The 57,671-nt window shown below is 41.8% G+C and carries 56 protein-coding genes (2 of these 56 cut by a window edge); 18 read left to right on the top strand and 38 right to left on the bottom strand.

What is annotated here, in order from left to right; translation table 11 throughout:
* Positions 1–1,203: the 5' portion of an outer membrane beta-barrel protein gene (locus BUC20_RS26975; protein WP_084529314.1), read on the bottom strand. 1,182 nt of this gene lie to the left of the window's left edge; only the first 1,203 of its 2,385 coding nucleotides appear in the window; it begins with the start codon at positions 1,201–1,203; its stop codon lies beyond the left edge, outside the window.
* A gap of 134 nt (positions 1,204–1,337) precedes the next feature.
* On the bottom strand, positions 1,338–1,670 hold the full coding sequence (locus BUC20_RS26970; protein ID WP_073235739.1) for a DUF6249 domain-containing protein: 333 nt from the start codon (positions 1,668–1,670) through the stop codon (positions 1,338–1,340).
* Positions 1,671–1,800: 130 nt separating this feature from the next.
* Between BUC20_RS26970 and BUC20_RS26965 the strand changes: the two genes are divergently transcribed.
* Together BUC20_RS26965 and BUC20_RS26960 are read left to right on the top strand one after the other, a co-directional pair.
* The gene (locus BUC20_RS26965; protein WP_073235571.1) at positions 1,801–2,352 is read left to right on the top strand and encodes an RNA polymerase sigma factor; all 552 of its coding nucleotides are present in this window, start codon (positions 1,801–1,803) and stop codon (positions 2,350–2,352) included.
* 18 nt (positions 2,353–2,370) lie between these two features.
* Positions 2,371–2,877, top strand: coding sequence for a hypothetical protein (locus BUC20_RS26960; protein WP_073235568.1), 507 nt, complete (start codon positions 2,371–2,373; stop codon positions 2,875–2,877).
* Here BUC20_RS26960 and BUC20_RS26955 read toward each other — a convergent pair.
* Positions 2,804–3,706, bottom strand: a complete 903-nt coding sequence (locus tag BUC20_RS26955) for an AraC family transcriptional regulator (protein ID WP_084529311.1) — start codon at positions 3,704–3,706, stop codon at positions 2,804–2,806. The genes BUC20_RS26960 and BUC20_RS26955 overlap by 74 nt on opposite strands.
* 91 nt (positions 3,707–3,797) lie before the next feature.
* On the opposite strand from BUC20_RS26955, the gene BUC20_RS26950 reads away from it, so the two are divergent.
* Entirely contained in the window at positions 3,798–4,733 is a 936-nt protein-coding gene (locus tag BUC20_RS26950) for an NADP-dependent oxidoreductase (RefSeq protein ID WP_073235565.1), read from the top strand.
* A gap of 69 nt (positions 4,734–4,802) precedes the next feature.
* Here BUC20_RS26950 and fabF read toward each other — a convergent pair whose 3' ends face one another.
* The 4 genes from fabF to BUC20_RS26930 all read right to left on the bottom strand — a co-directional run bounded on the left by fabF (position 4,803) and on the right by BUC20_RS26930 (position 7,663).
* Positions 4,803–6,053 carry a beta-ketoacyl-ACP synthase II gene (gene fabF / locus BUC20_RS26945; protein WP_073235561.1) on the bottom strand — a complete coding sequence of 417 codons (1,251 nt, stop codon included), beginning with the start codon at positions 6,051–6,053 and terminating at the stop codon, positions 4,803–4,805.
* A 57-nt stretch (positions 6,054–6,110) separates the two neighbouring features.
* Positions 6,111–6,545 carry a PaaI family thioesterase gene (locus BUC20_RS26940; protein WP_073235558.1) on the bottom strand — a complete coding sequence of 145 codons (435 nt, stop codon included), beginning with the start codon at positions 6,543–6,545 and terminating at the stop codon, positions 6,111–6,113.
* Between the two features lie 8 nt (positions 6,546–6,553).
* Positions 6,554–7,165, bottom strand: coding sequence for a TetR/AcrR family transcriptional regulator (locus tag BUC20_RS26935; RefSeq protein ID WP_073235555.1), 612 nt, complete (start codon positions 7,163–7,165; stop codon positions 6,554–6,556).
* A gap of 63 nt (positions 7,166–7,228) precedes the next feature.
* Entirely contained in the window at positions 7,229–7,663 is a 435-nt protein-coding gene (locus BUC20_RS26930; protein WP_073235552.1) for a hypothetical protein, read from the bottom strand.
* A 123-nt stretch (positions 7,664–7,786) separates the two neighbouring features.
* Between BUC20_RS26930 and BUC20_RS26925 the strand changes: the two genes are divergently transcribed.
* The 3 genes from BUC20_RS26925 to BUC20_RS26915 all read left to right on the top strand — a co-directional run bounded on the left by BUC20_RS26925 (position 7,787) and on the right by BUC20_RS26915 (position 11,685).
* Entirely contained in the window at positions 7,787–8,623 is an 837-nt protein-coding gene (locus BUC20_RS26925; protein WP_159441167.1) for a DUF4198 domain-containing protein, read from the top strand.
* A 106-nt stretch (positions 8,624–8,729) separates the two neighbouring features.
* Positions 8,730–11,009, top strand: coding sequence for a GAF domain-containing protein (locus BUC20_RS26920; RefSeq protein ID WP_073235547.1), 2,280 nt, complete (start codon positions 8,730–8,732; stop codon positions 11,007–11,009).
* A 58-nt stretch (positions 11,010–11,067) separates the two neighbouring features.
* Positions 11,068–11,685: an HAD family hydrolase gene (locus BUC20_RS26915; protein WP_073235545.1), complete on the top strand. Its 618-nt coding sequence runs from the start codon at positions 11,068–11,070 to the stop codon at positions 11,683–11,685.
* A 6-nt stretch (positions 11,686–11,691) separates the two neighbouring features.
* Here the strand turns inward: BUC20_RS26915 and BUC20_RS26910 are convergent, their stop codons facing one another.
* On the bottom strand, positions 11,692–12,435 hold the full coding sequence (locus BUC20_RS26910; protein WP_073235542.1) for an ankyrin repeat domain-containing protein: 744 nt from the start codon (positions 12,433–12,435) through the stop codon (positions 11,692–11,694).
* Between the two features lie 141 nt (positions 12,436–12,576).
* On the opposite strand from BUC20_RS26910, the gene BUC20_RS26905 reads away from it, so the two are divergent.
* The 3 genes from BUC20_RS26905 to BUC20_RS26895 all read left to right on the top strand — a co-directional run bounded on the left by BUC20_RS26905 (position 12,577) and on the right by BUC20_RS26895 (position 14,217).
* Positions 12,577–13,056: a MarR family winged helix-turn-helix transcriptional regulator gene (locus tag BUC20_RS26905; RefSeq protein WP_073235539.1), complete on the top strand. Its 480-nt coding sequence runs from the start codon at positions 12,577–12,579 to the stop codon at positions 13,054–13,056.
* Positions 13,056–13,772: a GNAT family N-acetyltransferase gene (locus BUC20_RS26900; RefSeq protein WP_073235536.1), complete on the top strand. Its 717-nt coding sequence runs from the start codon at positions 13,056–13,058 to the stop codon at positions 13,770–13,772. Before BUC20_RS26905 ends, BUC20_RS26900 begins: the two co-directional genes overlap by 1 nt.
* A 103-nt stretch (positions 13,773–13,875) precedes the next feature.
* Positions 13,876–14,217: a DUF1622 domain-containing protein gene (locus tag BUC20_RS26895; protein ID WP_073235534.1), complete on the top strand. Its 342-nt coding sequence runs from the start codon at positions 13,876–13,878 to the stop codon at positions 14,215–14,217.
* A gap of 5 nt (positions 14,218–14,222) precedes the next feature.
* Here BUC20_RS26895 and BUC20_RS26890 read toward each other — a convergent pair whose 3' ends face one another.
* The 6 genes from BUC20_RS26890 to BUC20_RS26865 form a co-directional block, all read right to left on the bottom strand.
* Positions 14,223–14,579 carry a DHCW motif cupin fold protein gene (locus tag BUC20_RS26890; RefSeq protein ID WP_073235531.1) on the bottom strand — a complete coding sequence of 119 codons (357 nt, stop codon included), beginning with the start codon at positions 14,577–14,579 and terminating at the stop codon, positions 14,223–14,225.
* A 12-nt stretch (positions 14,580–14,591) separates the two neighbouring features.
* A complete protein-coding gene (locus BUC20_RS26885; protein WP_073235528.1) occupies positions 14,592–15,371 on the bottom strand; it encodes a GNAT family N-acetyltransferase in 780 nt (259 codons plus the stop codon).
* A 260-nt stretch (positions 15,372–15,631) separates the two neighbouring features.
* Positions 15,632–18,697: an efflux RND transporter permease subunit gene (locus BUC20_RS26880; protein ID WP_073235526.1), complete on the bottom strand. Its 3,066-nt coding sequence runs from the start codon at positions 18,695–18,697 to the stop codon at positions 15,632–15,634.
* A complete protein-coding gene (locus BUC20_RS26875) occupies positions 18,694–19,770 on the bottom strand; it encodes an efflux RND transporter periplasmic adaptor subunit (RefSeq protein WP_073235523.1) in 1,077 nt (358 codons plus the stop codon). The genes BUC20_RS26880 and BUC20_RS26875 overlap by 4 nt, the downstream gene beginning before the upstream one ends.
* An 11-nt stretch (positions 19,771–19,781) precedes the next feature.
* The gene (locus BUC20_RS26870; RefSeq protein WP_084529307.1) at positions 19,782–21,155 is read right to left on the bottom strand and encodes a TolC family protein; all 1,374 of its coding nucleotides are present in this window, start codon (positions 21,153–21,155) and stop codon (positions 19,782–19,784) included.
* A gap of 112 nt (positions 21,156–21,267) precedes the next feature.
* Positions 21,268–21,879, bottom strand: a complete 612-nt coding sequence (locus BUC20_RS26865) for a TetR/AcrR family transcriptional regulator (RefSeq protein WP_073235520.1) — start codon at positions 21,877–21,879, stop codon at positions 21,268–21,270.
* 180 nt (positions 21,880–22,059) lie between these two features.
* Here BUC20_RS26865 and BUC20_RS26860 point away from each other — a divergent pair, with 180 nt between their 5' ends.
* The 5 genes from BUC20_RS26860 (at position 22,060) to BUC20_RS26840 (ending at position 25,316) form a co-directional block, all read left to right on the top strand.
* Positions 22,060–22,518: a hypothetical protein gene (locus BUC20_RS26860; protein ID WP_073235517.1), complete on the top strand. Its 459-nt coding sequence runs from the start codon at positions 22,060–22,062 to the stop codon at positions 22,516–22,518.
* Positions 22,519–22,664: 146 nt separating this feature from the next.
* Positions 22,665–23,228, top strand: a complete 564-nt coding sequence (locus tag BUC20_RS26855; RefSeq protein ID WP_073235514.1) for a hypothetical protein — start codon at positions 22,665–22,667, stop codon at positions 23,226–23,228.
* A complete protein-coding gene (locus BUC20_RS26850) occupies positions 23,225–23,893 on the top strand; it encodes a hypothetical protein (RefSeq protein WP_073235511.1) in 669 nt (222 codons plus the stop codon). The genes BUC20_RS26855 and BUC20_RS26850 overlap by 4 nt, the downstream gene beginning before the upstream one ends.
* Positions 23,851–24,636, top strand: coding sequence for a sensor histidine kinase (locus tag BUC20_RS26845; protein ID WP_073235508.1), 786 nt, complete (start codon positions 23,851–23,853; stop codon positions 24,634–24,636). The genes BUC20_RS26850 and BUC20_RS26845 overlap by 43 nt, the downstream gene beginning before the upstream one ends.
* Before the next feature lie 20 nt (positions 24,637–24,656).
* Positions 24,657–25,316 carry a response regulator transcription factor gene (locus BUC20_RS26840; RefSeq protein WP_073235505.1) on the top strand — a complete coding sequence of 220 codons (660 nt, stop codon included), beginning with the start codon at positions 24,657–24,659 and terminating at the stop codon, positions 25,314–25,316.
* Positions 25,317–25,323: 7 nt separating this feature from the next.
* Here BUC20_RS26840 and BUC20_RS26835 read toward each other — a convergent pair whose 3' ends face one another.
* From BUC20_RS26835 to BUC20_RS26765, 15 genes are all read right to left on the bottom strand, one after another.
* Positions 25,324–26,208, bottom strand: coding sequence for a heparin lyase I family protein (locus BUC20_RS26835; protein WP_073235503.1), 885 nt, complete (start codon positions 26,206–26,208; stop codon positions 25,324–25,326).
* Positions 26,209–26,715: 507 nt separating this feature from the next.
* Positions 26,716–27,807, bottom strand: coding sequence for a hypothetical protein (locus tag BUC20_RS26830; RefSeq protein ID WP_073235500.1), 1,092 nt, complete (start codon positions 27,805–27,807; stop codon positions 26,716–26,718).
* 87 nt (positions 27,808–27,894) lie between these two features.
* Positions 27,895–28,281: a LiaF transmembrane domain-containing protein gene (locus BUC20_RS26825; RefSeq protein ID WP_073235497.1), complete on the bottom strand. Its 387-nt coding sequence runs from the start codon at positions 28,279–28,281 to the stop codon at positions 27,895–27,897.
* Positions 28,282–28,397: 116 nt separating this feature from the next.
* Positions 28,398–28,970, bottom strand: coding sequence for a DUF4833 domain-containing protein (locus tag BUC20_RS26820; protein ID WP_073235494.1), 573 nt, complete (start codon positions 28,968–28,970; stop codon positions 28,398–28,400).
* Between the two features lie 75 nt (positions 28,971–29,045).
* Positions 29,046–30,164 (bottom strand): ABC transporter permease, encoded by a 1,119-nt coding sequence (locus BUC20_RS26815; RefSeq protein WP_073235491.1) that lies wholly within the window; start codon positions 30,162–30,164, stop codon positions 29,046–29,048.
* Entirely contained in the window at positions 30,161–31,267 is a 1,107-nt protein-coding gene (locus BUC20_RS26810; protein WP_073235488.1) for an ABC transporter permease, read from the bottom strand. Before BUC20_RS26810 ends, BUC20_RS26815 begins: the two co-directional genes overlap by 4 nt.
* Positions 31,268–31,279: 12 nt before the next feature.
* A complete protein-coding gene (locus BUC20_RS26805) occupies positions 31,280–32,020 on the bottom strand; it encodes an ABC transporter ATP-binding protein (protein WP_073235485.1) in 741 nt (246 codons plus the stop codon).
* A 4-nt stretch (positions 32,021–32,024) separates the two neighbouring features.
* Complete coding sequence (locus BUC20_RS26800) at positions 32,025–32,945, bottom strand: ABC transporter ATP-binding protein (protein ID WP_073235482.1); 921 nt, start codon at positions 32,943–32,945, stop codon at positions 32,025–32,027.
* 9 nt (positions 32,946–32,954) lie between these two features.
* Entirely contained in the window at positions 32,955–33,845 is an 891-nt protein-coding gene (locus tag BUC20_RS26795; protein WP_073235479.1) for an HlyD family secretion protein, read from the bottom strand.
* 18 nt (positions 33,846–33,863) lie between these two features.
* Positions 33,864–35,126: a TolC family protein gene (locus BUC20_RS26790; RefSeq protein ID WP_073235476.1), complete on the bottom strand. Its 1,263-nt coding sequence runs from the start codon at positions 35,124–35,126 to the stop codon at positions 33,864–33,866.
* A 56-nt stretch (positions 35,127–35,182) separates the two neighbouring features.
* The gene (locus BUC20_RS26785; protein WP_073235473.1) at positions 35,183–35,803 is read right to left on the bottom strand and encodes a TetR/AcrR family transcriptional regulator; all 621 of its coding nucleotides are present in this window, start codon (positions 35,801–35,803) and stop codon (positions 35,183–35,185) included.
* Between the two features lie 166 nt (positions 35,804–35,969).
* Positions 35,970–38,522 carry a DUF5686 and carboxypeptidase-like regulatory domain-containing protein gene (locus BUC20_RS26780; protein ID WP_394334172.1) on the bottom strand — a complete coding sequence of 851 codons (2,553 nt, stop codon included), beginning with the start codon at positions 38,520–38,522 and terminating at the stop codon, positions 35,970–35,972.
* Between the two features lie 181 nt (positions 38,523–38,703).
* The gene (locus BUC20_RS26775; protein ID WP_073235470.1) at positions 38,704–39,957 is read right to left on the bottom strand and encodes a murein hydrolase activator EnvC family protein; all 1,254 of its coding nucleotides are present in this window, start codon (positions 39,955–39,957) and stop codon (positions 38,704–38,706) included.
* A gap of 352 nt (positions 39,958–40,309) precedes the next feature.
* The gene (locus BUC20_RS26770) at positions 40,310–40,792 is read right to left on the bottom strand and encodes an SRPBCC family protein (protein ID WP_073235468.1); all 483 of its coding nucleotides are present in this window, start codon (positions 40,790–40,792) and stop codon (positions 40,310–40,312) included.
* An 11-nt stretch (positions 40,793–40,803) separates the two neighbouring features.
* The gene (locus BUC20_RS26765; protein WP_073235466.1) at positions 40,804–41,370 is read right to left on the bottom strand and encodes a GNAT family N-acetyltransferase; all 567 of its coding nucleotides are present in this window, start codon (positions 41,368–41,370) and stop codon (positions 40,804–40,806) included.
* A 141-nt stretch (positions 41,371–41,511) separates the two neighbouring features.
* Between BUC20_RS26765 and metN the strand changes: the two genes are divergently transcribed.
* The 3 genes from metN to metQ are packed head-to-tail and all read left to right on the top strand — an operon-like array spanning position 41,512 to position 44,035.
* The gene (gene metN / locus BUC20_RS26760) at positions 41,512–42,543 is read left to right on the top strand and encodes a methionine ABC transporter ATP-binding protein MetN (RefSeq protein ID WP_073235463.1); all 1,032 of its coding nucleotides are present in this window, start codon (positions 41,512–41,514) and stop codon (positions 42,541–42,543) included.
* A gap of 4 nt (positions 42,544–42,547) precedes the next feature.
* Positions 42,548–43,189: a methionine ABC transporter permease MetI gene (metI, locus tag BUC20_RS26755; protein ID WP_317042819.1), complete on the top strand. Its 642-nt coding sequence runs from the start codon at positions 42,548–42,550 to the stop codon at positions 43,187–43,189.
* A 24-nt stretch (positions 43,190–43,213) separates the two neighbouring features.
* Positions 43,214–44,035 carry a methionine ABC transporter substrate-binding lipoprotein MetQ gene (metQ, locus tag BUC20_RS26750; RefSeq protein ID WP_073235459.1) on the top strand — a complete coding sequence of 274 codons (822 nt, stop codon included), beginning with the start codon at positions 43,214–43,216 and terminating at the stop codon, positions 44,033–44,035.
* 118 nt (positions 44,036–44,153) lie between these two features.
* On the opposite strand, the gene BUC20_RS26745 is transcribed toward metQ, so the two are convergent.
* Positions 44,154–44,702: an SMI1/KNR4 family protein gene (locus BUC20_RS26745; RefSeq protein WP_073235456.1), complete on the bottom strand. Its 549-nt coding sequence runs from the start codon at positions 44,700–44,702 to the stop codon at positions 44,154–44,156.
* A gap of 390 nt (positions 44,703–45,092) precedes the next feature.
* Here BUC20_RS26745 and BUC20_RS26740 point away from each other — a divergent pair, with 390 nt between their 5' ends.
* On the top strand, positions 45,093–45,980 hold the full coding sequence (locus BUC20_RS26740; RefSeq protein ID WP_073235453.1) for an alkaline phosphatase family protein: 888 nt from the start codon (positions 45,093–45,095) through the stop codon (positions 45,978–45,980).
* A 162-nt stretch (positions 45,981–46,142) separates the two neighbouring features.
* Here the strand turns inward: BUC20_RS26740 and BUC20_RS26735 are convergent, their stop codons facing one another.
* From BUC20_RS26735 to nrdE, 8 genes are all read right to left on the bottom strand, one after another.
* Complete coding sequence (locus tag BUC20_RS26735; protein WP_143166930.1) at positions 46,143–46,481, bottom strand: hypothetical protein; 339 nt, start codon at positions 46,479–46,481, stop codon at positions 46,143–46,145.
* Positions 46,482–46,747: 266 nt separating this feature from the next.
* A complete protein-coding gene (locus BUC20_RS26730) occupies positions 46,748–53,284 on the bottom strand; it encodes a polymorphic toxin type 23 domain-containing protein (RefSeq protein ID WP_073235448.1) in 6,537 nt (2,178 codons plus the stop codon).
* 30 nt (positions 53,285–53,314) lie between these two features.
* Entirely contained in the window at positions 53,315–53,782 is a 468-nt protein-coding gene (locus BUC20_RS26725; protein ID WP_073235445.1) for a T9SS type A sorting domain-containing protein, read from the bottom strand.
* 194 nt (positions 53,783–53,976) lie between these two features.
* Complete coding sequence (locus BUC20_RS26720; protein ID WP_073235442.1) at positions 53,977–54,723, bottom strand: metallophosphoesterase family protein; 747 nt, start codon at positions 54,721–54,723, stop codon at positions 53,977–53,979.
* On the bottom strand, positions 54,720–55,379 hold the full coding sequence (locus BUC20_RS26715; protein WP_159441166.1) for a PAS domain-containing protein: 660 nt from the start codon (positions 55,377–55,379) through the stop codon (positions 54,720–54,722). The genes BUC20_RS26720 and BUC20_RS26715 overlap by 4 nt, the downstream gene beginning before the upstream one ends.
* A 131-nt stretch (positions 55,380–55,510) precedes the next feature.
* Positions 55,511–56,389 carry a universal stress protein gene (locus BUC20_RS26710; protein ID WP_073235439.1) on the bottom strand — a complete coding sequence of 293 codons (879 nt, stop codon included), beginning with the start codon at positions 56,387–56,389 and terminating at the stop codon, positions 55,511–55,513.
* A 157-nt stretch (positions 56,390–56,546) separates the two neighbouring features.
* On the bottom strand, positions 56,547–57,530 hold the full coding sequence (gene nrdF, locus BUC20_RS26705; RefSeq protein ID WP_073235436.1) for a class 1b ribonucleoside-diphosphate reductase subunit beta: 984 nt from the start codon (positions 57,528–57,530) through the stop codon (positions 56,547–56,549).
* A gap of 38 nt (positions 57,531–57,568) precedes the next feature.
* Positions 57,569–57,671, bottom strand: the 3' portion of a protein-coding gene (gene nrdE / locus BUC20_RS26700; protein ID WP_073235433.1) for a class 1b ribonucleoside-diphosphate reductase subunit alpha. The gene runs 1,988 nt beyond the window's last position; 103 of the gene's 2,091 nt are visible here — the last part of the coding sequence; its start codon lies beyond the right edge, outside the window; its stop codon occupies positions 57,569–57,571.

Raw genomic sequence — 57,671 nt, 5'->3', positions numbered from 1 at the left:
GGAAGGCCAGCTTTTATAGTTTTGATAACTGTAAGATAAGGTCAGCATCCGGTTCTTATCCGCTTTGAAGCCCAATTGATAGTCGGCCGAGAAATCCATTCCGGAGCTATTGTTCCTTGTGCGCTCCGCAAGCTCATAACCTTGCAAAATCCCCTCAGCTCCCTTCATTTCTGAATGTAAAAAACCATTGTCCTCAGACCGGTTTCCATTGGTATTAAACCTGGCTGAGATCAGGTTTAAAGTATCTATTTCATAACTCAACTCTGTTCCTAAATAACCTGTTTTCTGATCTGACCATCGGCTTCGCTCTTGAAATAAATCCGTTGGATTTGCACCAGAACTTTGCCTGAATCCCGTACTACCTAATTTTGGGCTATGATTTAAGTTTCCGCCTGTAAGAACTGACATTCCCCATTTGTCCTTTTTGTAAGTAAATGAGCTTCCAATACCCGTGCTTGCGTCTGGCTGACGGGCATTTAAATTCAGGGTACCATTCAATTCGTTATTTAATTTTTTGATGGTGATGATGTTGATGATCCCGGCCAATCCTTCAGCATCATATTTTGACGGGGGAATCGTCATTACTTCAATGCTTTGGACTGTTGATGCCGGGATACTTTTTAAAATGGATTTTAGATCTCTTGCAAACATACCGGATGGTTTTCCGTTTAGAAAAACCCTGAAATCAGGGCTTCCTTTTAACAGCAGATTCTGATTGCCATCTACGGAGACAAAAGGAATTTTGCGCATCATTTCCAGCAGCTGACTGCTTTTACTATCGGGATCCGCTTGCATGTCGTAAATGATTTTACCCGCCTTCTGCCTGACAATGGGCTTGTCGGCAGTAATCGAAACTTCCTTCAGGCTATTTTCTTTTGACTGAAGGTATAGGGTATCGGGAGCTCCTCCGGCAGGCAATTGCAAGAGCTGATAACCCAATGCAGATAAACTAAGGGTATACTGTCCGGGATGGAGGTCCCTGAACTGAAATGATCCATTGTCTGAGGTCAGCATGGCTTTGAAGATGATCCCATCTGCTGTTTTCAGGCGGACAGTAACATAACTTAAAGGCAGTTTCGTTGCCTGGTCTGCGACTACGCCTGAGACTGCGTTGTGGTTCGGAACGGTTTGTCCTTTTGCGTATGCAGCCAGGAAGAACATCGTGATGCAGCATAATATTCGGGTTATGTTTTTTATAGACATGGTATCTGGATTATAAGTTTTCAATATTTAAGGGCATAGCTTCGCCTAAGCGCTATTTTTGAGCACTCAAAAGCTATATTGCAGTAAAAAGAGGGTATTTAAGAGCCGCGGGAATACGGCCCCCTAGCCTGGGATCAGGATATTTTTCTGGTGATGATGTGGTTGAGGATCAAACTGATTCCTCCGAACAGGAAGATCATTGATAAAAAGCTGGTCGACTTCGCCATTCCATAATCACTGAGTACCGAACCCATGATCATTCCTATCGCTACACCTACAGAGAGCATCCCATATTTCAAAGTCAGAAAATTTGAATGTTTGATAGAATTAAAAGGTGATGCCTCTACCCCTCTGTCCAGCATCGCCATCCGTTCCCGGTGTCTGGTCATTAAATACACATATATGATTCCAAAAATTGCTACAAAAGCGGCTAAGGAAACGATGAGATCTCTTGCTGTTTCATCCATGATCGTAATTTTAAATTGTTGATATATGCCATAGGAGCGAAATACTTCATGGTTGGTTACAAAAAATATTAAATAAAAATATCTGACATTATTTGTAACCAACTTAGCAATATACTGCTCTTATGGGAGAATGGACCATACAGAAGATCAGATTTATGTTGACAGGGTAAAGAACGGTGATGCCGCCTCCTATTCATTTCTTCTGAATAAGTATAAGAACATGGCTTATACCATTGCGCTCAAAATTACCGGAAATGCAGAAGAGGCCGAGGATGCCGCGCAAGAGGGTTTTATTAAAGCCTATCAGGCCATTCACAGTTTTAAGGGAAATTCAAAGTTCTCCACCTGGTTATATACAATCGTTTACCGAACGGCCATTCTGATGATTAAAGACAAAAGAATAAAGACTTCCTCTATAGATGATGAAAACCACCAACATGATGCTACTGACGGCAATGTTCCTCAGCTGGATCAGATACAATCGGATGAGCAGGCAAAGTATGTAAAACTGGCCATTGAGAAACTTCCAAAAACAGAGGCACTGCTGGTTACCTTATATTATATCAATGAAAGTACCATCAAGGAAGTTTGTGAGATCACAGGATTGTCCATCCCAAATGTGAAAATCCAGTTGTTCAGGGCCAGAAAAAGACTGGAACGTGAGTTAAAGTTTCTACTATAATAAGAAAGGGTTTAGAAAATGGCAGCAAAGAAAAAGGAAAATTTGAAAATGTTACTTCAGAAAATGGAGCCGGATGCACCTGCTTCTGACTTTATGGCGCTGGTGATGAAAGAAATTTCTACAGATACTAACCTGGAAGTTCCCATCAATATCCCCTTACAAAACTTACTGAAACAACATGGAGTAGCCAGCTTATCTGCTGATTTCACGAATCAGGTGATGGACAGAATTGAGCTTTTGCCATTGAAGAAACAAGAACAGCCCATCATTAGCAAAAGAGCAGGGTTTGCCATTGTAGCCTCCTTTCTCTTCATTTCATTGCTATTCTTCTTATTCACAGAAAACACCTCTACCCCATCCACAAGCACAAATGCTTATCATTTGACTGACCAGTTTAGTAAAGTAACGGAGCAGCTGCAGGTGAATGGCAGTCCTTCTCTTTACCTGATCGTTATGGTGATGCTTGGTGTTCTTTTAGGCCTGGATTATTACCTGAGGTATTTTCAGCAGCAACAGAAAGCTTAGTCCTTTTCCGGTATTCTTTTGGACTTTCTTCTTTTTGTTTTCTGAAATATTTGTTCAGATGACTTTCATCAGTAAAACCAAACTCGTAAGCGATCTCGTTGATTCTTTTGTCGCTGAACTGCAGGCGGTGTTCGATCAGTTTAATCTTATAATTGGTGATGTATTGCTGCATCGTTTCATCTGCATGTTTTTTAAAGTACCGGCCGAGGTATGCATTTGAAATGCCAAAATTACGACTGATCCGCTCCGCCTTTAACTTATCCGGCTCATAGATATTGGTCTGGATATATTGCAGGATGTCCATTGCTTTCTCTTCGTTTCTCACATTGACCTGCTCTGGCAGGTACTTGGCAATGTTACGGGCAACAATAATGATTAAGGTATTGATCAGTTGCTGAATGAGTTCTTTATTGTAAAGGTCTTTATTGAGGAATTCCTGCTCTATTGCGGTCACCATTGCGCCCACCAATACTTTATCTGTTTTATTTTTAAGGATACAACCCGGCTGATGATTGGCATTGTGCAGGATGTATTCCAATCGTTTGACATTCTCTGCCAGCAGACTGTTGTTCTTGATATAGATGTCATTGAAACGGAGAAAGAAAAATTCAGTAGTGCTTTCCACATCTAAAGAATGGGAATCCTCCGGAGTAATTAAAAACAATTGCCCCGGATAGTATGCAAAATTATTTTTATTGATGGTTTGCAGCCCCGTCCCGGAAATGACGTAAATCAGTTCAAAGAAACTATGCTGGTGATCATCCTTGAGGCATTCTCCGATTTTTTTAAAAGTAATGGAGAAAGGTTCATGTAAGTTTTCCTTAATCATGCGACAAAAATACCGAATTATAGAAAACATATACCATTTTAGATTAAAAAATCTGGTATAACTTTGTCTTATCATAAATAAATAAAACGAAATGAAAGCAATCATATTAAAAGAAGCAGGGAGTACTGACCAACTTTCGGCCACGGAAATAGCCATCCCTGTTATTCAGAACGGAGAGATTTTGGTGGAAGCCAAAGCAATCAGCATCAACCCTATTGACATCAAAACCAGGAAAGGAAAAGGCCGTTATGAAATATTAAAGGCAGAAAGTCCGATCATCCTTGGCTGGGACATTTCCGGTATAGTTAAAGAATCAAAATCCGATTCATTTAAAGCAGGTGATGAAGTATTCGGAATGGTTAATTTCCCCGGACATGGAAAAGCTTATGCAGAATATGTGAGCGTTCCGGCTACACACCTGGCCCTTAAACCCAAAAACGTCAGCCATGAAGCAGCTGCCGGAGCTACTCTTGCTGCACTTACGGCCTGGCAGGCGATTGTAAAAGCCGGAGTAAAAAAAGGCGACAGGGTTTTGATTCATGCTGCAGCTGGCGGAGTAGGACATTTTGCAGTACAAATGGCTAAGCATCTTGGCGCTTTCGTAGCCGGAACTGCTTCCCTTAAAAACAAAGATTTCGTATTGTCGCTTGGAGCAGACCAACACATTGACTATGCGGCCAGCCCATTTGAAACACAGGTAAAAAACATTGACTTTGTATTGGATACGATGGGTGGAGATCATATTGACCGTTCTCTGGAGATCATGAATCCTGGCGGAACCCTCATCAGCATTCCCAGCGGATTAAATAACGGAGTTGAAGAAAAAGCCAAAGCTAAAGGAGTATATGGCTACGCAACATTTGTTCAGTCCAGCGGAGAAGATATGAAAACCATTGCCGGATTACTGGAAAATGGAAGCCTGAAATCACACATTTCCGAAAGTTATACTTTTGATCAGATGGCTGCTGCACATCAGCAGATTGAAAGCGGAAGAACTGTTGGCAAGATTGTGGTTACCTTACCTTAATCCGGAATTGTAGCAAAAAAAGGGTCTGTATCGTGTGATACAGACCCTTTTCTATTTAATTAGTTTATCCTATGCCTCGTATTTTTTAAAGATAGACGTTGCGGTATGACCTCCAAAACCGAAGGTATTGTTCATTACATAGTTTACCTTTTTAGCAATCGATTTACCCAGGATGATGTTTAATCCTTCAGGAATTGCTTCATCAAGTGTAACCGTATTGGTGGTCGCAGGGATCATATCATGCTTTGCAGAAAGAATACTGATCACGCTTTCAATTGCACCTGCAGCACCCAGCAAATGGCCTGTCATGGATTTTGTTCCGCTGATGGCAACCTGTGAATCTTTAAACACCGCTTTAATTCCCTTAAGCTCACTTAAATCGCCAAGACCTGTTGAAGTTGCATGTGCATTGATATAGTCAATCTGTTCCGGTTGAATTCCTGCATCAGCCAATGCTTTCTTCATTCCCTGGATGGCACCTAATCCTTCCGGATGGGTACCTGTTAAGTGGTAAGCATCAGCTGCCATTCCACCTCCGACCATTTCACCATAAATGGTTGCTCCTCTTTTGATGGCGTGTTCGTACTCTTCCAAAACCAAAGCAGCAGCACCTTCAGCAATGACAAAACCATCTCTGTCTTTATCGAAAGGACGTGAAGCGTGTACTGCATCGTCATTATTTTTTGATAAGGCCTGAGCTGCATTGAATCCACCTACTGAAGAATCAGTAATTGCAGCTTCAGAACCACCGGCAATCATCACATTTGCTTTTCCAAGTCTGATCGTATCAAAAGCACTGATAATTGCGGTATTTGAAGATGCACAGGCAGAAACTGTACAATAGTTAGGTCCATGCAGCTGATTGCGGATCGAGATCACCCCGGCAGCAATATCTACAATCATTTTAGGAATAAAATAAGGATTGAATCTAGGAGTACCATCACCCAGGTGATATTCTTTCAGTTGTTGTTCAAAAGTACCTATTCCTCCGTTTCCTGTTGCCCAGATCACACCCACTTCATAGCGGTCTGCTTCCTCCATAGTGGAAAAATCAAGGCCTGAATCTTTAATGGCCTGGTCACTTGCTGCAATAGCAAACTGGGTAAAAACGTCATATTTCCTGACTTCCTTTTTCTCCAGGTAATCTTCTGCATTAAAGTCTTTGACTTCACAGGCAAAATGAGTTTTAAATTTGGTAGAATCAAATTTAGTGATTGGTCCTACTCCACTTTTACCTGCAAGGATATTCTTCCACAATTCATCTACAGAATTTCCTAATGGACTAATAACTCCCATTCCGGTTACGACTACTCTTTTCATCCTATTTTATTTGTTTTATATAATATTGTTGTTGGCAAACCTGCCCTTTATATCTTTTTATTTTCTTTTTTCTGTGCGCAAAAGGTTACTATATCCTCTGGCAATGATTCTGGTACGTGCTTCATTCCAGACTTCACACTGTACATTGGCAATCTGATTTCCCTTCTTGATCATGGTGGTTTCTGCAATGATGAGGTCGCCTTCTTTAGCAGAGGCAAAATAATCAATGGCCAGGTTTACCGTTACATAATAATGTGGTTCATCATACCCAAAAAGGGTGGCACCAATGGCGTCATCAATAATGGCAGCCGTCATTCCTCCATGAAGAATGCCCATCGGATTGGTCATCTCATTCCGGATGGTATATTTTAAAATCAGCTTTCCTTTTTCCACGGCCAAAATCACAGGCTTCAGCCAGTTGAACAATGGAGAAGGAGAAGTGGTCATTTCAGTGCCAATATTCTGTGTAAAAAACTCTGAGGGTGTAAGCATATTAATAGTTAAGATTCATTTGGGTTAGAGATCCTATCGATCAATTCCCCGATCACCGATACAATATCATCCATCAGGCTGGTATTATGGGTCACTTTGGACATCATCATCCCCCCTTCGATCAGCGCAATAATAGTGGTTGCCGTTTCATTGCTATTGGTATCCGGCCGGAATACATTTACTGCCATCCCATTTTCAATCAGTGTAGCCAGACTGCTCATCCAGCTCATAATTCCCTCTGCTGCTTTCTCCCTTAACACTTCACTGGTATCATCCGCTTCCACACCGGTATTCATCAGGGGGCATCCCCCTTCAGGAAAAGGCGTCTGCTCAAAGCTATGATAAACCTGAGCATGGGCAAACAATTTTTCCTTATAACCTTCAAATTGGCTTACTTTATCATGGATCAGTTGCTGTACCTGCGACAGGTTATAGTCAAATGCGGCAATTGCTACCGCTTCTTTGTTTTCAAAATTGCCGTAAATACTTCCTTTGCTGAGCTTCGTAGCCTCGATAAGGTCGGAGAGTGCGGTACCTGCATATCCCTTTTTATTGAAGACTCCTGAGGTGGACTCCACAATATACTGACGGGTACTTTCTGACTTTGCTACAAATTCCACGGGACAAATATACCGATCGGTATTTGAAAAACAAATTAAATGATCCAATCTGGCCAGAAAAGCTTAATAAACCGAATCGCTCTTTACATAAAGCGGATCTTCAGCTTCAGTGATGACCGGGTTTAAATCTTTGTTGATTGCATTATATCTGTTTAAAGCCTCAGGATGTAAGGCCAGGATTCCATTCACCTGATCTTCTTTTCCTGTTGCAAGAAGTTCATTCAGCATTTTGACATCCTCCACATTGAGGGTGTTATTCTCGAACTTTGCGGTCCAGTGGTTGATGAAGCCGGAAATCTTTTTCGTTTCTATTTCTGTAGTGATCGGGCTCAGGCTCTTTTTCAATTCATCAGCCTCATAACGTGTCAGGTTATACGACGGGTTAAAAGCTTTGAAAAAGGGCATGTTGTACCTTGATAATTTTCTGAATGAGAAGAAGAGATAAGGCAGAATGACAATAGCAATCAGGATTAAAGCGCCAATAGTGAGGTTGTTCATAGAATATAAATCGTCTTATGGCGGCAAAAGTACTAGAAAAATGAAGAATAAGAAATTGTATTCCCCATGTCATTTATGAAATCAGCAAAAAAACCATTCTCATTTCCGTTTAGTTTTGCAAGTATGAGGTTTACTTATCCACTGTTCATCGCTTTATTTGTTTTGTCTGGTTTCCAGGCACATTCCCAGATCAGGCTCATTGTGTTAGATCAGTACAACTTAAAAAAGGGGGATACGATTCGTGCAAATTTATCAAGCCACGTTCACCTGCAATCAGAATCTGCCCCCCGTTCTACCACTACCCTGTCTACCGATATCCAGCTGTTTCATAAAGGGAAGAACATCAATCTGAATTCATTCATTTCTCAAGACCATGCACTATTAAAGTATAAACCGGAACTAACAGGGCCGTCATTTCTGGAAATTTCACAACAGACTTTCGGGGAATATACCAAAGAAGAATACCTGACCAACCTTAAGGAACAAGGTCTGACCGCGATTGCAAAACAACTTGAGCCTATCCTGAATGACAATTACAAGGTAAAGGATAGCGCTGTATTTTATACCAAATCGTTGGTTTCCCCTGAAAAAAGCAAACCGTTTTCAAAGGAGCCCATTACAAAGGCACATGAGATTACCCTGAAGAACACGCCTTTTGGGGCAAGTTATGGAGATGAGCTCAGTGCACTGCTTACCTTAAATGGTAAAGCATTGCCCAATGCTCCGGTAATCCTTTATGTAAAAGCAAAATCAGGAAACATCATTAGTGAGCTGCTCAGTTCCGATGCTGATGGCATGCTGAGCGTTAAACTGGATATAGAAGGCGTTTATTTTCTCCAGCACTTCTCCATTGCTGAGGTCAGCACCAATAATGAGATCAAAAGTTTATGGACTACTTTCAGTTTTGAATTCCTGAATACAGTCCACAGACGTGAGACTTTTGCGGAATTTGGATTTTAAGATTCCTCTTTTTTGGGTGCCGGTGAAGCGTACCATAAAACCATTATAAGCATCACCACTAAAATTAGATACTAAGAAAAAATTAGGTTATTTTTGATAAAAAAACATGACGCTGCTTTCCATTCTGGACACCCCATTTGTTGTAAAACTGAGTTTTGACAAGTATATTGAATCTATAAAAAAGGCTCCTACTGAAAGTCAGAAGGCGCTGTTGGACGAAGTTGCTTTACATCCGGAGCTCAGAACAGGGATCACAGAATTGGCAGGAATTGAGCCTCATTTAGAGCTCTTGTCCCGTTTACTGGCAGATTTTTTCCCGAAAGGGTTGACTCATAACGAAATCAAAGCACTCAGCATCCCCTATACCAATAATATATTTAACCATACAGAACGGTTTAAGGCGATATTAGCGGCAGCCGGAGATTCCTTCAAAATGGACATCAGAGGCTTTGATGAGCACCAGTTTTATGTATTCAGTTGCTGTTTGGTCTTAAATCAATACTACGGAACCCAACTGGATTTTGGTAAGCCTTTGTTTTACGATATTCCCATGCAAAATGGCGTCGCCAAGCATTACAGAATCATGTATAACGGGGATTATTTAGAAGTAGAACCCAATCCGAACGCCGCGAAACTTAGTCCTGAGGACATCGATCTGCTGATCAATAACTTTGATGATCTGGAATTATGGAAAGAAAAATTCCCTTCTAAAAGCTGGACACTTAAAGGTTTTGCCCTGATGACCTTATTTGATGCGACCACCGAAAATGCAGTCTCGATCTTTAAAGAGAAGTTATTGAAGTTGCATGCGAATGATTTTCAGACGAGCATTGAATCTATATTTCAATCTATATACCGGACTTCCGATTTACAGGTAGGGATTACGCTTTACCATCCGGAGGAGCATACTTTTGGTATTACCACACTTGGGCAACCGATCAAAAGTTTTATTTTACCGGATGTTCAGCAAAGGGCTGACCAGGAAGTACTTTGTCCCGATTCTTACCGGCGCCTGGTTACGGAAAAATTAAGTTATGTAGTCTCGGATGTACCCCGACTTCAGGAATATGATCCGGAGAATGGTTTACTGAACCGCCTTTTGGCGCAGGATGTTAAAAGCTTTATACTGGCACCTATCGTCAGGAATGAGGTATTGCTAGGTGTTCTTGAAGTAGTTTCTCCGCGTGCTAAAGATTTTAACAGCATCAATGTAAACAAGTTAGGTGAGGTGATCCCTTTTCTGACGGATACCATTGAACGGCTCATTTCAGAACTCCGTAACCGGGTTCAGGTCGTGATTCAGGAAAAGTTTACCACCATTCATCCCAGCGTTTACTGGAAATTCCGTGCAGAAGCACAGCGGCTAATTTATAACAGGCAGCTGGGTTTGGGTTCAGGAACGACAGAAATTATTTTTCCTGAGGTTTATCCCTTGTATGGTCAGATTGACATCAAAGGTTCTTCGGAGGCACGGAACCAGAGTATTCAGGAGGATTTTAGTACTCAGCTAAACAGCATATCTGGTATTCTGGAGCAAATAGAGCTGTATAGCGCGTTTGAAAACAAAGAAAAGGAAACGGTTGACACATTTCTGAAAGCCCTTACTTTACCTCTTCAGGCAAGTACGGAGCAACAAATCAGCAATTATATAGAAACCAGGATACACCCACTCTTTCATGAAGTAAAGCATCCGGTTCCGGGTGCTTTGATTGATGATTACTTCCGCTGTACCGATGAGAAGACAGGAAGTTTTCACATCAGCAGAAGGCGGTATGAAAATACAGTCTCTATCATCAATGATGAAGTGGCGAAAATTCTGGATCAGGAACAACTCCATGCACAGGAAATATTTCCTCACTACTATGAACGTTTTAAGACAGATGGAGTAGAACACAACCTATATATTGGGGCCTCCATCTCACCCAAACGGGCTTTTGACTTCAGGAAACTTCATGAACTGCGCCTTTGGCAACTGCGGACTTTAGTGAAAATGGAAATTGCCCATCATCGTTTAAAACCACATCTTCCCTACCCTTTGGCAGTAACGACACTTTTGCTCAGCTATCATTCTGCCATCACGATCCGTTTCAGGATGGATGAGAAAAGATTTGATGTAGATGGCAGCTACAATGCGAGGTTTGAAATCGCGAAGAAACGGATAGATAAAGCCAATATCAAGAATACGGCGGAAAGGATTACAGAAGCTGATAAGGTGACGATCGTGTATACTAATGACACCGAATATGTAGAATACATCGGCCATATTGAAACGCTGAGATCGGAAAATCTGCTGGCGGCAGAAACAGAACATTTAGAGGTAGAAGATCTTGTAGGCCTTTCAGGTTTGAAGGCCCTTAGGGTAAGAATTATACATTCCGGGTCATAATTAAAATTTTCCTGCAGCAGGAAGCGGATAAACTGGACGAATATTTACCTTTAGGAATATGAAACCTATTACAATCAAAGCTTTACTACTGGATATCGGCGGCGTATTGCTAACCAATGGCTGGGACAGCGCCTCAAGAAGACTTGCAGCAGAACATTTTTCAATTGACTTTGCAGAAATGAATGACCGCCACCGGATCATTTTTGATGCCTATGAGTCCGGGAAAATGACTTTAGATGAATACCTGAACCTTTTGGTGTTTTGTAAAGAACGTGATTTTAGCATGCAGGAATTTAAGGATTTCATGTTTGGCCAGTCGCAAGCCTATCCGGAAACTATTGCCCTCATCAAGCAGTTAAAGCAACAATACGGCTTGCAGGTGATTGCGGTGAATAATGAAGGCAGGGAATTAAATGAATACCGGGTGAGCAAGTTTGACCTGAAAAGCTTTTTTGACATCTTCTCCTCTTCCTGCTTTGTCCATACCCGCAAACCGGATAAAGACTTTTATACAATTGCACTTGACCTTGCTCAGGTAAAAGCGGATGAAGTCATTTACCTTGACGACAGGTTGGTTTTTATTCAGGCAGCGCAACAGCTGGGCATTACCGGAATTCACCATAGTACGACAGAAAATACACGTTTGGCTTTTGCCGAATACGGATTAAAGGTTTAGCCTGGGTTAATGTTTCAGGTATTTGCATGGAACATTTTGAGGCTGATAATCAATGCCGTAGGCTTGTTTCAATAGTCTGGAAACAATTTCTGATTGAGTACGCTCATTTCTATGCATCTGGGGCAATAAACCCATCATGGCATAACTGATCGGATTGACAGCAGGAATCAGTGTTTCCCAATCGTAACCTTTCCCCCAGATTAGTCCGGGAAGGGTTATCTGGAGTGCTGCTCCCCTGCCGATTAAGTAATCCATCATTTCTGCGGATTGATGGCCATTCTGATTTACGGTATGAAAAAGGGGTGTTTGTCCGCCAAAACCGTTTTCATCAACACCTGCTTTTACATCTACATCCATCCCACGTTTTAATAAGACCCCTGCGGCTGCAACATGGTTAAATTCAGCGCAGATGTGTAATAGAGAGGCTTCAAATAAAGGTGTATAGGCACAACGGAGGCTGTATTTTCTATCGATTACTTCCGGGTCGTTTTTAAATTCCTGTTCAAGAGCAGAGGCGTCATCCAGCAGCACGGCTAAAAGTGCTTTATCTTCGAATTGAAGCCCATAATCTACAAATACTTTCACTATGGATTTAAGCGCGGGGCTTCTGGTGTATTCACTCGTCAGTTCATAAATCAAAGGTTCATTATTGAAAGATGAATTGGGATCAAGTCCATTGGCAAAACTATCTCTGATTCCTGCCACATCATGGACTTCTATGAGGTTGGCTAATTCCTGTAAATCTTTCATTCCAATTCCTTTAAAAACCGCTGTTTAATCGTGTCATCTATCTGTTAATTTACGATAATTTCCGGGTAATTGTATTTTTAATTTTGAGGTTTCAGGTCAGGCACTTACTTTTGGTAAATATTTACGTAAATACTTACCTATATGAAACAAAACATCATCAATGAACTGGGAGCTTTAGCCATTGGAAGCCGGATGCGGAGGCTTCACGATGCTTTATCCAGAGATGCATCGAAAATATATGAAGAGTATGAATTACAATTTGACATCAAATACTTCCCTATTTTCTACCTGATCAGCCGCAGAAAACAGATTGGGATTATGGATATTGCCGAAGAATTGAGCCTTACCCACCCCGCCATTATTCATCTCGCAAAAGAGTTGGAGAAGAAAGGATATATTGAGTCCATCACTGCTCCCGAAGACCAGCGTAAACGGATGCTTCGTCTATCGGCAAAAGGCAAAAAAAGCCTCCCTTCATTTGAAAAGGTCTGGGAAAAGATTGGCCAGCTGAACCAGCTGCTTTTTGAGCAACAACACCAGTTGCTTCAGACACTCGATGCCATAGAGCAAACCCTGGATGAAAAATCATATTACAGAAGATTTCAAGACACCTTAAAATAATGAATACAATTACCAATGAAAATCAGGTGCAGGATCAGCTGAGTCTACTTGACCGTCCCATCTGGAATGCTTTAAACAGCAAACATGCCAGTTTTGCCCTTGGCAACGAATATGCAAAAAGATACCCTTCCCACATCCTGCCTTTTGTAGGTTTTGATCTTGATTCCGGGCAACCAATGGAACAGTTGAAGGCCTGGATGAAACCTGATGAAATTGTTTATGCGATTGGAGACCTGCCAAAGATTCCCGATTCCTGGCAATTGTTAAATCAGCTGGATTGCGTACAGATGTTTTGTCCGGAGCTGAGTGTTACAACCTTAGACGAATCGATAGAGATCATCACCTTAAAAGAAGAAGACCGTGCAGAAATGTTTGAACTCATCACCAGCGTACAACCCGGTTATTTTGCCAAAGACACTCCCCTTCTTGGGCATTATAACGGGATACGCGTGGATGGGAAACTCATCTCTATGTCGGGGGAAAGACTTGGCCTGGATTCCTTTACTGAGCTGAGTGCAGTATGTACCCATCCGGATTTTACCGGTAAAGGTTTAGCCTATCAATTGGTTTTAAAGACCTGCCTTGACATGTTTGAGCGTGGAACCAAGCCTTTTTTGCATGTATTGAACAGCAATACCAGGGCCATCAATTTATATGAAAGACTGGGATTTGTGAAAAGAAAAGACATCGCTTTTAATCAGCTTAAATCCTTGTAAACCTATAGCACCAATGATTACTTTCATTTTCTTGAGAATTAAAGACGATCCAAAACATGAATACTTAGCAGGTATCGGACAAAATCAGTAGATTTAGTCTCAAATGGAAGTGATCATTAAAGAAATAGCTGTTTATGCTGCACAATTCATAGAATTGCTGGCCGTTATTGTCATCCTCTTCTCCTCCATAAAGGCGATCATTCGTTATTTTAAAGACATTAGTACAAAATCAACCGGATTTTTACCTCATATCAGTATCCGGTTGAATTTGGGTAAATCCCTTGCCATTGCGTTAGAGCTGCTCTTGGGCGCAGACATATTAAAGACCGCAATTGCACCCGGCTGGAACGAAATCGGGCAACTCGCAGCTATAGCAACTTTACGGACCGCTTTGAATTACTTCCTGGAAAGAGAATTAAAAAATTCAAATCCTAAAGGAGAATAATCCACTTATTCCTCTTTTTGTGCTAAAAATGAGCCGTCGACGATAAACAGTTTCACCCCGTTTTCAGAAACTGAACGATGAGAACTCAGTTCATCTGAAACCTGATAAGACATTCCTTTTGTCAGCCGATGCTGTGTCCCATCAGAAAGCTCGCTGATCATTTCTCCTTCAATACAATAAATAATGTGTCCTTTCTGACACCAGTGATCCGCTTTATAGTCTTTTGAATATTCCACTACCCTGATCCTTAAATCACCGTAGCTGATCGTTTTCCAATAAGCAGTCCCGGTTTCTCCCTGATGTTCGGTGGCTGGTATATTTTCCCAATCTGTATTTTGAAAAGGGATGTTTCCTGAGTTCATGGTATTTGTGGTTTAAGTGGTAATGTGATAGGTAATCATGTCTTTTACAGCAGTAAAGCCCAGCTTTACATAAACATACTCCCCTGCTTGCGAAGCATGTAACACACAAAGTTTTTTTCCATCATGGATGCATTCCTGCAACAGGTGTGTAGTGAGCTTTTTAGCCAACCCTTTTCCTCTTGCCTCAGGTAAAGTTCCGATCATATGTAAACCGGCATGGCCCTGTTCATCATAAAAGATCAGGCCACATGCCGCGGCCTGTTTTTCATGGAAGGCAATAAAAAGCCTGACCCTGTCCTTCCTGTTGATCAGTGAAGCGACCACCTCAGGACCTACATGGTAATTAAATGAAGATGCAGCAATAACAGCAAATAAAGCGGCCTGATCCTCGGTCTCTACCTCTTCAAAATGAATTACGGATGGGCTTTCCTCATTAAACACAGCATCCGATAAGTCGATCATCATGCCCAATTGTTTCATACGCGGGCTAAAACCAGCAGCAGACAGTGCTTCCTGATAACGTGCTGCGAGGGATTCAGTAAAGGTGATCATATTGGGCAGGTTACCGGCCTGAATCTCATCGGCTAGTTTTTTAAATACCGAAGGTTCAGCCTGCTGCTCCATTCCGAGATTGAATATTCTTTTGGGCCAGTCTGAGCCCTTCACCAGGATTGCTTTAAAATCAGCTTTGGTTAAAAGTGTCTTTGATTGACGCCCAACAAAGTCCCAAAACTCAAACATATTATTGATCACGATCCATTCTGCCGGATCCATATTTTCTTTTGCGCTCATAAAGCCTGAATATCTTTTTTAAATTATTTTATAATATCCCAATCCATCCAATTTTAATCCATCTGATCCGCTCTTCAATGAATTTAGTACCGAAAAAATTTGATTAAAACTGGGCAGAGCATATGGTGTAGGGAAGATTTTTATATACTGCAATATACGGATTCTATAAAATATTTAACAGTAGCTACAAAAGATAATCCCGTTTAAATGTGGTCTGAAAGCAACATTTAAACGGGATTACTCCATCAGATAAATCCGGATTATCCGTTCTTTATTTCTTCATCAACTGTTATTGCTGGTGGAATTAACTCGTAAATAATCGGAGTTACAATTCTGGACAATAAAGTCGAGCTGATCAGCCCTCCGATCAGCACAATGGCCAGTGGTGCAATCAAAGGATTCGTGGATATGGCAATTGGAATCAGTCCGCCGATTGCTGTAAGCGAAGTCAATACAATAGGTAAGAACCTGACTTCCCCAGCTTCCCGGATGGCTTCCTGCAAACTCTTGCCCTGCTGCCTCAGCTGATTGGTAAAATCAACCAGTAAAATGGTATTCTTCACCTCAATTCCAGCAAGTGCAATTAAACCAATGATCGCTACAAAAGAGAGTGAATTACCTGTGATCCAGAGTGCGACGGCTGCTCCTACCACTCCTAAAGGAATCACAGAAAGCACAATCAGGGTACTTTTAAAGGTCTTAAACAATAGGATCAGCACGGCAATAAACAGGAATACCGTAACCAGGATAATGTTCATGAAACCTCCAAATGAATTGTTTCTGGATTCCACTTCACCACCCATTTCATAACTATACCCGGGAGGGAGTTTCAGTTTATTCATTTTCAGGACCACATCATCAATCACCCTGTTCACCAGAAAGCCTTCCTGCACATGTGCCTGTACAGACACTACCCTTTTCTTTTCCTGGTGGTTGATGATTGCCGGAGAAGCTTCCAGTTTCAGCTCTGCGATCTGATTTACCGGAACTGCATTTCCCTGTGCGTTGTTTACATACAGGTTTCGGAAAGCATCCATTCCCGGTCTTCCTTCCTTGGTTCTGGTCAGCAGAACCCCATAGCCGTTTTTATTGTCATTGTTATAAAATGTTCCCATGCTCAACCCGGTAACCGCCAGTCTGGCCGTTTGATCGATACTTAATGTAGAAACACCCAATAACTGCGCTTTCTCTTTGTTTAGAACGACACGGATATCGCTTTTAAGCAGACTGACCGGATTGTTGATGTACATACTACCAGGTACTTCGCGTAAGAGTTTTTCTACTCTGACCGACAATGCGCGCAAGCTATCCAGGTTATCACCAAAGAGCCTCACTTCTACCGGTGCAATCACTGGTGGCCCTTGCTGAAAGTTTCTCACCTCTATTTTCGCACCAGGATAATGCGCCCAGTGCTGCTGTAGTTTCTGGATCAGTTTGAGTTTCTGATCCGGCGAAGTTTCATCATCCAGCTGTACAAACAACTGCGCAAAATCTGTCCTGTCATTTTCCGGGATCTCATTATAATAAATACGCGGGTTTCCTTTTCCTACATTGGAAGAGAAATACCTGACTTCCGGTTGTTGTTTCAATTCTTTCTCAATTGCACGCGTAATGCTATCCGTATAAGAAAGATTGGATTGATTTGGGGTAGTAATGTTGAGCAGGAACTGCGGTTTCTCTGAGGCAGGGAACAGGCTAAAGCCAATCACTTTGAACAGGAATATCGATCCGGCGAACAATGCCACCGCAACTACAATGGTAAAAACAGGCCTTTTAAGCGCTTTATCCAATAGTAGCGCATAACTTCCGTGGATGAGCTTTTTTAAACCGCGCATTAAAAAGTTCCCTTCCGGATTTCCCAAATGGTTTTGCAGCAGCCTGCTTGATAAGAAAGGGATGATCGTTAAGGAAACCAGCATGGAAGCCATTACGCAAAAGATCACTGCAAGAGGCAGAGAGCGGATAAAATCGCCGGAACCTTCCGGTAAAAATACCAATGGCATAAAGGCGATGATCAGGGTAATCGTACAACCCACTACGGCCAGTCCGATTTGCTTGGTCGCTTTTAAAGTAGCTTCCATCCTGCTGTGTCCTTCCAGCATCCAGCGTTCTATATTTTCGACCACCACAATGCTATCATCGACCAGTAAACCCAGGGCCACCACCAGTCCGACGATACTCAATTGATTCAGGTTAAACCCAAAAAGCTGGAGCAGGACGATACCTATCGCCAGGGAAAGTGGAATGGAAATCATCACAATCACGGCTGGACGGATCCCCAGTGGCAATAAAGTGACGGCAACCAGCAGAATGGCAATGATAAAATCATGTCCGAGTCCGGAAAGCCTTCTGTTGACATTGTTTGCCTGATCAAAGTTCTGTACCAGGTCTATATTAGCAGGTAAGGTCTTTTTGAATGCTTCCAGTACCGGCAGGTACAGACCCTGGGTCTTACTGATGTTTTCTCCCTCTTTCTGAGCAGCAGTCACAAATAAGCAACGGTGGCCATTTAAGCGGGTAATGTGTTTTTCCTCCTCATAACCATAATACACCTTCGCCACATTTTTCAGGATGATATTTTTCCCTCCGGCAGCATAGACTACGGTATTCTGAACCGCTTCCAATGTCCTGTATTCGTTAGTTACGATGTTAAAAGTCTGATGGGCGGCATCGATACTTCCTCCCGGAATGCTGGCCATTTCACTATGCAGGCTATTGCTGATTGCACTGAGTGGCAGGTTCATTTGCGCCATTTTTTCCAGGTTCAGCTCTATCCGTACCTGTTGCCGGGGCAATCCAAAGATGGACACCTTTTTTAATGCAGCTACCTTTTCCAGTTCATCCTGAAGCTTTTCCGCATAATATTGCATCCGGTTACGTGCGGCATTTTCTGAAACCAGCGCCACTTGTAACACATTCACATCAGAGGGTTGTTGTTTCTGAACCTCTATGCTGTAAATATCTGCAGGCAGTTCAGGTCTTTTACTGTTCACCTCCCTTACAATTTCCTGGTATTTCGCTTCTACGTTACTGCTATATTTATATTCTACCCTTAATACAGCTACTCCGTTAGAAATATTGGTCCGGATTCTTTTGATATCATCCAAACCGGAAATCGTCTTTTCCAATGGGGTAACCACACGGTCTTCAATATCCCTCGGACTCGTTCCCGGGTATACAATGATGACTGAGAAAAACGGGGCATGCATCTCCGGATCTTCTGAACGGGGCATGCTGAACATGGTCGTGATTCCCAATACAATGATCATGAGAAAGATCACCAGGGTAAACTGGCTGTTCTTTACTGCGTAATCTGATATTTTCATTTTTTCTCCTTTAATGGTGAATGGATAGTGATTGCACTCTGATCTGTGAGGTAGGCTGATCCCGAGACAATTAAACCTTTAGCTTCCTGTAAGCCATCGCTGACGGTCACGGTATGGTCTTCAATTCCGGCAATGGTTACTTTCACTTTTTTTGCTGTTTTATCATCATTGGTGATAAATACATAACCTGTATTGCCATCACCATCCAGCAATGCTTCATAAGGTATTTTCCAGATTCCTTTATGCTCCTCTTTTCTGGAAGGATTGATGGTTGCTTTTCCAAACATTCCGGAAGCAATGGAATTTGGTTTCTTCCCAGTGAGGGTAATATGAGCGGTGAAAGTTCCTGTCGCTGCGTCTACCCCTTCGGATTTACGGCTCAATACCCCTTCCATAAACTGGCCAGGCAAAGCGGCTGTTTCTATCCTTGCCGGATCGTTCAGTTTCAATAATGCCCATTCCTGATCGCTGATTCCTACTTTGAGCAGCCATTTTCCGGATTGTGCGCCATTGGTTTGCAATACTGCTGTTCCGGAAGAGACCTGTTGCCCTGCATCCGCCAGTTTTTTCAGGATATAACCATCCTGAGGAGCATGGATCTCTGAATATTTCCGGTTAAAGGCAACCAGGTTCAGTTGTTGTTCTGCCAGCTGAAGCGCAGTTTGACTATTCTGTAACTGCTCCAGTGTGGCTACACTGTCTGCATAAAGGTTTTTGGTACGCTGATAGTCGCGTTTCGCTTTCTCGCGGTTTAACTGAGCCTGTTGCACCTGTGCATTGATTTCGGTCAGGTTTAAAGTAGCCAAAAGCTGGCCTTTCCTTACGGGGTCTCCTTCTTTGACGAGTACACTATTGATAATTCCACCGGTTTTGAAGGACAAGACCACCTCATCATCGGTTGTAAATTCGCCCGATACGCTAACCGGCGCGTTATGGTGTTCCTGGTTAAGTGCGATCACCTGAACTGGAATGGTGTCTTTAGCGGTCGATTTCTGATCAACCGGTTTTGAGCTATTGCAAGCGTATAATAGTGGTGTACACAGCAATATCGCTACATAATGAATGGCTTTCATGTCTATGAATTTTAATGAGGGTTTTGAATTGGATAAGTGGCCTGGTTGCGTTCCAGTTCGGCAAGGGTGATCTGCAGCTCTGCCTGAGTCTCCGCCATGCGCAAACGGGCATTGGTTAACTGGTCCTGAGCATCTATAAGTTCAAGGTATAACAACTGACCAGCATTGTAGGCTTTCAGCTGGTCCTTATAATATTTGCCGGCAAGATTCAGACCTGCAATTGCACTTGTACAAGCTGCTTTCGCTGAATTATAGTTATTATAGGTTTGAAGCAGCTGTAAGCGGAATGACTGCTCTGCTTCATCCAGCCTGGCCTGAGTAACCTTGAGTCCGGATTGCGACTGTGCCGCACGAAACTTGTTCTTACCACCGGTAAAGATGTCCCATTGCAGGTTTACACCCCACAGGTAATACCTGGTTTTATCGTTGACCTTAAAATCCATCCCCTGTGAACCCAGATCAAGAAAAGTACTCAGTTTAGGAATGATGTTGGAACGTTGTAACTTATAGTCCAGGGTATTTACCTCTTTCAATGCCTGTAGTTGTTTCAGCTCCTCGCGACCGGAAATCCCACTTAGTGTATCCGGTTCGGCCATCACAGAGGGCATAGGTCCGGAGATGATGGAATCTTTTAGCGGCCGGTTGAGTAAAAAGTTGAAATATGCCTTTGCATTGCCCACATTCCGCTGTGCATTGATTAGTGCGGCATTTGTTTTCTGCTGTTCTGTTTGCGCACGAAGTAAAGCGGTTCCGTTTCTGACTCCATTTTTCAGGAGACTGGTATTTACCCTGATGTTTTCGGCAATGAGCAACAAAGCGCTTTGGTAAGCCTCCACTCCTTGCAATGCCTGGTAATAATGATAATAGGCTGTTTTGATGTCTTTTACCAAAGCTCTTTTATATACATTCAATGCGGCCTGCTGACTGCTGATGAGTTGTTGTTTAATCAGTTTATTGTAACGGATTTCTGCATTGATCAAAGAAAGAGAAGTTCTCAGTTTCACATCATAAAAATTATCTGGGTTCAGCAGAAAGGACTGATTGGGAAGCTGAGGATATTTATTGGAAGCCGTTAATTCATTTAATGCCGCATAAACCGGATTGACCAGGTCTCCTACCGGCACATCAATGGTACGGCCGCCATCTGCTTTGGTATAACTACCCAACATACTTACGGTGGGCATATACATGGCTTTTGCTTCTTTCAAAGCAAACATTGCCTTTTCGAGATCGAATTGCTGTTGCTTCAAGCCCTGATTTTGGGCGAAGGCAAAGGCGATGTATTCGTCCAGCTGTTGGGGATGTTCCTGGGCTACCGCAGGCCTCCACAACGACAACACGCAGGTAATGAGTACAATGTGTGTTTTAATAAATGATGTGTACATAGTGAACAGTGTTTAGTATTGTTGCAAAAAATTTTGATTCAGGTATCAGGTTTAATTTTCTATAAATGATGTGTACATAATGAACAGTGTTTAGTGACTGAGCAAAAAAAACCTAGACCCTAATCGAGTCCAGATATTCTTCTACTGCTTTAAATAATATTGGCTGAATTGATTCTTCTCCCATTACCATTACTTTTAAGCGGCAACGGAGATTAAGCGATACCAGTCCATGCATCATAGACCAGACCTGCAAAGCGGCCTGCATGTGATCCTTGAAAATCAACAGCCCGTTTTTCATGCATTCTCCCAGGCAATCCACCAGATAGTAAAAGGATTCTGCCCCATTGTCTTTATGAAGTTCATCGTCTACATTCATAGGCGCGCGAATGATGAACATCAGGTCATACAGTTCCGGGTTCTCCAATCCGAAGGAGACATAGGTCTTCCCCAATTGTTCCAGTCTCTTGATAGGATCTTTGCTGGTTGCGTTTTTTTTGAAGGCTTCAAGTAATTGTAAAAAGGCTTGTCCCTGTACTTCATACAGCAACTCGTCTTTGTCTTTATAATATAAATAGATGGTACCGGGGCTGTATTCTATCGAATCTGCAATGTTTCGGATAGAAGTTTTCGCATAACCATCTTCGAGGAACATTTTCATGGCCGCCGTGGTGATCATTTTCTTCATCTCCCCTTTCTCACGCTCTTTTCTTTCTGATATTCCCATTGCTTTATATTAACACTGCAAATATACTGAATGGTGTTCAGTAAATCCAAATGATTTGATTAAAAAGAATTACAGCTGCTTTTGGAGATGGGCTGATAATAATTTAACGGCGTAAAAGCACTTTAAAAAAAAGTGGTTTTCAGCTTATTATTCCTAAAGGTTTTGAAAGAGCTTTAGACCATGGAATTACAAGCCTTGAAAATATCAAAAGTCAACTTAAAATTCTCGGGATTTGTATCCGGCAATACGACGGTAAAAATCGACTTTAACATTTTACCAGGATCCAGGGCTCCGGGATATTTTGCAGCCATCTGGCAGGGAGCATTGATCAGATCTTTAAAAACAGCGATTCAAATTCATAAAATTCAAAACAATCAGCCTCATGGCACTATAAAATTCAACAGCCTGCAACTTGGCAAACAGGACTATATCATCGGCTTTGGCTCCAATTCAAATATAGAACATTCGGTATGCAGGACGCTTTACATTCCTGCCAATCTCCGTCCTTTTCAGACCTTAACCAGCACATCAGGGAGTTTCATGAGCCCGAATGTAAAGCATCTGGCAGCGACTGATCAAAACATGGACCTCTACATGCCCGCAAGTTTAAATGCGCGTTCTATACAATATTCACATTAGAAAAATAACGCTCCATTATATCTCAACTACTTTAAAAAGGCTCTCCCCGGCCTTTTTAAATGTAGTTCTTCGATTCAAAATTTGAAGAACAATTTTTAAAAACCTAATCATAATGCTATTTTTAATTAAAACTTAAATCTATCCCCATGACGCTCAAAACAACACTCTTCGGTTTAGCAATCAGCGCAACCGTATTCACCGCATGTAAGCACAGACCTGTTGACACTACTCAGGAAAGTATTTCAACCCCCTCAGACGACTCCCTAACCCTGGCTGTGGCCAAAGACTACGTGGCCAACTATGGGCGAAGGGCCGGAACGGTGGTTTCAGACGATAAAGAAGTGCCGGATACCCGTGCAGTTTGGTTTGGTATAGAAAGGCTTAAAAGCCTGATTAAAAAAATAGAAGCTGAAGGTGGTGACGGCATCCGTTTTTATTTCGCAACTTACGACAGCACTTACAATGCCCAAAGCAAAACACATGTTCCAATTAAGGAATACTGGAACCGCAACACCCTGATTATGGTTTCTACCAAAGACAGTCTTGGTTACCACAGAGACTATTACAATGATAAAATAAACAGTAAAGCCGCCAATGGAATGATTTTATCCACCACACCCGAGAATCGTGGTGAGATGTGTCCCCCTCCGGCAAACTGTACAGGTATAGGCGCAACACTAATTCCGGATACGATCCCCATAAAAAAATGACCCTTTATTTTACCGTTAATACCATCATAGAATTCAGCTGCCTCCTTGTTGCCTGCCTTTGTCTCTATAAAGAAAAGGATCCAATATGGAGGCTCAGCATCCTTTATTTACTTTTCACCTGTTTCACAGAGGTTTCGGCCATTCACCTGAGGAAAGTTTTACATCAGTCCAACCTCTACCTGTACAATGTATTTTTACTGGTAGAATGCGGTTTTATCAGCACCTTTTTCTATTTCCTATATAAGAAATACGTGAATAAAAGCAAGTGGTTAATCGGATGGCTCAGTCTTTTTGCTCTTTTTTACACTTTGGAACTGATCAGCAATAATTTCTTGAATTTCACCTTTAAAACAGCCTCTGCCTTATCTGTGGCCTTTGTACTGGCCAGCTTATACTTTTACTACCTCATTCTGAAAGATGAAAAGTTTGAGCGCCTGAGTATTTACCCTCCCTTCTGGTGGGTTAATGGAACATTGATTTTCTATTTTGGAAGTACGTCGACAAATATTTTCTTTGATTACCTCATTCAGGATCAGATCTCTATCTTCCCACAATCTATCAGGTATAGAATTTTCAATATACTTAATGTATTGCTATATTGCTGCTGGTCTTACGCTTTCCTATGCAAATATCTTCAAAGGAAGTCTTCTTCCTCATCAGTCTGATCACCATTATATTTTTGATGGCCCCATTGTTTCTGATGGTATATGTAAATCTGTATAACCGTCGCAAAAAGAAACACATTGAGGAAACCGCGTCTTTAAAAAGATCTTTTGAAAACGAGCTGCTCAAATCTCAGATGGAGGTTCAGGAACAAACGCTGAAAACAATTGCGTACGACCTCCACGACAATATCGGTCAACTGCTTGGCCTGACCATCATTACCCTGGGATCCATCAAAATCGATGATCCTGTAAAGGCAACAGAGAAAATAGCCGCAGCAGAGGACCTGGCAAAAAGATCAGTCAAAGAGATCCGGGCCTTATCCAGATTGCTTCATGGAGAAGAGCTCATTAGCCGGGGACTGATTGGTGCAATTGCATTTGAACTGGACTGGGTGGGAAAATCTCAGCTTTATAAGATCAGTTACCACAGTAACATCAAAACACTGCCTGCAAAGGCGGGCATAGAGACGATGATCTTCAGGTTATTCCAGGAAACCCTTCACAATATCATCCGCCATGCAAAAGCATTGGAAATAATGATTAACTTGGATTTTATAAATGACCAGTTAATTTTATCAATAGCTGATGATGGAATTGGATTTGATTTTACTGAAACCAGAGAACTGCACAAAGGTATGGGTTTGCAGAACATACAAAAAAGAGTAGCGATGATTGGTGGAACAGTAACGTTTGATACCGCCCCCGGAAAGGGGACAACAATAACCATTGCCACTCCCTATTAAATTGCCTTTTTACACCAATTATGGACAAAAAAACAATTCCAATAGCCATCATTGATGACCATACTTTATTTCGTCAGGGCCTGATCAGCCTGCTGGCTGAATTTCCTGAAGTAGACATTGTTTTTGATGCTGCAAATGGGGAAGAGATGATAGAGAAGTTGAACAAACATCCAATTCCGGAAGTCATCCTGATGGACATCAGTATGCCGGTAATTGATGGTTATGAGGCCACATTGTGGTTAAAGCAACAACACCCTGAGATCAGGGTGCTGGCTTTAAGTATGTTTGAAGAAGATAAACCGATTATAAAAATGCTCAAAAACGGAGCGGGAGGATACCTGCTCAAAGAATCCAGAACGAGTGACCTGGTGAATGCCATCAAAATCATCAATCAGCAGGGCTATTATTTGAATGATCTCGTTTCCGGTAAACTCCTGAAAAGCATTCAGAACGAGCACATGCCCCCCTTATCCAATCAGCTCAGTGCAAACGAAATGAAATTCCTTCAGCTTTGCTGTTCCGAGCTCACCTATAAAGAGATTGCAGACCAGATGAACCTGAGTCCGCATACCATTGACAATTACAGGCAGGAGTTGTTTCAAAAGTTCGATCTTAAATCCAGGACCGGACTGGTTTTATTTGCTATAAAACAAGAACTCATTGACCTGAGCCAATGCTAGCAGCCTCCTACTGACAGACCGCCGTTCCTTCTGCAATACAGAAATCTGCAAAACGCACTTCTTCATCGCGCAAACGCGCAGAATTGTTTAAACTGCGGTATATCCCCCATTTTGGCCGGCAAAAGGAGATTCCATTACGCCATAAGTCCATATCTGTATTGCTATAGGCCAGAAGTTCTGTGCCATCACTGATCTTTTTAACAGAAATATTGTATTTACCATTACTTCCAAAAGTGATTTTTTCGATGACTTCCACCCAATTCCCCCGAAACAGCGCCAGATTTACCAGTTTCACCTTTGTGGTTGTTCCGGAAGAATTGACATGTATCAGTTCCATTTTATCCGTATCATTTGCTCCATAACGTGCAGAAAGGGTAATGAGCGGAATCGAGTCGTCGCCGTCTACTGCTTTGATCTGATGTAGATGCGTAAAGCTGGAAGAAGCCTGAAAACCGGCATCAATTTTAAATTTCCAGCGGTAAGTAACCGTTTCACCATTGGTCGCTTTGAGGTTATCCGGAGAGGCATTGTAAGTTTTTATTTCCGTACGCTGGCGGTCAAATTTCTGGCAACGGTCATTATCCGGACTAACATGCGCAGAAAAAACAAATACATTCGTATTTAAACTGGTATCGAAAACTTCGGTAATGTGGTCCTGAGGATGGACACAATCCGGCACTTCACAGGCATTACCTCCTAATACACCATTGATCAGATTATACGTTCCACCAGGTCCGTCAGCCTTCAGACTGACTCCCAGCGCCTGGGTATTCATGAGGCCGTCTGATTCTTTTTTCTGTGTATCCGTCAATCCGGATGTACCTGTAGTTCCTTTTTCGCAAGCACTAAAAACCAAACCGGTAAATAGAGCGATTAAACATTGTTTATTCATGGGATGATTTTATTTGGTTAATCTATATAAAAATTGCAATTTTATTTTAAAATTGCAACACTTAAACGTAATTCGTTTTTCCTGTTGGTTTATCCGTGTTTCAGAAATAATGAATGAAAAATGAATATGGAAAAACAAATTCATTCAGTTCTTTTTAATTAAATTCAGGAAACAAATGACATTATACCGGGGGGTTTAATAGTGAAGCCTTGCAAGTTGTATACTTGCAGGGCCTTCCTTTCTGAATCCAAACCATCCATCCGGTAGTATAACAGTATCTTTCTTCGATCCAAACGGATAACCCGGACATCCAGGAGATATACCTGACATATACCTGGAACGTCCTGGGGTATGATAAGACGTTTCAGGTACGTTTCGGATACGTTCAGGGGACGTTCCGGTTAACTGTTGTGATCGAAGGAGGACCGAAGGACGCTGCGCTAAGGTATAGTTCTTTCAGACCGCGGCAACGAAGACCAGAGATACATCAAATGAAAACTTATGGAATTATTTTTCTTTCTGTTTGTCAAAGACAAGGTCTGCTAACGGAACCTCATAAGATACCTCATCCTCATAGCTTATTTTTAACACACCTGCATTGATACTGATGTTTTTGGAGCAAAAACCATTACAACTTTCGATCATTACCGGGAAGTATAATTTCTTTTGTTTGTCAAAACCAATAACAGAGCCACAAAAGAAACTCTTAAATAAGTATTGCTCATTTTCTGCGGTTTCAACCTCAGTCCCCTGATTTAAATTGAAAAGATTGGTATGGTAATAAGTGGTTCTTACAGGAAATTCCAGCTCCCCATGGCCATTTGCCATATGATTGCTGGCCTGGTTGTCCTTTTCCCATTTGATCTCATAGTTAAGGACATGGTAAGGATCTTTATCCTTTTCCGAAGGATGGTAGACATGAGGGGATTTTGCCACCATACCTTTTAAGAAGGCCAGGAGTTCAGGTTTTCCTTCCAGTTTCTTTTCATTGGTCAGTCTCCCTTCCAGGCATTCCTTACATTTAAAGGAATACACTCCCTCAAATCCCAGGGTATAATTGTCCAGGCTGCTGAGGTCTATGAGCTGAAAGTCTATAAATTTCTCTACGATTGCGGTCCCTTTAAACTCTTTGCGGTAAACCAGAGAGATGTAGTCTTTGCCGGCAATTTTTACATTATTCACAGTTGAATCTATGGTACAATAGGTCGATTCTTCCTGCATCACCAGTTTCTTACTGGTTAATCTGACCTCTTTATCATTGATCAGCTGCACTTTCGCCGCATAGAAAAACAGCTCATCCTCTGTATAAAAATAAATGTCTTTAGGGGCCTTTTTCTCGGAAGATTGCTGATATAGTACCACATAAGTATCTTTCGATTCTGGGGAAGGCACTACATGAAAAGGGTAAATGTGCCGGGCTTTCAATAATTTCCGCAGCAGTTCTGACTGATCTTTGACGGCCGGGAGCACCTGCTGACCGCTGCTGGTATCTGAAGTCCCTGAATTTGAGCCCTTCTTTTTGGAAGTATTTGTGGTACATGCAGAAGAGAGCATCAGCATGAAGCAGCTGCTAAGGATAAGGGCCTGCTTTATTTTCATAGTATAATCGTTTAAGATCTTTGCTTATAATTTTTTATTAAAGCAAGAATACTAAAAAACGATTATACTGTATTCCTTTTTTCTGTTTTATTGTTCCTCTTTCTGCCCAAAATTGATCGGTTTTTTATCGTTAAAATTCCAGAATGCAGGTTTGTGATTTGGTTTTAAGAGCAGGTATGCGCCAAGTCCGATCAGGACCAGTGCACTGGTAAACCTGGAAAGATCAAAGAAAGCAATATCTTTCAGGGTATAAATTCCACCGATGATCACCAATACGACCCAGCCCGACACCTTAAAATCTTTGCGGTATCCGATCATCAAACCAATAGCGAGCATGACCGTGTGCCAGGAAAGAATCCAATGGGGAATATTAAGTCCCAGATTGTCCAGCATTAAGAGTGATCCGAGTGCAATGATGATGACACCTGCAGCGATATGACGGTTAAATTTTTTGTTTTGAATTGGCGTTTCCATAGTTGTTTTTTTCTTCAAACCTAAGGCGTTTCGCGACGCCGGGCAATGCTCCCGGGGTCATACTACCGGAAAGCATCGGTGAAAAGAATAAAAACACCGGTAAAAAAGGAGCGGATCTAAACCTTAATTCTTTCTACGATCGGAGCATTATTGGCCGTATTTGTTCCGGTCAGCTCCACATATTTTACATTTGGCAACCAGAATGAACCACCTTCAATTCTCAGAAAGATCTTATCCAGTTCGATTTTCTTGTTGTTCACCGTTACATAGACGTGAAACTTATGGTCATCTTTTGATTCCATCAGGTACATCGGAATCTTTTTATGAGAAACAAAACGGAGTTCGAACTGGTCTTTGCCGATTTCTTTGGCCTGAATGCCATAAGCAAATTTTCTTTGGATATAGTTGAGGTCTTTCTTCTCCCCCTTTTCGCCAAAACGAAGCCAGTACACCAGAATTGGCTCTTTTCTGTTGACCTCCCCGTTTGCATCCACATTAAGTTCACAAATGATCGTATTGGTATTTGGATCTCTCTGCAGGTAAAATAATTGGTTCTTGATTCCCTTTGGGGTAGGAAATTTCAAAGGTGATGGATCGCTCTTATCAGCGGTCTGGGCGACAGCAGAAGAGAATGTACCAAATAACATCAACATTACCACCAGTCTGCCGATTACCTTAATATGTTTCATAGAAGCGATTTTAATAGATAAAGCAAATCTAAATATTTCGAAAACCAACTTATCCAGTCAATTGTCAAAAAATCTTTAGTTCGTCTTTTTGTAATTGATGATTGCATAGGTGTTGAGTACAACTGCAAATAAAGCAATGATGCCCAGCTGAGGTAGAATATCTTTCCAGCCACTCCCTTTCAGGATCACCATCCGCATCACTTCAATGAGGTAACTCACCGGATTAAATGCAGAAAGCAGCTTTGCCCATTCCGGCATACTGTCAATGGAGGTAAACAAACCACCCATTAAAATGAAAACCATCATGAAAAAGAACATGATAAACATGGCTTGTTGCTGGGTATCACAAAAAGTAGAGATGAGCAGGCCAAAGCCCAGGATGGCCAAAAGATAAACCGATGAAAACCCATAGAGTACCAGCAGACTCCCTGCGGGCACAATGTGATAGACCAGCCAGGCAACCAATAGCCCCAGGCTGAAAACAACATTTCCTAAAATCCAGAAAGGAATCAGCTTTCCCAGGATGAAATGATGTTTTTTAATCGGTGTGACGTTGATCTGTTCAATCGTCCCAAACTCCTTTTCTTTCACGATGTTCAGGGCAGAGAGGAAACCACCGATCATGGTTACGAGGATGGCCAGGATCCCTGGCACCATGTAAAACTGGTATTCCATCAGCGGGTTATACCAGTTGGAACTGGTGATTTCAATGACCGGAGCTTCATTAAACCGGTATGACGGCACCATTTCCATCCGGATCTCCTCATTAAAGTCTCTGATGATACTGGTTAAATAGGCTCCTCCCAGATTTGCCTTCACCCCGTTAATGGCATTTACTGCAATAAACAATTGCTGCTGGTCTTCCCGGATCAGACCCCGTTCGAAGCCCTGTGGGATCTCCAGAATTAAATCCGACCGATCAGACTCAATCGCCATTAATTCTTCCTTAAACGAAGCGCTATAGCCGCTGAGCTTAAAATACCCGGAGGAGGTAACCTTTGAGATCAATTTTTGAGAAAAACCGGAGTGATCATGATCAACTACCGACAAATTGATGTTCTTCACTTCATAATTTGCGGCAAGGGGCAGGATCAGCAATTGCATCACCGGCATCACCCCTATCAACAGCAAAATTGCCCGGTTCCGGAAAATCTGTCTGAACTCCTTTTGCAGCAAAAATCTAATCGTTCTCATGCCAGTCTGATTTTAAAACTTTTTAAACTTATGATCAATAAAACAGCTGTTATGGCTACAAGGATTAATGTCTCTTTCCAGATCGCTGAAAAACCAAGTCCCTTGATCATGATGGACTTCACGATGATGTAAAACCATTTGGCAGGAACAATATTGGAGAACAGCTGCAATAGATAAGGCATATTTTCAATCGGAAACATAAATCCACTGAACAGGATCGTTGGCAGGAGCATTCCCATCAGGGAGATCAGCATAGCCACCTGCTGGGAGCTTGTTTTCACGGAAATGAAAATCCCCAGTGTCAGACAGGTACTGATAAACAGCATGCTTTCTGCAAAAAGCAATAACACACTCCCATTTACGGGGAGGTCCAGCACAAAAACGCTGAGTAAAAGAATCGAGCCCACATTCAGCAAGGAAAGGATCAGGTAAGGTATGGTTTTGGAAATGATCACCAGAATAGGCTTAAAGGGAGAAACCAGCAATATTTCCATCGTTCCCGTTTCTTTTTCTTTTACAATAGAAATGGCCGTCATCATGACACAGACCAGCATCAATACCAGTGCCATTACCCCGGGCACGAAGTTATGCGCGCCTTTGAGCTGAGGGTTGTACAACATCCTGACCTCCGGAATGATCCGGTACGGTGATAAACTGCTTTTACTCAAAGAACGCTGATAGTCCTGGATAATGGCAGAGACATAATTGGTCAGCATATTTGCCGCATTGGGATCGGAAGCATCGGCGATGACCTGAATCTGTGCATGATGCCCATGGAGCAGCGATGCATTGAACCCTGCAGGAAAAACAAGGGCCATTTTGATCTTCCCTTCTTTGAATACCGATTCCAGTTGTGCTGCATTGCTCAGGTTCCGTTCAACTTCAAAATACCTGCTCGCTTCAATTCTGGCAATGATCTCCTGTGAAGCCGGATCTTTTGCCTGGTCAAAGACGATCAGCTTTGAGTTCTTCAGCTCATTGGTCAGTGCAAAGCCAAAAATCAGGATCTGTGCCACCGGCATTCCAAACAGAATAAGCAGCGTTTTTCTGTCCCTCATCACATGGGCAAATTCTTTCCGGACAAAATTGATAAACTGTTTCATGATTTTAAGGTTTTAATCCCCACGTTTCGCCCCTCTGGCGAGTTCGTAAAATACTTCATCCATAGTGGCTGCTTTAAACTGGGTTTTAAGCGCCGAAGGGCTGTCCAGCGCTGAAATCCTCCCATCCACCATGATCGAGATCCGGTCGCAATACTCTGCTTCATCCATGTAATGCGTGGTCACAAAAACAGTAATTCCCTTTTCCGAAGCTTCATAAATCAGGTCCCAGAATTGCCTTCGGGTTACCGGGTCTACCCCACCAGTAGGTTCATCAAGGAAAACGATCTTTGGTTCATGTAAAACCGCTACGGAGAAAGAAAGCTTTTGTTTCCAGCCCAATGGCAGTTCACCGACCAGCTTTTTCACTTCTTTCTGAAGTCCGAGCCGGGTAATTAAGGCTTCGCTTTTTTCTTTGATCGCGCTGTTGCTCAATCCATAAATACCCGCAAAGAAGCTGATGTTTTCCAATACCGTCAGGTCTTCGTATAAAGAGAACTTCTGACTCATATAACCAATGTTTCTTTTGATTTCTTCGGTCTTTTTGTAAATGTCAAAACCTGCAATAGCTGCGGTGCCTGAAGAAGGTACAGAAAGCCCGCAGAGCATTCTCATAGCAGTGGTCTTTCCTGCCCCATTTGCGCCAAGAAAACCAAATATCTCGCCTTTTTGCACTTCAAAGCTAATGGCATCAACTGCGATGAAGCTGCCGAAACGTTTGCTCAGCTGATCTGTTTTTATCACGGTCTCCTTCATGTCCTCAGGTTTTCAGTAGCTTGATGAAATAATCTTCAATAGTGGCTGCAGTTGGTTTGATTTCAATACCAGACAAACCTTCCGCCCCCAGATAAGCCTCCAGCAGGTATTCTTCAAAGGGAATTTTAAAGGAAACATGCGCATATTCTCCAAATGCATAACAATCCAGGACTTCAGGATATTTTCTGAGCGATTTAATCAGCAGGTACATCTGATCTGCTTTGATCGCATAAAGTTGTTCAGGATAACTCTTTATCATATTTTCAGGTGTGTCAATTGATAGTATTTTTCCGTTGTGAAGAAGTGCGATGCGGTCACATCGCGTTGCTTCGTCCATATAGGGTGTGGACACCAGGATGGTGATTCCCTGCATTCTAAGTCTGTTGAGCATCTCCCAGAACTCCTTTCTGGACACCGGGTCTACCCCTGTGGTCGGTTCATCCAGGAACAAAACACTGGGTTTATGGATCAGTGCACAGCACAGGGCTAGCTTTTGCTTCATGCCTCCAGACAACTTTCCTGCCCTGCGGTCCTTGAAAGGCTCAATCTGAACATAGATATCTTTGATCAGTTCGTAATTGTCTTTCACCGTAGTGCCGAAAACAGTGGCAAAAAAGTTCAGGTTCTCTGCAACGGTCAGGTCCGGATAAAGGGAAAATTTCCCTGGCATATAACCCACAATTTTTCTGATCTCCCGATAATCTCTGATCACTTCAAAGCCATCGACCCAGGCCGAACCATGTTCTGCCAGCAACAAGGTCGTAAGGATCCTGAAGATGCTGGTTTTACCCGCTCCATCCGGCCCGATCAATCCAAAGAGCTCTCCTTTTTTAACTTCAAAAGAGACATCATCTACCGCCGGCAACTGCATTTTGCCGTAGGTTTTACAAATGTTCTTCAATTCGATGGCGTATAAATTCTTCATGGCTGCTCCCTATAAACTGACCTCAGCGTACATGCCGATTTTGAGGTAACCATCGTTCCTGATTCTGATCTTCGCGGCATAAACAAGGTTTGCCCTTTCGTCTTTGGTCTGAATGGTTTTAGGGGTAAATTCTGCTTTGCTGCTGATCCATTCAATCTGCCCGTTGTAGGTGTTATACTGGCCTTTATCATCATCAACCAACACTTTAACTTTCTGTCCTAATTTAATGTGATGCAATTGATTATTTGTAAAGTAAGCCCTTAAAATCAGCGTAGAAAGATCAGCAGTTTTATACAAAGGTTTTCCTGTAACCGCCATCTCATTTGCTTCAGCATATTTGGTCAGAACCGTTCCATCCAGTTCACTGATGAGCATGCTTTTCGAGAGTTGGTCGTTCAATTGTTCGATCTGGGAATACAGCGGCAGGGTCTCTTTATTCAGTCCGCTGGAGCTGATCCCAAGACTGGATTGCTGTGCGTTAATTTGTTTTCTGATGATGGCGACCTGAGCATTGGCATCATCCAGTTGTTTTGGTGTCGCAGCATCTGCTTTTACCAGGTTACTCAACCGCTTTTGCTCACGTATGGCTTGTTTCAATTGCTCCTGATAAGTGGCCAGCTGTACGGGAATATCAGGTTTCTTCCCTAATACCGCATTGACCTGAGCCAGCAACTGCTTTTTCTTCAGGTAAAGCTGGGTACTGTCAATATAGCCAAGGGTATCCCCTGCTTTCAATACCTGGCCTTCTTCCAGGTTCAGGCTTTTAATTCTTCCGGTAACCTCCGCAGAAACGATCGTTTCTACTCCTTCAAAGGTTCCTGAAGCTATGATATCCGTTTTTGTCTGATTACAGGAAAGGAATAAAAGTAAACCTGCCGGCAATGCTAAAAATGCTTTCATGATGCGCTGTTTTGAATGTTAATTCCCTGTTGTTGTCTTTTGATTGTATTGTGCCAGGAGCAATTGGACCTCATGCAGGATTTTATTTTGCCTGGCCTGATCTTCTGCATTGACCTCCCTCAAATAATCATTGGTATTGATGGTTCCGTTGCTCAGCTGCGCGTAAAAGGTCTGTTTGATGCGCGTTCTCAATTGAATAATTTCCTGATCAGTGGACACCAATTCCTGTAGTTTACTGAGCTCGGCATCCTGTTGTCTGATCGTCAGATTGGTGTTCAGGAGAAAGGTTTCTTTTTGCAGATCCAGGCTTTTACGGCTGAGATCAAGGAGTTTTCGCTCCCCCTTCCTGGTATAAAAACCAGCTAAAGACCAGCTTAACCTAAGGCCACCTATTGCAAAGATATCCAAATCATTACTCAACATATTTAAAGCAGGTCTGCCCAGCCCTCCCTGAAGGAAGAGACTAAACTTAGGAAGATTTTTAGCCCTGATCATTTTCTCCTGAACATCTACATTTTTGCGTTGCAAATCGTAGAGCTGCAATTCCGGCCGCAGGATATTTCTATCGTTGACAATGCCTTCAGGCCTGACAAAAACGGTCTGCTCTCCGAGCTCCCTGTTGATGAATAAAGCCAACATATCCGTATAGCCCTTCAGCGCGAATTTCAACTCTGTACTCCGCTGGTTTACTTTGAGCAGTTCTGCCTGGAGGATATCCAGACTACTCTTTAAAGCCGTTCCATTGGCAATGGCAGCGCTGGCCTTATTCATGCCCAGCCGAATGTCTTTTTTCAGAAGTTCATTTTGCCCTAGCTGCTCTTTGAGGACAAGGATTCCAAAAAAGACCTGATTGACCCGTTCCTTAAGCTTGTACAACTCCACTTCCAGCTTCTGAGCTTCGGTCTTTGCGTTGGCATTGAGGGATTCCTTTTGCTGTTTGATCTGGCCACCATCAAAGAGCAATTGCGTGACTTCCCCATACAGTTTATACTGATCCTTGTTCATCTGTGGGAGCTCCATTCCCGGGATACGGATGGGAATGTTTGTGACGGCCGACTGATAACTTGCCTGCCCGCTGATGTTCAGTTGAGGGAGGTAACCTTTGGCCGCATTTCCGATAGAATACGCTTCCGTTTTAGCGATCAGATCCAGCTGTTTCAGCAAGGGATAATGTTGTCTGGCCAAATTATAGCAGTCTTCAATAGAAAGAGAAGCGGTCGTCTGAGCACCTACACTATTACACCATATAACAATTAATAAGACACTGACAATTAGTTTCATAATCTAAATTTATTAATTTGTTTTAATCATTTGATTAACGATATATCAAAAAAATTTTAGCTGCTTTTCAGCATTGCATCGACCCATACAGGGATCATCTTTTTACGTTCTTCCATCAGGGCATCAAACTCAGTTTTACTCCGGTCTCCGATGATCATCAGCATTGGGCTTGCCACAAAAGGAAAGACAATAAGACCTATAATATTCATCACAAAATGTACCGGGTCTACGGTCTTTTTAGTCGTTGCTTCCAGTTGCTTAAAGAAGTTAGACTGCAGGAGCATCTCCTTCACTCCCATCTTTGTTTCCAGCCTTTCCGGGTTTGCCCTGATCTCACTTAAGATAAACAATGGGAGATCTGCATTTGCTTTCAGCAGGTCAATGTAGTGACTGGCCAGCAGGCTGATTTTTTCCGTCAATGAACTGTTCACATCATTCAGGATGTCCTTCACCCCCATCATGAATTTCTGCAGGCTTTCCATCATAACCAGGTCAAACAGCTTCTCTTTACTTCTGAAATAGTAATTGAGCAAGGCCAGATTGATTCCTGCTTCCTCTGCAATATCTCTTGTTCTTGTCGCCGCAAATCCTTTCTGTGTAAAGACTTTACTTGCTGCTTCTTTAATCTTCTCTTCAGTAGAGCTGTCTGCTGTTTCCAGCTTTGTCGTTTTTGCCATATCGGGATTTCCGCTTTATATAGTATGGTACAAATATATAACTATTTATTTGATTTAATCAAATGATTAAAAATTATTAAAGCAATATCTCCTATTCAGCAAAAAAGCCCTGAGGAAGGTCCTCAAGGCTTTAAAAATAGTTCATACCGCGTAATTGCGACCTGACTTAGAAATCAAATTTAACCCTTGCGCGGATCCCCCAGCTTGAAATCTCCGGATTTTTCAGGTAGCTCAATCTTTTTACGGCATCTACTCTTAACACCTTAAAGATATTCCCTACCCCAACACTACCTTCCATATAAGGGTCCTTATTCAGGGAATTGGTCACGGTCAGCCCATTTTCGTTTCTCACGAACTGCATAGATCCGGGATTCAGATCAGGGTTATTTTCATTGCGCAAACCGCCATACAACACCTTAAATGAGGCCACTTCTCTCAGTTTTAGTTTCTTAAGCAAAGGAATTTTATTGAAGAAAAAACCATTAAAATTCTGATCGATATTCAAACTTGCATAATGATCACTTACAAACTCCATGAAATTCATCAGGTTGTAAGAATTGAGCTGATAAGCATAGGTCTGGTTAGCCCTGTGGATCGCCAGTAAAGGAAAAGGAACCTTTCCTACAATGTAAGCACCTTCCAGGGTGATATCAGCATATCCAAGCTGCGACAGATAAAAACGCTTATCTACACTCCCCATAAAGTTATGGTAATTGTATTCGCCTCCCAACACGCCTTTGATCCCTGCGGTATAACGGAGGTTAAAGATCGGAAACCTGTCTACAATTGGCGTTCTGTAAATCTTGCCCTGATAAAACTTCTCATGTGGTGCATAACGCAGGCCTAAGCTGATCTCAGAGGTGCTGATCTGCTGCGTCCGGCCCAGAATCCCATTGTCAGCGAAATTGCTGAAATAAAGCGATCCTGCTGGTGTTTGCTGCCATTTTCTAAGGCCAAGGGTATACGAGAAATGATTTTCAAACTCATGTACATAATCGAGTCTGTAGAAATCATTGTAAAGCATCATATTGTTCTCTCCTCTTTTGAAAGAAAGCAAGAAGTTATCTTCCTGTACGAACTGCAGCTCCTGACCTGGAATTTTGGTATCCCTCTGGAAACTTGCCCTGATGTAATTCTGAGGAAAAGCATAGATCGATTTGTTGTTCAGCGAATACGTTCCACTCAAAAAATACTTCCATTTTTCATCCTTAAAGCCATAGGCAGCATAAGTTTCAAAATAGTAACGTTTGCTCAGTGAAGGCGTTGTTCTTCCTCCCAGACGAAGACGAAAACCCTCTACCCCGTTAAAACTGTAAAAAGTATTCACCGGTCCCATTTCAAAAGGGCCGAAGTCTTTATAACCTGCAAAAAACAAGGTCACGATATCCATTGTCCGTTTAAAGGAGGGTATAGATTGCAAGGTATCCAGGTTACCATAGACCTTCATATTACCTGCGCTCAACGGTTCCGGACGGTTATTTGCCCAGAATTCTTCCGACCTTTTATCCGCATTTGCCACAATAACCGGTTGTCCGGCACCTTTATATGCAGTATCAGGGCGTGGGTTATTGATCTTATAATCTTTGAAAGTAACCGTTCTTTCTCCTGTAAATCCACTGCCGCCCTTCTTGCTGATCCCAAAATCAACGATCAGGTTACTTTTACTCAAATGATAACGTTCATCCGGATTTTTCTCAAAATCCAGTTTCGCTTCCAGTGCCCGTACAAAATTCAGGTTAATGTTCTTATTTACTGTAAGGAAGGCATTCTGAACAGCATAATTCCCATCCAGAGTTACATATAGTTTTCCTTCGAATAGCAAATCTGCATTGTTTCTGGGCGTAAAAGCAAGCTCAATCAGCTGTGGGCTATGGTTTTTGATGGTATCCGTAATAAAGAACTTATAAAAACCGGGTGCACTATCTGAAATAGGACTCAGCAACTGGTTACTCACTACAGATATATTGTTATCATAGATATCTATATCCTGATACATCCGGTCCAGGTAATCACTGAAACCCTGATTGTCTATGAAACGTTCATCAAAATTCACCCTTTTATCGGCAATAACCACCGTTTTCAGTTTCTCAGGGCTCTTTTTGAAAAAATTATTGCTCAGCTTTTCCTGTTGGAACACTGGCAGCACATTCTTTCCCCCTATTCTTGTAGAGTCTTGTTCCTGAAACAAAAACTGGTAATTGCGAAACATACGTTTGTTCCTGAATTTATCGGAAAGATTGCTCAGAGAGAACTTCATGCGCTCATATTTCTGATATTCGACAAAATCATAATGTTCCATCCGGTTTTTAGCCTTATTGGCAATCACCTTCCTGATCAGCTCTACAGCAGGGTTTTCTTTATTTCTATATTTCGGTTTTTTTCCTGCAGTAATGACCACTTCATTCATCAGCATGGATTCCGGCTGCAATTGCACATTGATGACCTGGGCCACACCCGACTTAACCGTCTTTGTTTGAGACTGATAGCCTACATAACTGAATTTAAGGCTGGTATTGTTCGCATTGATACTGATCGAGAATTTTCCATCCGCATCAGTCCTCCCTCCCAGGGTACTTCCTGTGATCATATAAGACACATATGGGAGGGTTTCTTTGGTACTGGCATCAGTTACCGTTCCGCTAACAGTAGTTTGTTGTGCATGAACACGTGTACTAAAAGACAGCGTGATGAGCAAAGCCAGAAGACTGGCTGAATTGATAAAGTATTGTCTTATTGATATGTACACGATTCCGGTTAACTTATTTAATACTGAATAGATTAAGTTGTAGAGCGCGCACAAAGATAAAGCTAACATCTGACTTACAATACACTTTTGGTCAGTATGAAGCTCATTGTTAGATGTTATGACATCTAAATGAAAATTCTAAGAAACATCCGGGTTATTTTGCGATCCAGGCCTCAGGGTTGAGTTTATTCTGACCACGCATAATTTCGAAATGGAGCACAGGTCCGTCTTCTTTCGAAGCCACCACGCCTAAACTTTGTTTGGTTTCGACTTTATCGCCTTTGGCAACACTAACCGATTTCAGGTTTTGATAAATGGTAAAATACTCACCATGCTGGATGGCAACGATGTAAGTTCCATAGAGTTCGCGGACAAATAAGACCTTTCCTTCGAATACCGCTTTTACGGAGGCTCCGTTTTCGGTCAGGATATTGATACCATCGTTATTATAGGTTGCACGACCTTCTGTGTGAGCTCCAAAACGCTCCAGGATGGAATATTGACCTACAGGCCATGGCAATCGTCCCCTGTTGTTTTCAAAGCCCGCAGAGAGCTTTGCAGCTTCAGGAGAAGCCGTCAGGTAACTGCTATTGGTTTTTTCTTTAACTACAGGAACCGGGCGACCTTCGGCAACGGCTTTTTGAGCTGCAAGCCTTTCTTCTTCCTCGGCCTTTTTCCTGGCCAGTTCTATTTCCTTCTGGATGGCATTTCTGATTGCCCGGTCAATATCAGCTTGTTTTCTCTTCCTTGCAGCAAGATCCTGCTTAAACTGTCTTTCCTGCTTGCTGATCTGGTTTAACATCACCGATTGCTCCGATTTGTTTTTGCTCAGCTTTACTTTCTCTTGCTCCTGTTCCGACAACAAACTGCTTTTTGCTTTTAAATTCTTATCAAGAACACCGATTTTATACTCTATATTTTTCTGAGTCCCCTGAAGATAATCGGCTTGTTTTTTACGGTACTGACCAAATTGCTGAAGGTATTTAATACGTTTATAGGCTTGATTGAAGCCTTCAGAACCAAACACAAACATCATTTTATCATAAGAATTCCTATTGCGCTGGGCAAAACGGATCATTCCGGCATATTCCTTTTTCAACTGCCCCAACTGCCCTTTCAGGGAACGTACTTCATTGCTGTTTTCATGAATCTGATTGTCCAGATTCTTTACTTCCGAATTGATAATGGAGATTTTATTCTGCATCAGCCTGATCTTTGCATTTACTGAGCGGATCTGGCCCATTGTTAACTTTTTACTACTCGAAGTCTCATTCAGGTTCTTTTGCAACAACTCAATCTCCCGCTGTATCGCTTCTTTGTTCCTTTTTAATTCCGCACTGGTTTGTGCAAGGACAAGGCTGGTAAACGAGGTAAATATGATGATTAAGAATAGTTTATGAAGCTTCATTATATAAATAAGTATCTGAATAAAATGGCCCTTTTGAGACGTTAAATTATTATTGCGATTCTAAAACTATTGAAAACAGGGCTTATTTGCAAATTGTGAAGCAAATGAATCTAAAAAAACAGCATTATCAAAGAACATCCAAGCTTTCATTTGGTTAAAATATCAGGCAAAATTTAAGTTTAATCTTATTCATTTTTTATAAATGTTGAACTAAGGGTTGCTATCGCGCCGGCCAGGCTAATGAATAGTAACCATAAAATGAACCACTAATATTTTGCTGCATCGCATCATCATTTCTCAATTGGCCGTTGCGACACTGATTTGATTACAGATTTTTTTTACAAATAAGGTTTTAAATGTTATTTAGCAGCAGTTTGGCACCAAGGCCATTTTCCGCATAGGCTTTGATCACCTGATTTCTTTTGACCAGCAGCTTTCTCATATAAGCGGTAAGAAACAGATGATCAGCTAATTTACCCAGGATCCAGAATGGCGAAACATAAGAAAAAACATCTGTCATCATTACCCCCTGGCCCTCAGCCCTGAAAATATGCTCATGCTTAAAAGATTTAAAAGCACCCCTCAGCATTTCATCCACGAAATAATCAGGTTTTTGAAATGCGGTTATTTTAGAGGTCAGGTTTTGAACGAGTCCAAAATGTTTTGCCTGCCAGGTTACAGTTTCTCCAGGTTCTATTAATCCGGAAGACCTTCCTCCTATTACTTTCTCATCGGTATGTGCAGTGGAGATCTGATGTAAGTCTATGCTTCTTGACAAGTCGAATACCAGGCTAAGATCTGCATCAATATAGGTTTCCAGTCGGATTTCGGGCATTAACTGAGGTCTTAAGAATGATTTAGCTTACTATAGATTTCACTGTCCAGAAATACACCGTTATAATAAAAATCCTCCTTGAAATAGGCCTCTTTGACATATCCATGCTTAAGCAACAGCCTTGATGAAGCCAGATTTTCAGGAGCTACGACTGCACAAACAGAGTGTAAACCAATTTCCCTGAAACCAAAGTCTGTGGCCAGCGACAAAGCTTCTCCGGCAATTCCCTTCCCCCAATACTCCGGATCCAGTAAATAGCCGATCTCGGCCCTGAAATTTGCACAATCAAAGTTCCACAATCCGATAAAGCCAATGAGGAGCTCAGGACTCTCCTTTAAACTGATCGCCCAACCCAGGCTTTGATGGTTAAGAAAGTTCTGATGAACCTCCTGAATGAACGCCTTTACCTCTTCAATGGACTGAGGCCTTGGCCTTGGAATGTATTTCATCACGGCTTCATTGCTGCGGATTTTAAAGAGTGCAGCCGCATCGTTCAACGTTTGTTCACGCAAAAAAAGCCTTTCAGATTCCAATTCAGGCACCTGGCTCAATTGAAGTTTTAAGATATCCTGCTCCATTTTAGCTGATCATTTAGGTGTCCAATATAGAAGTTTTCTTTCATTTCATTATCCAGGGATTTTATTCTATACTTGTGCCATAGAATTAATAGCGTTTCTAATGCCCTGAAACGCTATCTTTGTAAAAAAAACTTCCGGGCAATGATTGAATTAAGAAATATAACGAAGAAGTTTTATCAGAAAACAAAAGCGATCACTGCCTTATCCGATGTGTCTTTAACTGTACCTGAAGGAAAGATCTTTGGTGTTATTGGTGCTTCCGGAGCGGGGAAAAGTACCCTGATCCGTTGTGTAAATCTGCTTGAAAAACCGACTTCCGGGGAGGTAATTGTAGACGGACAAAACCTGATGGAACTCTCTTCAAAAGAACTGGCAAAGGCCAGAAGACATATTGGAATGATCTTCCAGCACTTCAACCTGCTCTCTTCAAGAACCGTTTTTGAGAATGTTGCGTTCTCCCTGGAACTAGACCATACACCGAAAGCTGAAATCCAGCAAAGGGTTTCTGACCTGCTTTCTCTGGTTGGCCTGGATGAAAAACACCATGACTATCCGGTAAACTTATCCGGGGGACAAAAACAACGGGTGGCCATTGCCAGAACCCTGGCGAGCAATCCTAAGGTTTTACTTTGCGATGAAGCAACCAGTGCATTAGATCCTGCTACCACCAAATCAATTCTTGCCTTATTAAAAGACATCAATAAAAGGTTAAACATCACCATTTTATTAATTACCCATGAAATGGATGTAGTGAAAGACATCTGTGATGAGGTGGCTGTCATCAGTGAAGGCCAGCTGATTGAACAAGGTGCGGTGAGTGAGATCTTTTCACATCCCAAAACTGCATTGGCAAAGGAATTTATTGCTTCTTCCTTAAACCTGGAGATACCAGTTGACTATAAAGAGCGTTTGGTAGCCGAACCTGCAACAGATAAACGTCCGCTTTTAAAACTGGAATTTACCGGTCAGTCTGTAGATGATCCTGTATTGTCTGAAGTTGCCCGTCTTTTTCAGATCGACAGCAATGTGATCAGTGCCAGAATGGATTATGCAGGTGGTGTTAAATTTGGCGTGATGCTGATTGAAGTATTCGGAACACAGGAAAACAGCCTTCAGGCTATAGAATTTTATAAAAACAAAAATATTAAAGTAGAGGTCTTAGGTTATGTCTGATTCAATGATTTTACTCCTTGCTAAAGGAGCCTGGGAAACCATCGTCATGACCTTTGTCTCTGGCTTTTTCGGTTTTCTGATAGGATTACCAACTGGTGTACTGCTGTACCTCACCCGAAAAGGACAGGTGCTGGAGCACAGAACGTTTAACAACGTCATTTCCGTTGTGGTCAACATCTTCCGTTCCATTCCATTTATCATTCTGATCGTCTGGATGATTCCTTTCACCAGAGCATTGGTAGGCACCTCTATTGGTGTGGAAGCAGCAATTGTTCCTTTAAGTATTGGTGCAGCCCCTTTTATTGCCAGATTAATCGAGAACAGCCTTATTGAGGTTCCCGGTGGATTGGTAGAAGCCGCAAGGGCGATGGGTGCCACCCCTTTCCAGATCGTATATAAGGTCTTGTTACCGGAAGCACTCCCTTCCATCATCAACAGCGCATCTGTTACCTTAATCACTCTTGTAGGGTATTCAGCAATGGGCGGTGCGGTAGGTGCCGGTGGATTAGGCCAGATCGGTTATCAATACGGATATGTCGGTTACGATGTTCTGGTCATGAATACCGTACTGATCCTGTTAATTGCATTGGTTTTTATCATCCAGTTTCTGGGAGACTTCATCGCAAAAAGAGTAGACCATAGATAATCATCACCTCAAATATTATATCAAATGAATACAAAAATCAAATTCTTCGCAACGTTAGCCATTGTCAGCAGTTCAGTTCTATTATTCAGCTGTGGTGGTGCAGCAAAAAAAAGCGACCCTAATCTCATCAAGGTGGGTGTAGAATCAGGCCCTGAGTATAGTCTGGCCGAAGCAGCAAAAAAAGTAGCCAAAGAAAAATTCGGACTGGAAGTGGAACTTGTTCAGTTTAACGATTATGTCATGCCAAATGAAGCCCTTCATCAGGGAGATATTGACGCCAATGTTTTCCAGAACAAACCTTATCTTGATGTACAGACAAAACAACGCGGTTATAAATTTGCGATTGTTGGAAATACTTTTGTATACCCGCTTGCAGGTTATTCCAAAAAGATAAAATCGCTGACCGAACTTAAAGACGAAAGTACAGTGATCATTCCTAACGATGCCACCAATGGCGGAAGGTCATTGCTGCTGTTACAAAAATTCGGCCTTTTAAAACTTAAAGATGGTGTAGGTCTGTTGCCAACAGTAAATGACATCATTGACAATCCTAAAAAACTTAAAATCCTGGAACTCGAGGCTCCTCAATTGCCAAGAGCACTTGATGATCAGAACGTAACCATTGCCATCATCAACAATACCTTTGCTGCTCCGGTAGGCTTGAGCCCGGAAAAAGACGGCTTATTTGTGGAGGATAAGGACTCTCCTTATGTAAATGCAATTGTAGCCAGAGCAGACAATAAAGGTGATGAAAAAGTATTGAAGTTTGTGAAAGCTTACCAATCAGCTGAAGTAGAACAGGCCGCAATCAAGGCTTTTAAAGGCGGAGCAATTAAAGGCTGGTAGTCTCTTAATTACATCTAAAAGGTACATATCTATGGAATGCCTCAAAAATGTTTGAATTTTTGGGGCATTCTATTTTTAGTTTCAGGAGCTAAAGTGGCACTATAACTTTGGCTAAGACTTACTTTAAATCGAACATTTTGGGATAATTTTCTATTGCCCCTATTTCAAAATACTCGTCATATCCGGTTATAGGTGTTTGTTCATAATAGCGGTTTATCGCTTTTAAAAACTCCTCCAGAGAAGCAGAAATTACATTTCTATCTGCATCAGCATGCCAGAATTCCATTAGCTGTCCGGCATCCCCTGTAAATGTCCCCTGAAGGTCATAACAGATATAATCTCCTCCTCCATTGAGAAAAAGGGGAATCCAGTTCTCATTCCACCAGTTTTCAATTTCAAAATCCAATCCGATCATGGAGGTCAGCTCTGCAGCAATTTCCAGCCCTTCAGCTAAAGGCAGAAACATAGAGTTGTTTACAAAAGACTCATAAGAAGCTGAGGATTGACCATTCTTCCAGGAATATAATGCTTTCAGATCATCTGGTAAAACCAGTTTGTATTTTTGCTCCAATTCCCGGATCTCTGAATCCTGGATCGGAGGAAGCAGGTTTTTATAAAAATCAGGCCTGAGTGCAGCCAGCTGCTGGTCTAAAATATTCAATTCCATCTTAAATCTTTCTATTGCATTTATGATTTATCAAACGATTGGTTGTATACAGCTAACATCGGCTAAAATATAAACATCATTCAATCCATCGACATCGATTTAGTGATCCAGATCAATCAAGCGATTCGTAGCATTCAAAAATAACAATTCTGATCAAATGAGTACTATGGGAACTTGCCAAATAAATCAATTTGTTTCCAGTACAAGAGTCTTGAAAATAAATGAAAATGTTTAATTAAACTAAACAATATTACACATATATTTAACATCTCAAAGAAGTAAGGGCAAAAATTGGAGATTTGGGGACAATATGAAAAAGCCGTTTATGGACCGGAAGAAGGACTGAAGAAAAGAAAGAAAAACTTAGTATAAACCACAATAACAACACAAATGAAAAAATCAATTATTTCTCTTTGCCTGCTTTGCCTGGGCATAAGTTTACATGCACAGGTCAAGAATGTAAAACACGTTGTCCTCATTGGATGTGACGGGTTCGGGGCCTATGCTGTTCCTGAGGCTAAAATGCCCAATCTAAAAAAGCTCATGCAAACCGGGGCATCCAGTCTGGAAGCCAGATCAGTACTCCCCTCTTCAAGTGCAGTAAACTGGGCTTCTATGTTAATGGGAGCCGGACCAACCGAACATGGTTATACCGAATGGGGAAGCAAAACTCCCGAGATTCCTTCGGTTACCACGACTAAATATGGTTTATTCCCCTCTATTTTCAGCGTGATCAGAGATCAGAAACCAAATGCTAAAACCGCAGTCATTTACAGCTGGCCTGGAATTGGCCCGTTGGTAGAGAAAGATGCAATCAGTATTGTAGTTCCTGGGAACGATAAAGACGATTTTTGTGCAGATACTGCAGCAACGATCATAAAAAGAGACAAACCATATTTCACTTTTATCCACCTGGATGAGCCTGATCACACCGGTCATGAGATTGGACACCGTACTCCTGCCTATTACGATCAATTGCAAAAAGTAGATGCGAGAATCGGAAAAATCGTGCAGGCGGTAAAAGATGCCGGTATTGAGAAAGAAACGATCATTATGGTTTCCGCTGATCATGGTGGTACAGGAAAAGGCCACGGAGGGAAGTCATTGGACGAAGTACAAATTCCATGGGTGATCAACGGCCCCGGCATCAAGAAAAATCATCAGATCAAAGATGTGATCATTACCTATGATACTGCAGCTACTATTGCCTGGATTCTGGGACTAAAAACACCACAAAGCTGGCGCGGAAAAGCTGTCGCAGACAGCTTCAGTAAATAGACGATTCCAACAAATAAAAATAATTAAGCATTAAAAAAGGAACAGGTGATCAAATCTCTGTTCCTTTCATTTTTCTAAATGTTTCATTAAACACTTAATTACTACCATGGTAAAGATACCCATCAGCTTATGATCATAATTACCTTTATGAATAGGTCAACATTACCAATCCGGCTTAAAGACCAGCCACTGATCCGGAAGCTTTTTTCTTAAATATTTGAACTCGAATTTATCAGTTCCCATGATCAATGTATCCCCTTTGATTTTGATTTTTTCTTTAATAATAAAAACACCTGCCTGCGGAGAATGACTGGCAAATCCGGCAAAAAAACCATCTTCATTAAGACAATAAAGGCCCATCCTTGCTTTTTTAGGGTCTAAAGAGCCCACTTCTGATGAGTTTGTCTGACTAAACGACCCAACTCTGCCATTGGCATAAAACTTCAACCCTCCGTTTCGCGACCTGATATCTCTGGGCTTACCATCATTATTCATAATCATATGTTGCCCGTCTAATGCCACCGTTAAATAAAAAGAGGCTGTATCAATCATTTGATAGACACTTTCGTTCGTATTGGATTTGAATGGAAACCTATTAATCGGCACCCTAACCATATTGTGGCTATTCCTTGTCGAAAAACAACCGGTCATTAAAACCACAAAGAAAAACACTGGATATCTCAACATCATGAAATTTTATTTACAATTAAAAATACCGAATAATCTGTGACATCTATACGTTTATCAAACGAAAACATGCTCATGGCTTACCATGAAGAAAATTTATTGGGAGTTTTAAACTGACTATATCCTTTCCAATCCCATGACATGTTCTGAAAACCAGCGTCACCAATAAGTCCATGAATCGCAATATCCTGAATCGCATGACGAACATGCTCACTATCCGTTCCAAACCGATAATTCTTATAACCTACAGTCAAAGCTCCTAAACGATATTTGGTACCAGTCTCATTGACATACCCACGTTTATATTTTGCACCATATTCATCCCGGGTATTCACAATAGGAAACTTACCATCAACCTTAATATCCTTATCTTCAATCAACTGATTGTCATAACTTCTATTTCCTGTGAATAAATTAAATCCGAAAGTATAGTCACCAGCAGTTATATTTAGGGCTGCAGTTCTATAACTATCGCCTTTATCTCCCAGGTGCAGATGCTTAATCCCTATTCCCCCGTCATTTTCATACATCGCTCTGAAATTCCCAAAATGCAAACCGATCAAACCGGTTCTTTGGCTAAAGTCATTCATCGCTCCTGTTCCCCTCCAAATATTAGTACCTAGGCTAAATCCATTTTCACCATTGTCATAACCACCCATGAAAGAGGTCCTGAATTCTGTACCTCCTTTACCAAATTCCTGATAATTTCCATAAGACATGATCCCTAATCCGGCACTTATATTCCATTTCCCAGCTTCATACCCGACACTTACATTTGCTCCAATGGCAAAAGTTTTCCCAAAGGCCATAGACGGAGAAAGACTGAAACTAAAGTTCCCGATTTTCATCCCTACAGAAGGTATAAATCCACCAATAAACGCAGTGGATAAGGTTGAACCCAAATGCGCAATACTGGAAAAAGCAGCCCAGGGATTCGCTCCACCTGTGATCCCCCCCATTACGGCACCAGTAAGCATAGACATGCCAAACTGCCCCCAGCTCCAGTTTCCCGTTCTTATTGCTGAGGCTACATAACTCACTCCTCCGGTAATCGCACCAATGATTGCCCCTGCAGCAACAGCAAGCCAGATAATCTCCCCACTGGTATCCGTATACATTAATGGATTGTTCATTACATACCCAAAACGATTAAAATTCTGCGTATTGAAGGGATCCTGGATATAACTATCCGGAGAAAGAAACCGATGAAGTTTAGGATCGTATAAACGACCATTCATGTGGATCAGGCCAACACCCAACAAATGTTCATGCCCCGTAAATCCACGGTCAATAATACCAAAAGCAGCCAGGTTATTTCCAGCTCCATCAGTTAGTTTCATGATATTACCCCATGCATCAAACTGACGTTTCTCTACCACTGCACCCAAATCATTTGTAATCATCACAATACTTCCCAGATGATCACGGTGCAGATAATATAAGTTTTTACTGGTCTGTCCGCTACTGATGACTTCTTTCCAGATTGCCGGTGCATTGTAGGGATCTCCACCAAGGTAAAAAACAAAACTTGTATTCCCTGTTTGCAGATCGTTGGTGATCTCAACACTCCCATCCTCTGCATAATGGCGGCGATACCGGCGAAGTAGTTTATCGGCCTCATCACTTCCATAATACATGTGTGACCTGCTGAGTCCTCCGTTATATTGGAAGCTGATCCGTTCGTGTCCCTGTTCTACAATCTCTACAGGTCCCTTAAATACATTATAACTTACTTGCTGCAAAGCATGATTTTGATAATAAGTATCTGCAGTAGTATTCAGTGCCAGCTCCGTCTGTTTATAACCATTACCATCATAGGAATAAGTGCCTAACTGACTGTTTACAGTTATGCGGCCACGGTTATCATAAGTCTGATTATTGTTCCCATTATTATCATTAAAGCCAGTGAGGCGATTCAGGTTATCATAAGTAAAACTTTCGTTCCAATTAAAGGCACTATTGCTACGGGTGTTCAAATTCCCCCTTTGTCCATCAAAACTATAGCCCAGGTTCATCAGCGTGGTACTTCCGGCTACCTGCTCCAGCCTTCGTTGTTGTGGAAATCCATTGGGATCATATTGAAAATTGGTTTTCAGTGCAGTTCCCTGCAACACGGCACTCAGCCTCCCCTTCTCATCAAGGGCATTTACTTTCCACAAGACCTGCCCTGTTCCCTGCAAAGTGGTTTGAAAAAGTTCACCATTCTGATATGCCAGCTCTATAGTCTTCTGAACGGTGATGTTGTTCGACTTATTCTTTGCTTCATAACGCTCTGTATTAATGCGCCCAAAATCATCATAAGTATAACCTTTCACAAAACTGGCGTGCAGGTTATCTTCAACTGTACTGCTCAAACGCTTATAACTATCATAATTATAGGTATAGGATGTATTGTTTCCATCCGAATTGGTGAGAGACATACTCGTTAACAGTCGGTTTGTCACATCATAACTGTAAACATATCTCAAATTGGTGTTGTCCCCGATTATTTTCTTTTCTGTTAACTTTCCGGAACTATCAAAGGTATATGCTGTGCTTCCTTTTGGCGAAATCTCCTTCTTTAACTGGCCAAATCCATCATACTGATATTCATAAACGCCAGCCGAAGGGTCCGTCAGTCTTGTTTTTCGTCCCCAGCCATCCTGCTCAATACTCTGAACAACCCCACCATAATTGACATTTTTCAAGGCTCCATTCGCAAAATAGCTGTAGTTTATAGTTCCCCCAGGATCCTGAAGAACTACTGTTTGTCCAAGTGCATCCAGGGTCGTCGTGACGCTTTTTACACCATCATTTACCGTAGTATTCTGCCCGCTATAACTGATATTGGTTATCTTACCGGTATAACTTGTCAGTTTATTTGGCCGCCCATATTCATCAAAAGCAGTATAACTCCACTGTGTATAATTTCCCGGCTGTTCAAATTGGCTTTCAGCGACCTGCCTTCCGTAAACATCAAACTTCCAGGCCTGGCCAACATGCTCCCCCAGAACTGTAGTTTTAAGGCGTTCAATTTTCTGTCCCAGGCTATTAAAAATAGTTATGGTCGACTGACCTTCTGCATCGTCTTCCATAATCATGGTCATGCCTGCACCTTGATTATAGGTCACCGTTCTGTTTTTATTCAGATAGTTTGTTGTGGTCAGCCGGCGTCCCCAACTATCATGCGAATATTTCTCTGTTAACGAGTAGGGATTTTTGACCTCCAGCAAGTCGCCCGTCGCATAATTATATTGAAAATCGACACTCACCCCATCATTATCCGTGTCCTGTATTTTAAACCTTCCTGAAGGATCATATTTCATTGAAATCTGACGTTGTGCTCCATCAGGCGCAATAATGGTCTTCTTTGTTATATTCCCAAAGGCGTCATAAATCAAATTTTCGGTTAATGCTGGTGTATTATTTCCCCTTTTGATGATTTGCGTAGGCAGGTATCCGGTATAAGTATAATCCTCCTGACTGGTAAAAGTATCAGATCCATTACTCAATGTACTTTTTGAAGTCAGTAATCTGCCAATATGATAACCAGTCCCGGGACTATTTTCGTAGGTAATATCTACTGTTTTAGTTCCGGCAGCAGCAAATTTATTGATCGTTCTGATATTATTATAATAGGCATCATACGACATAGTTTGGGTTTCGTAGCTATTTTTCAACATATCTTTGGAAGCAGAGGCGACGGGTATATTAACAAAAACTTTTGAAGCTAAGATTTGCGTGCTATAGGCCTGATCATTCCTGCTCATGTAATCGTTGATGGATGCTCCATCTGCTATGCCCGATACCGGCGGAGGATTACTTAAGGCCATATCCTTTACAGCCGGGTTAATGTAACTCGATTTTGCGGTAAAGTTTCTAACCATCGCGCCTCTTAACTGGGGATTATGAATACTAATATTAAATACCCTGTTTATATCGCCATTATTCACATGCCAGTTGCTTCGGGTAAACTCTCCAAAACCCAAAAAACCCAGCCCACCGGCATGGCTAACTGCTTTTGCATAGCCAAATACCTGAATCAATTGCTCTTCTCCAAAATTTCGGCTCAGCTTATTCACCACGCTCATTGCAGGCGCATTATGCAAATCAATATATGGATAAACCTGATTGTACCCGCTTTGGTATAAAGGAATATCAACCATTCCCGCATCAGGCATGAGTCCCTTATACTGGATAGAATGGTTTATCCCATCATGAGCAATGCCACTCAGCTGCGCCTCTATTCTGAAATCCTTTTGAAACCTGAACAGAGATATCGCATTGTCGCTCATAAATCCAAATTCAAGTCTTGGATTGAGCTTATCAGGGTTCAGAAAAATAGGAATAGGATAATGTTTCAGATTGGTATATGCAGCGGTAGAACTCCCCGACGAAAATGTTGGCTGATAAGCAGAAGTAACTCCTGAATTATGATATACAGATACGTTAGCTGTTCCAAAATTAGTATTGTTCCTGGTGGTAGTCAGGGAAGATATGACATCAGTCTTCCCGTCTCCGTCTACATCATTTGTAATCAGGTAATACTGATTCATTTCGGTCCCGTTCCAGGACCCGCTGGAATTACTGAATGGCTGATATTGCTCATGTTTTACAAAAGATTTACCTGTAGACATGAAAGTAGCAAAAAGGTTATTATTGCCCGTAGAGAACATGATGTCCACTTTCCCATCACCATTATAATCACCCAGAAGAGAAAGCTGAGTTTGCGAAATACGGCTATCGGTTGTTTGCCAAAGGAGTTCAAGCGCATTATTACTGTTCATAGAATACAAGTGCATTTCTCCGTTTTTCACATGGAGGATGTCTGTTTTCCCATCACCGTTAAAATCCCCAGTGAAAAGTTTTTGTCCGACAGCGTATGATGTCGACAATGCTCCCAAACTGGCAACATAATTTGATGTTACCCGTCTATCCATATTTATGAAATATGCAGAAGATCCAAGATCACTTTGAATTGGTACACAATATGCAGGTGAAGCATCTTCATTGAGATAATCACTTGTGGTCACCCAGGCATAGTTTATACCCACCAGATCGGTTAGTCCATCCCCATTAAAATCTCCTGAAATAAAATCGAATGTGAAAGGGTGTTGTTTAGTTTGCCAGGTGCAGACGGAGGAATACTGAGGGCCAAAGAGCCCCGGAGTCCATTCTTTGCTATATTGAAAATGCACCGGTGCTATCGAACCCGAAGAAAGCACCTCAAATTTGAAATTAGTGTAGTCTGATCCCTTTACTACAATCATCCCCTGGCCTGCCAAAATTTTGTGCTCTGCACTTAACCAGGTTGTTGGAAATATATTTAAAAAACTGCCTGTATTCACCTCATAACCCAACTGCATATCCGGACTCCCTGCTGCCAGATCATAAAAGGCCCAGAATTTATTTTTCGATGTGGGGTAAAGCAGGAAATCCATGGAACCATTCCCTGTAAAGTCGCTGGTAACAAGCTGTGAATTATTACTGGCAATCCCGGAAACGCTTAGGTCCGAGATCCTGCTGACGGCAATCACGTCGCTTGTCGCATTATAACTAAAGTTGATCGGCATAAAAGACTTGCTTTCTGTACCGTCAAACTCCTGCACAGAAGCAAGACGCTGATAATTAAGCGTTCCCATAGCACTATAAGTCAGTTTATAGTTTCTGAAATTCACTCCATTTGCGACTACCGATATTTTATTCAATATAGAATTTTTATATAATGCCGTTCCTGCCATGTAAACCTGCTCTGGCCGGTTAGCGACCCCATAACTAAAATTGACCTGATTGATGGATGCCGCGGCACCCAGTCCTCCATAACTGATCTGCGAAATGGATAAGCCGTTATAACTTTGCAGGTAACTATAAGTAATTCTTGCTCCCAAAGGGTTTTCACTATAAGAGATGGCATAATCAGCTGGGGTTCTGGAATTTGCGTTGAGGCCATAAAAGGCTTTAGAACCATCGGGAAACCAAACTTCAAAATATTCAGGGCCATAGTTTGCCCCATAAGGAGAAACTCCCTTTGAAATCACCTTTACGTTGGAATAGCTTTCAGTCTGATACTCCGTCCCATTGGCACCATAAACACCGCTTTTTAGCAGCAATCGTTGTCCGTCCAATGCAAAGCGGTCATCAGAATTAAAGTTGACAGCACCAACCCGGTCGTCATGGAATTGCGTAGCAGATATTCTGGTAATGGAAGAGAGTCCCGAAATGTTCCAACCGAATCCGGCAATCCCGTTTCCCGACTGACTGCTATAGGAAAGAGATAACTGAGGGACACTATTTCCCAGACCTGGTGGCAACGTTAATGGTACAGAGAATAACGCAGCGCCTGTTGCTGAAACATCCAGTGATGAATTTGTCCGCCCTACATCCATAGATGCAGCGGCAGTTGCTACTACCGCCGCGGCAGGTGTGGGCAAGGAACCTGTTAAAGCATCACTGGCTTTACTACCTACAGCCAGGAGCTCCGAACTATGTCTGGGAACTGCACCTTTGACCACCACAATTCCTTTTGAGAGCTGCAATGTATCGGCTTTTCTTTTTTGGAGGGTATCAATTTGTGTAGCAACAGAAATCCGGATGCTAAAAACAAATAAGAGCAAGGTCATTACCAGAGGATATTTCATGCGAAAGGAATTATTTTATTAAAAACAGGGTCAGATTTTGATCAGTTTAACCGATTCGGTTTTTGAATCGGAGTAATACCCAACAAGAATATAAACACCCGGAGGAAGTTTGAGGAATGAAATCTGTGTTTCCCGATGGCCAGGTTCATACCTGGCACTAAAAACTTTATTTCCTGCTACGTTAAAAACTTCTATACTTTTTAAAAAAATCTTTTCAGTGGTCTGCCAGGTTACGTTTAAGGATTCGCTGAGGGGGTTGGGATAAACTTTAATGGATCTGGCGGTGGCAAACCCGTCATCTTTCTGGTCTTCTTTAGCTGTGCTGAGCATCTTTGCTGCAGTGGCTAGATCATTAGCAGTTTTGCAATTGGCACAAACCCACTTTCTTTCGGTCTGGTTTCCGGAAGCATCATAGCTAAAGGTTAATTTCTGTGCAAATGAGGAATTTGCAAAACTAACCATAAACAATGTAGCCAGAATAAAATAGAGTTTATTCATAACTTTAAAAGCGTAATTAGTTGAAGTAAAATTATTTACAATTAAATCTACTGATAAATAATATGATACTCAAAGAATAATTTTACTTTTTTTATACGAAAGAGAAATAAAATTGATAAATATGCGAAATTCAATATCATAACGCATAATCAAATCGCGCTATAGATATCAGGAATTTATAGCTTTTTAAGATGTTAATGCTGTTCCAGAAAATCAGCATAAAAGTCGGGTACAGCACTTTTCCTGATCCCTGCTATTGTTTCAGCTATTGGATAGTCCACTTTGCGAATAACAGGAACTACAGCTGTTACACCCTGCTCTTTTTTATGATTTTCTATATTCAGCTGAAGGTAACAAGCCTTACGGTCTTGCTCCTTAGAACGGCCTACAGATCCGGCATTGATCATCAGCTTAGCTACTCCACCACCGGATATGGACCTGATAAAGGAGAGGTGTGTATGCCCAGATATCATGATATCTATATCATGATCATCTAGCATTTTAATTAATGCGGCTTCCTCATGGTTTTCATAAATATATTCCTCATTACTCTCCGGACTTCCATGAACGAGCAGGATCGAAACTGAATCGATAGACAACCTAATACTGGCAGGCAAACCGGCAAGAAAGGCTTTGTGATCCGGATCAATCGTTGATTTGGTATGATTAATCGTGTTTAGCCTTGCTTCCTGTTCTTCTTTACTATGTTTGCTCAAAGGAAATACCGGATGATCAAAGGCAATGCGCTCATCATGATTCCCCATAATGGTCGGGATTCCCTTGCTACGGATCAATTCGATCACTTCATTATTCCAGGGAGCCCCATCTGTGAGATCGCCCAGGCAATAAATCTGATCTGCATTAAATAAGGCGACATCATCAAGCACAGCCTTCAATGCGGGGAAATTCCCATGGATATCACTAATAATCGCTATTCTCATTGCTCATTTCTAATCTTACGTACAAATCCCGCCAACTCTCTCGTATAATTATCGAGTAAAATTGCGGAACGCCTGATTCCATCTATGGTCATTTTCAGGTCTTCTTCAGAATCGATATGGTGTTCAAATAAGTCCGATAAACCCAGTATTTGTACTACTGGCTGCCTTACTTCATGAGAAATCTTGTACAGCATTTCCTCCATTGCTTTTATTTGTTCCTCTCTCTCCTTTTCTTCTTTAGCTTTCCGTTCAGAGATCAAAGTTCTTAAAGAGAGGTATTGAACGGGTTTTCCGTCCTGATCTTTTATCGGAACAATCACACTATCCACCCAATAATAAGAACCATCTTTAGCGCGGTTTTTAATTTCTCCATGCCATACCTTCCCCTTACTGATCGTCTTCCACATATTTTTCAGAAAATCGTTAGGATGATAGCCCGAGTTGATGATCCTGTGGTTTTGTCCGATCAGCTCCTCAGCACTAAACTTTGAAACCTCACAAAATCGCTTATTCACATGAATAATTTCTCCATTGGTATCTGTAATAGAGGAAATTATACTGGTATCAACGGCCTGCTGATAGGCCATTAAAAGCGGAAGTAATCTCTCCTTTGAGCCCCCTTCTGTATATTCAATTCCCGTCCTAAATATGCCCATAAGCATGCAAAGCTACGTTTTATGGGTCTTTTAGCAGATAAAAATTGTGTTTATCTGGTTTCGAACTTCAAAATTTCTACAGAATTGAAGCCTTTCTTTGAATAGAATTTGATGACATTTTCGATCACAATTTAAAGGATAGCGGAACTTTCCGAAGGAAATACAAGCAGGGGGAGCTTTAGGTGGCCGGCCATTTTTTTGGTCCGGCTACCTTCAAATATACGCTGGATGAAATGGTGTTTGCGATGCACCATAGCCAGGAGGTCAATTGTCACATGTTCTGTCAGCCAGTTCAGTCCATCATCCACATCCATATCTTTAACATGGCGGTAGTAAATTTTAGGATAGTTAACCTTACAGGTCACTTCATTCAGGAAGGCATCAGTCTTCTCCTGATCAAGGCCATGATCAATACCTGCCGGAGTAATGTGGACAATCAAAATTTCGGCATTAAATGCATGGGCAAAAATACTAAGCGTATGAATCAGTGCAATATCCCCTTTACTCAGATCGGTAGCAAATGCCATCTTTCGGATTCCTTTAAATACCGTGCCTGGCGGAACCAGTAAAATCGGAAAATGAGCGTGGTCCATCAGGTCCCTGCTGCTGCTGCCCAGGAAAAAATGGCGTAAGAGCCCCGCGCCTGAAGTTCCCATCACCACCAGATTTGCTTTCTCCCGATCAACCATGAGCTTGATCACCTCCGTTACCGATCCTATTTCCGCCGCATAATGAACCGGAGGCTGATCGGTATCGGGATGAACCGGGGGACCAGCTTTTGTTTCCAGTTCAACAGACAACTTTTTTAATTCCTCATTCGCCTCTTTCTGAAGGCCGGAATAATCCATTATTGGCCAGACTACCTGTTGCCCCATAGGGCTTTCTACCGGCAAAGTAATGGCATAACATAACTTCAGACTTGCTTTTATACCTTTTCCAAGTTGCAAAGCATAATAGGCAGCGTTATTGGCGGCAGGAGAAAAATCAGTTGGGATCAGAATCGTTTTCATTGGAATGGCTTTTATGTAATGACAACATAAAGATCCTGAAATTGTTACGTTAAACAAATGACAATCATCACTTTAAAAGCTGACCACAAACAAAAATCCCGTTTCCAAAAAAACCAACAAGGCCATTGAAAACGGGATTTAATTATAATTAAAACGACTAAAATACAGGTTCAGCTTCTACCTGAAAATCTTCATCCCTCAGGTAAACCACTTCCATGCTTTTTTCGTAGTTCGTAGATTTTTTAGAGAAAAAATCATGTTGAGTGGTGTCCCCGTTTAAACCATTCAACACAATGGAATTCACGGATTTTACTTCAAACAGCTCTTCAAAACCTAAGTTCATCATGGCCTTATTCGCATTGTAACGCACATATTCTTTTACATCTGCAGTGAGTCCCACTTCAGTATATAACTCGTCGGTATACTTCAATTCATTTTCATAAAGTTCCATCAGCAATTTAACCAGCTCTTCCTTACTTTTCTCCGGGTTAGGAAGCTTTTTAAAGACGTCCTGAGCTAACAAACCTACAAATACACCATGAATGGATTCATCCGCTACGATTTTCTTGATGATGTCTGCACTCGCCACCATTTGCCCTTGTCCGGCCAACCATAAAGGCATAAAGAAACCACTGTAAAACAGGAAGGACTCCAACAATACAGATGCCGCCAATCCCATAAACAAGGTCTCATCGCTTACTTTATTCGCATCCAGGTTTCTGTAGTACTTATCGATTGTTGCTGCTTTAAACTGCAATAGTTTATTGCTTTCTACCCATTCAAACAACTCGTTGATCTCTGCGGTGCTGTTTACCGTAGTAAATATGGTTGAATAAGACTTTGCATGAATGGCTTCCATCATACACATAAAAGAAAGCACTGCTTTATTTTGCAAACCATCAATATGATCCAGCAATTTAGGCATTCCGGTATGGCTTTGCAGGGTGTCCAGCAAAGTTAAACCACCAAGTGCTCTTTTATAAGCTTCCTGAATTTCAGGACTCAGAGACTTCCAGCTGTCGATATCTTTAGAAGGAATATACTCTGTATCTACCCAAAACTGACGCAGGTTCTGCTCCCAGAACATGCCGGCATAATCATTCTCAGGGGTATTCCAGTTTACTGCTTTATATTGATTCATCTATATTAATATTATAAGGTAATTGATCTTCCCGCAGTCTAAACCGAGCAGGAAACACATTCATCAATGGAGGCTTTCCGCGTCCGGGTATAATACAAGGATTTAAGCCCCATTTTATGCGCATAGATATAATACTTGGCG

The organism is Pedobacter caeni (assembly GCF_900129215.1).
GTDB lineage: Bacteria > Bacteroidota > Bacteroidia > Sphingobacteriales > Sphingobacteriaceae > Pedobacter > Pedobacter caeni.
Note: the sequence above shows the minus strand (reverse complement) of the source record. Positions and strands in the feature narration are given on the sequence as shown.

Coding starts and splice junctions, on each gene's coding strand:
- BUC20_RS26970 (WP_073235739.1), bottom strand. CDS start 1,670: ATGGATGAAACAGCAAGAGATCTCATCGTTTCCTTAGCCGCTTTTGTA.
- BUC20_RS26965 (WP_073235571.1), top strand. CDS start 1,801: ATGGACCATACAGAAGATCAGATTTATGTTGACAGGGTAAAGAACGGT.
- BUC20_RS26960 (WP_073235568.1), top strand. CDS start 2,371: ATGGCAGCAAAGAAAAAGGAAAATTTGAAAATGTTACTTCAGAAAATG.
- BUC20_RS26955 (WP_084529311.1), bottom strand. CDS start 3,706: ATGATTAAGGAAAACTTACATGAACCTTTCTCCATTACTTTTAAAAAA.
- BUC20_RS26950 (WP_073235565.1), top strand. CDS start 3,798: ATGAAAGCAATCATATTAAAAGAAGCAGGGAGTACTGACCAACTTTCG.
- fabF (WP_073235561.1), bottom strand. CDS start 6,053: ATGAAAAGAGTAGTCGTAACCGGAATGGGAGTTATTAGTCCATTAGGA.
- BUC20_RS26940 (WP_073235558.1), bottom strand. CDS start 6,545: ATGCTTACACCCTCAGAGTTTTTTACACAGAATATTGGCACTGAAATG.
- BUC20_RS26930 (WP_073235552.1), bottom strand. CDS start 7,663: ATGAACAACCTCACTATTGGCGCTTTAATCCTGATTGCTATTGTCATT.
- BUC20_RS26925 (WP_159441167.1), top strand. CDS start 7,787: ATGAGGTTTACTTATCCACTGTTCATCGCTTTATTTGTTTTGTCTGGT.
- BUC20_RS26920 (WP_073235547.1), top strand. CDS start 8,730: ATGACGCTGCTTTCCATTCTGGACACCCCATTTGTTGTAAAACTGAGT.
- BUC20_RS26915 (WP_073235545.1), top strand. CDS start 11,068: ATGAAACCTATTACAATCAAAGCTTTACTACTGGATATCGGCGGCGTA.
- BUC20_RS26910 (WP_073235542.1), bottom strand. CDS start 12,435: ATGAAAGATTTACAGGAATTAGCCAACCTCATAGAAGTCCATGATGTG.
- BUC20_RS26905 (WP_073235539.1), top strand. CDS start 12,577: ATGAAACAAAACATCATCAATGAACTGGGAGCTTTAGCCATTGGAAGC.
- BUC20_RS26900 (WP_073235536.1), top strand. CDS start 13,056: ATGAATACAATTACCAATGAAAATCAGGTGCAGGATCAGCTGAGTCTA.
- BUC20_RS26895 (WP_073235534.1), top strand. CDS start 13,876: ATGGAAGTGATCATTAAAGAAATAGCTGTTTATGCTGCACAATTCATA.
- BUC20_RS26890 (WP_073235531.1), bottom strand. CDS start 14,579: ATGAACTCAGGAAACATCCCTTTTCAAAATACAGATTGGGAAAATATA.
- BUC20_RS26885 (WP_073235528.1), bottom strand. CDS start 15,371: ATGAGCGCAAAAGAAAATATGGATCCGGCAGAATGGATCGTGATCAAT.
- BUC20_RS26880 (WP_073235526.1), bottom strand. CDS start 18,697: ATGAAAATATCAGATTACGCAGTAAAGAACAGCCAGTTTACCCTGGTG.
- BUC20_RS26875 (WP_073235523.1), bottom strand. CDS start 19,770: ATGAAAGCCATTCATTATGTAGCGATATTGCTGTGTACACCACTATTA.
- BUC20_RS26870 (WP_084529307.1), bottom strand. CDS start 21,155: ATGTACACATCATTTATTAAAACACACATTGTACTCATTACCTGCGTG.
- BUC20_RS26865 (WP_073235520.1), bottom strand. CDS start 21,879: ATGGGAATATCAGAAAGAAAAGAGCGTGAGAAAGGGGAGATGAAGAAA.
- BUC20_RS26860 (WP_073235517.1), top strand. CDS start 22,060: ATGGAATTACAAGCCTTGAAAATATCAAAAGTCAACTTAAAATTCTCG.
- BUC20_RS26855 (WP_073235514.1), top strand. CDS start 22,665: ATGACGCTCAAAACAACACTCTTCGGTTTAGCAATCAGCGCAACCGTA.
- BUC20_RS26850 (WP_073235511.1), top strand. CDS start 23,225: ATGACCCTTTATTTTACCGTTAATACCATCATAGAATTCAGCTGCCTC.
- BUC20_RS26845 (WP_073235508.1), top strand. CDS start 23,851: ATGCAAATATCTTCAAAGGAAGTCTTCTTCCTCATCAGTCTGATCACC.
- BUC20_RS26840 (WP_073235505.1), top strand. CDS start 24,657: ATGGACAAAAAAACAATTCCAATAGCCATCATTGATGACCATACTTTA.
- BUC20_RS26835 (WP_073235503.1), bottom strand. CDS start 26,208: ATGAATAAACAATGTTTAATCGCTCTATTTACCGGTTTGGTTTTTAGT.
- BUC20_RS26830 (WP_073235500.1), bottom strand. CDS start 27,807: ATGAAAATAAAGCAGGCCCTTATCCTTAGCAGCTGCTTCATGCTGATG.
- BUC20_RS26825 (WP_073235497.1), bottom strand. CDS start 28,281: ATGGAAACGCCAATTCAAAACAAAAAATTTAACCGTCATATCGCTGCA.
- BUC20_RS26820 (WP_073235494.1), bottom strand. CDS start 28,970: ATGAAACATATTAAGGTAATCGGCAGACTGGTGGTAATGTTGATGTTA.
- BUC20_RS26815 (WP_073235491.1), bottom strand. CDS start 30,164: ATGAGAACGATTAGATTTTTGCTGCAAAAGGAGTTCAGACAGATTTTC.
- BUC20_RS26810 (WP_073235488.1), bottom strand. CDS start 31,267: ATGAAACAGTTTATCAATTTTGTCCGGAAAGAATTTGCCCATGTGATG.
- BUC20_RS26805 (WP_073235485.1), bottom strand. CDS start 32,020: ATGAAGGAGACCGTGATAAAAACAGATCAGCTGAGCAAACGTTTCGGC.
- BUC20_RS26800 (WP_073235482.1), bottom strand. CDS start 32,945: ATGAAGAATTTATACGCCATCGAATTGAAGAACATTTGTAAAACCTAC.
- BUC20_RS26795 (WP_073235479.1), bottom strand. CDS start 33,845: ATGAAAGCATTTTTAGCATTGCCGGCAGGTTTACTTTTATTCCTTTCC.
- BUC20_RS26790 (WP_073235476.1), bottom strand. CDS start 35,126: ATGAAACTAATTGTCAGTGTCTTATTAATTGTTATATGGTGTAATAGT.
- BUC20_RS26785 (WP_073235473.1), bottom strand. CDS start 35,803: ATGGCAAAAACGACAAAGCTGGAAACAGCAGACAGCTCTACTGAAGAG.
- BUC20_RS26775 (WP_073235470.1), bottom strand. CDS start 39,957: ATGAAGCTTCATAAACTATTCTTAATCATCATATTTACCTCGTTTACC.
- BUC20_RS26770 (WP_073235468.1), bottom strand. CDS start 40,792: ATGCCCGAAATCCGACTGGAAACCTATATTGATGCAGATCTTAGCCTG.
- BUC20_RS26765 (WP_073235466.1), bottom strand. CDS start 41,370: ATGGAGCAGGATATCTTAAAACTTCAATTGAGCCAGGTGCCTGAATTG.
- metN (WP_073235463.1), top strand. CDS start 41,512: ATGATTGAATTAAGAAATATAACGAAGAAGTTTTATCAGAAAACAAAA.
- metI (WP_317042819.1), top strand. CDS start 42,548: ATGATTTTACTCCTTGCTAAAGGAGCCTGGGAAACCATCGTCATGACC.
- metQ (WP_073235459.1), top strand. CDS start 43,214: ATGAATACAAAAATCAAATTCTTCGCAACGTTAGCCATTGTCAGCAGT.
- BUC20_RS26745 (WP_073235456.1), bottom strand. CDS start 44,702: ATGGAATTGAATATTTTAGACCAGCAGCTGGCTGCACTCAGGCCTGAT.
- BUC20_RS26740 (WP_073235453.1), top strand. CDS start 45,093: ATGAAAAAATCAATTATTTCTCTTTGCCTGCTTTGCCTGGGCATAAGT.
- BUC20_RS26735 (WP_143166930.1), bottom strand. CDS start 46,481: ATGATTATGAATAATGATGGTAAGCCCAGAGATATCAGGTCGCGAAAC.
- BUC20_RS26730 (WP_073235448.1), bottom strand. CDS start 53,284: ATGAAATATCCTCTGGTAATGACCTTGCTCTTATTTGTTTTTAGCATC.
- BUC20_RS26725 (WP_073235445.1), bottom strand. CDS start 53,782: ATGAATAAACTCTATTTTATTCTGGCTACATTGTTTATGGTTAGTTTT.
- BUC20_RS26720 (WP_073235442.1), bottom strand. CDS start 54,723: ATGAGAATAGCGATTATTAGTGATATCCATGGGAATTTCCCCGCATTG.
- BUC20_RS26715 (WP_159441166.1), bottom strand. CDS start 55,379: ATGGGCATATTTAGGACGGGAATTGAATATACAGAAGGGGGCTCAAAG.
- BUC20_RS26710 (WP_073235439.1), bottom strand. CDS start 56,389: ATGAAAACGATTCTGATCCCAACTGATTTTTCTCCTGCCGCCAATAAC.
- nrdF (WP_073235436.1), bottom strand. CDS start 57,530: ATGAATCAATATAAAGCAGTAAACTGGAATACCCCTGAGAATGATTAT.